Below are 56130 nucleotides of genomic sequence, written 5' to 3' on the forward strand. Positions count from 1 at the left end.
CCCTCCTGCACGGAGTCCAGATGCGCGCCCACCACCACGGTGTGCTCGGCACTGCCCCCGGTGTCGGCCAGGATGTTGAAGGACTCCACCGTCTTGCCGCGCCGGCCGTCCTCCTTGAACGTAAAGCTTTGCCGCACCGGCGCATACCCGGCCGCGCGCAGCTGCTCCTCGACGTAGCGGGCCGATTCCTCATACCCCGGGGTGCCCGAGGCCCGGTTCCCGCCGTTGGCATCGGCCACCCGCTGCAGCGCCTGCAGGTGCCCCACCATGTCCCGGGACTTGAACGCCGCCAGCACCGCACGCGCATCCACCGTACTGGCCGGCGCCAGCCGCGACGCGGAACATCCCGAAAGCACGAAGCTGATTGCCACCAGGACGGCCGCGGCCGCCGCGCGCCCCCACTCGTACCTCCGCGTACCCGTCACGCTAAGAACATACTTGCTCAGTCGCCGAGGAGGAAGGGTACCGCTAGTGCGAGCCGGCCCCGAGCGGTGCGGCGGCGGCCACTGCCGCCGGGTCGGAGAAGGCCAGGCGGGGCACCATCACCAGCGCGCCGGCCGCGGCAAGCCCGGTGACCCCGCAGATGGTCCATACCGTGAGGTAGCCGGCGAGCGGTGCCGCGGTCTGACCGGCCTCCCCCGCGCCGGCCCCGGCCTCGGCCAGGACGTGGCTGAGCAGGGCGATGCCGAACACTGCGGACGCGAAGGCCCCGCCGATGGTCTTGGTGGTGTTGGTCAGGCCCGTGGCCATCGCGGTCCGGTTGAGGGGCGCCGCCGCCGCGGCCGCCGAAGGAAGCGCCGCCACGAGGGCCCCAGAGCCGACACCGGCGATCGCCATGTTGACCAGCGCCTGGGTGAGACTGCCATGGAACGGCAGGAACAGCAGGTAGCCCAGGCCCACGAGCGTGGCGGCGCCCACGAGGGTCCAGCGCGGGGTGAGCCGGCGGGTCACGACCGGATACAGCAGGGCGCCCACCAGCAGCGCCAGCACATAGACGCCGATGATGATGGAGACTTGCCCGGCGCGCAGCCCGAGACCGTAGCCGTGAAGCGCGGGGTCGGTCCGGGCGAAGGTGGACAGCGGGGCCTGCGCGCCCAGGACCGAGACGCCAAAGAGCCCTGCGGTCAGCTGGACGGGCCACATGGACTTGCCCCGCAGCATCCGGATGTCCACGAGTGGATCGGCCTCGCGCAGCTCGTACCGCGCGAACGGAATGAACACCAGAATTCCGGCTCCCACCAGCGCCCACGGCCACCACGCGCCGGCTCCATTGAGGCGCATGAAAGTCAGTCCCGACGTGATGAGCAGCAGTCCGACGGCGAGGAGCGTGAAGCCGCGGGTGTCCACGCGTCCGCCGCTGCGCTCAAGCGACTCCGGCACGCCAAACCGGACGGCGAACCAGCATGCGGACACGGCCACCGCAGGGACCAGGAGCACCAGCTGCAGCTGGCCCGCGAACACTTCCACGAGCGCCCCGGCGGCGAGCGCCCCGGCGATGACACCGGCCTCCAGCGCCCCGACGAGGACGCCGGCTGCGCGCCGGGTGCGGGCGGCGCCGTCGGGCAGCTGATGGACGCGGCTGAAGATCAGGGCAATTTCCAGGGGCAGCCAGACCACGTAGAAACCCTGGAACGACCACGCGGCCAGGAAGGTCCAGAAGTCCGGGGCGAGCGCGACGCCCCAGGAGGCCGCAGCGGTGACCAGCGTGGAAACCAGCAGGATCTTCTTGTGCCCGTACATGTCCCCCAGCTTGGCCAGCACCGGCACAGCGAGGGCGCTGACCATGAGCTGCGCAGCCTCGAACCAGTTGACGTCGGCGTCGTGGATCCCCAGGTGCCGGGCGATATCGGTGAGGATGGGCGTGTAATAGCCCTGCAGGATTCCGCTGGTGAGCTCCACCAGACACAGAAAAGCGACAACACGGCGCATGGCGGCCTTCCGGGAGGGCGGGCACCTCGCGGCCAGCCGGTTGATTGCATCCTAGGCCCGCGCCAGCTCCGGAGGCGGGAACGCGGCCGGCAACACGGCCGGGAAAAGGGGCGGGCAACCCGGCCGGAACGTGCGGGAATATCCGTCCGTGGCAGGCGTTATACCGGTCGATAAATGCAAACGCATGTATATCGGCTATAGTAGAACCAGCTCCCGGATCCACTCCGGCCACGGAAAGGCACACCATGCAGATCGGCGTATTCAGCGTCAGCGACATCACCACCGACCCCACGACGGGGCGCACCCCGACGGAGCACGAGCGGATCAAGGCGTCCGTGGCGATCGCCAAGAAGGTCGAAGAGATCGGCATGGATGTCTATGCCCTCGGCGAGCACCATAACCGGCCGTTCTTCTCCTCCTCCCCCACCACCACGCTGGCGTACATCGCGGCCCAGACCGAGCGCATCATCCTGTCCACGGCCACGACCCTGATCACCACCAACGACCCCGTGAAGATCGCCGAGGACTTCGCGATGCTCCAGCACCTCGCGGACGGACGCGTGGACCTGGTCCTGGGCCGCGGCAACACCGCCCCCGTCTACCCCTGGTTCGGCAAGAACATCCAGGACGGGATCGAACTCGCGATCGAGAACTACTCCCTGCTGCGCCGCCTGTGGGACCAGGACACCGTGAACTGGTCCGGCAAGCACCGCACGCCGCTGCAGAACTTCACCTCCACCCCCCGCCCGCTCGACGGCGTCGCCCCCTTCGTGTGGCACGGCTCGATCCGCACGCCGCAGATCGCCGAAGTGGCGGCGTATTACGGTGACGGCTTCTTCGCCAACAACATCTTCTGGCCCAAGGAGCACTACCAGCAGCTGATCGGCCTCTACCGCGAACGCTACGAGCACTACGGCCACGGCAAGGCGGACCAGGCGATTGTGGGCCTCGGCGGCCAGTTCTTCATGCGGAAGAACTCCCAGGACGCCGTCAAGGAGTTCCGCCCCTACTTCGACAACGCCCCGGTCTACGGCCACGGCCCCTCGCTGGAGGACTTCACGTCCCAGACCCCGCTGACCGTCGGCAGCCCGCAGGAAGTGATCGAAAAGACCCTGACGTTCCGGGAGTACTTCGGCGACTACCAGCGCCAGCTCTTCCTGATCGACCACGCGGGCCTGCCGCTGAAGACCGTCCTGGAACAGCTGGATCTGTTCGGCGAGGAAGTGCTGCCGGTGCTGCGCAAGGAATATGCCGCGCTCAAGCCGGCGCACGTGCCCGAACCGCCGACGCACGCCGGCCGGGTGGCCGCGGCGCTGGCAGCGGGGCCCACCGATGCCGCCGCGGCCGCCGCGTCAGAGACCACCGTCCAGGGGTCATGATGCCCGTCAAGGCCACAGAATCGCCGGTACGCCTGGCCGCGGAAACCTGGGAATCCCTGTTCCGGGCCCAGGTGGCGGTGATGCGCAAACTGCAGGCGGCGCCGGCGTTCAAAGCCCTGGCGCTCAATGAGTACGACGTCCTGTTCACGCTCTCCCGCTGCCCCTCCGGGTGGCTGCGCCTGAACGAGCTCAACGACAACGTGCTGCTGAGCCAGTCCAGCCTGAGCCGGCTGGTGGAGCGGCTCGACAAGCGCGGGCTCGTTGAACGGACACCGGCCCCGGAGGACGGCCGCGGGATCCTCATCCGGCTCACCGATGCCGGACGGGACCTGCAGAAGCAGATCGGCCGGGAACACGTGCGCGACATCGCCGCGCTCGTGGGCCCGGCCCTCTCCGCCGCCGAACAGCAGGAGCTGCTGCGGCTGACCGAGAAGCTCCGCGCCGCGGTCTCCGTACGCTGAAACCGTGCGCTGAAACCGTACGCTGAAACCGTACGCCGGGCGTGCGCCGGCGCGCCGGCCGGCCTAGTGGATGGCGACCAGCTGCGCCGGGTCTTCCTGGGGCAGCTCGTCGACGACGGCGGTGACGCTGAGTTCCTTCAGGGACAGGCTGCCGCCCACGGTGGACAGGAAGGCGGTGTCCGAGGAGTCGCGCCCCGCCGTGATCCGCAGCATGCTCGCCCGCGGCGCCAGCCCCGTGGGGTCGATGACGTGCCAGGCGCCGTTGATGTGCGCCTCGGCCACGGCGTGGAAGTCCATCGGGGTCAGGCCTGGGGCGTAGACGGCGGCCAACCGGGCCGGGACGTTCTTGGATCGCAGCAGGGCAATGGCGAGGTGGGCAAAGTCCCGGCAGACGCCGCGGCGGTGCAGCAGGGTTTCGACCGCGCCGTCGGTCCCCCGCGAGGATCCGCTGACGTAGCGCAGTTCGTTGAAGACCCAGTCGCGGACGGCGCGGAGCAACTCCTCGCCCTGAAGCCCGCCGAATTCGGCATAGGCAGTGGGCAGCAGCCGGTCCGACTCCGCGTAGCGGCTGGGCCGGACATAGCGGATGAGTTCCATGAGCCCGGGCTCCTCGGGCAGCGCGAAGCCGGTGACGGTGGCCGAGTACTCAACCAGCACGTCAGTGGGCTCGGCGAATTCCATGTAGTGGAAGCGCCCGCCGTGGTGGTCCGAGAGTTCAGTCAGCGGCACGTCCCCGCCTCCCGCGGTCACCCTGAGCGATTCTTCGATCGAGTCGTACCCTGCGTTCCGGGCCACGGCCACGGCCAGAGCCACCTTGGTCTCGGCAACGGTCTTGAAGGCCAGGCGGGCGGCTACGGCGCGTTCCATGTATCTCTGTCTCCGGGTGTGGGATGTGAGGTGGGTGCAAGGGAAGTCGCCGTCAACGGCCAGGGGATGTGCGGGCGGGCGGGACTAGTTTTTGATCTTCAGAGACATTAGCATCCGCTGGACGTTCGCGAATTCGGACCCCTCGTTGACATACTTGGCCGCCTGGTCGAGAGTGTCGAACGCCTTGGCGGGGGCAACCTTCTGGTCCGGGGCCAACGCTTTGAGCACCGTCAGGTCCCCGAATGAATAGTCCCCCTTGCCCGCCGGGCCACGGACCACGTTCTGCAACGCGCAACTCTTCCCGCCGTCGCCGCCCACCACATTGGTGATGCCGTAGGAGCCGAAGTACTTATAGCCCTGGATCACCCGGAACACCACGTGCGGGTCAATGGTTCCCCCGCCGCCGGCGTGCGGCAGGTCCACCGGCACGCTGCTGACCACGACGTAGTTGCGTGCTGCCTCGGCCGCGCAGGCCGCGGCAGGCTGCGGTGGCAGGCCTGTCTGCAAGGTGGCCAGGTAGGCGCCGTCGGCGTCCTTGACGGTGATCTTCAGCGCCCCGGGCAGCGCACCGGCGTCGGGAACTACGGACTGGACAATCCAGTCCTGCGGCACCTCAAAACTGACGGTCTTTGCCGGGTCGGTGAAGACCTTCCAGGCCGCCGCGCTCGAGCCCGGAGAGGCGGTAGCGCTGGCCGAGGCGGCGGGACCAGTGGCGGCAGAGGGCACCGCACGCTCACTCGCACTGTCCGCCGCGCTGCTGCCTGCGGTCCAGACCGGCGTCCCCTTGCCGTCGCTGCTGCAGCCCGAAAGGGCTGCCGCCGCGACCGCGAGCGCCGCGCCGGTGCGCAGCGCAGCACTCCGGATTCCTGCGGTGCCTGATCCTGACGAAGGGGCCGTCCCAGTCATGGTGCCAGCGTAGCCGGGGCGCCGCATGACTCAGAGCTCCCGCATCAGTGTTTCGTAGAACCGGACGCCCTGCTCCAGCGTCTCCAGGCCAATCTTTTCGTCAACGGCGTGGATGGAGCCGCGGGCCCGGACGTCCATGAAGAACGGCGCGAAGCGGTACACGGCACCGCAGATCCCGGTGAAACGGCGCGAGTCGGTGCCGCCCATCATGATGTAGGGGGTGATGATCGCCTCGGGGAAGACCTGCCCGATGCAGTCCGCCAGCAGGTCCCACTGGGCCCCCGAGGACGGCGACACCGGGGACGGGCCGTTGCCCTCCACGACGCGCAGTTCGACTTTCGGGTCGCGGATGATTCTCCGCAGCAGTGCCATGGTGCCCTCGACCGTGTCCCCCACCGCCACCCTGATGTTGGCGTTGGCCTTCGCCGTGGCGGCGAGGACATTCGCCCCGGAGCTGCCTTCGAGCGTGGTGATGGCGACGGTTGTTCGGGTCATGGCGTTGGTCTCGCTGCCGAGCCGGCCGAAGAGCCAGGTGATCGGCACCCGGAGCAGTGCCACATTCGCGAACACGGCCCGCAGCGGCGGCGGCATGTGCGGGCCGAAGCGGCGCAGCATCTCGGCGGTCACCTCCGGCAGCGACTGCGGGAACGGGCTGCGCTCGATCCGGGTGATGGCGCGGGCCAGCCGCGCCGTCGCCCCCATCCGCGGCGGCGTGGAGGCGTGTCCGCCCGGGTCCCGGGTCAGCAGCTCCACGTCCAGGATTCCCTTTTCGGCCACGCCGACGACGGCGGCCGGCCGGCTCACCCCCGGGAAGGCGCCGCCCGCGACGGCGCCGCCCTCGTCCAGCACGAGCCAGGGCAGCACACCGCGGCCGGCCAGCAGGTCCGCGGCAGCCGCCGCGCTGTTGCCGGCCGTCTCCTCGTTGTTGCCGAACGAGAAGTAGAGGTCATGTGCGGGCGCATACCCCGCCAGCAGCAGGCGCTCGGCCGCCTCCAGGATGGCCACGAGCTGGCCCTTGTCGTCCAGTGTCCCCCGGCCCCACAGGAAGGTGCCGTCGTTGTGGCCGGAGAACGGCGGGTGTGTCCACTCGCCCGGGTCGTCCGCCGGGACGACGTCGTAGTGCGCCATCAGCACCGACGCCCGGTGCCCGGCCGCCGGGTCCTCCGCCACGGCGCTGCCGGGCCACCGGTACAGGAGGGCGTGGCCGTTGACACGCTCCAGTTCCAAGGCGGCATGGACCGCCGGATACAACCGGGGCAGCGCGGCGATGAAGGACTCGAACTCGGCTGTCTCCACTCCGGCCCCGGCCCGGGAGGTCCTCCCGGCCCGGATGGACACGGTCCGGTACGTCACGAGCTCCGCCAGCGACGCCGCCGCGCGTCCGGCGCCCGGCGCGTGCCCGGGACTGCCCGGTGTGCCGCCGGGGCTCTTGGGGGTAATGCCGGCGGCCGCGTTCTGCAGGGGGTTGCGCATGCGCGAAAGTCTACGGCCGGAGGGTCCGCCGGAACGGGGTATCCGGCGCGCGGGTCGGGCCCCGGATTCCGGGCACAATTTCGGCACCCAAATTTCGGTCCCGGGAAAGCGGATACGCTGGGGGCATGGCCGAACAGCACATTGACGGAACGCACTTTGGGGACCAGGGCGACGTGGCAGGCATGTCGGCCCTCGATATCGCGGACTGGCGGCTGCGGACCTTTGCCCTCTACGCCACGACGCGGAAGATCGCCGCGGACAGCCCGGCCGAGGCGCATTCCTACTGGCGCCAGGAGCGGGACCGCATGTTCGGCACCCACCCGGCCTCCGCGCTGACCGCCGAGGCCAAGGCCGCTTTCGGCGGCCTGAAGACGGCGGACTACGATCCGATCTACCGTTTCCACGTCCCGCTGACCCCCGAGGGCGCCGGGCGGGAGATGAATGTGGAGACCGGGACCGACGGCCTGGTCCGGTTTGTGCGGCTGGGCACCTTCGACCTTCCCGAGATGGGACAGCTCGCGGTCTGGAAGCTCAGGGGCTACGGCGGCGGCATCTTCGTGCCGTTCCGTGACGCCACCGCGGGCCAGCCCGGCGGCAGCTACGGCGCGGGACGCTACCTCCTGGACACCATCAAGGGGGCTTTCCACGGCGTGCGGGGCACCGGGCCCCAGGCCGAATTCATCCTGGACTTCAATTTCGCCTACAACCCCTCGTGCGCCTACAACGAGGCCTGGGCATGTCCATTGGCGGGCCCGGCGAACCGGCTGGCCGTGGACATCCCCGTGGGCGAGCTGTACTGAGCGGATGGAGTCCCAGCTCGAACAGCTTGACCCTGCCCCCGCCGTCGTCCGCGGCCCGAAGACCCGGCGGTACCGCGGAATCCTCCGTTACCCCGTGGTCCGGCAACTCATCCGGTTCACCGGCGTCGGCATTGTCTGCACCCTGACCTCCCTGGCCCTGTACGCCCTGTCCCGGCCCTGGCTCGGTGCCCAGCCGGCCAACGCGGCGGCCCTGATCCTGACATCGTTCATGAATACCGCCCTCAACCGGCGCCTGACGTTCAAGATCACTGAACGCCGCCGGATGAAGCGGGACCACCTCAACGGCCTGATCGTGATCTTCGTCGCGCTGCTGATCACCGGCGGCAGCCTGGCCGTCCTGCACTGGGTCAACCCGGAGGCCACCGTGGCCGAGGAGCTGTGGACCACCACCCTCTCCGGTTTCGCCGCCACCGCCGTCCGGTTCACGATGCTGCGGCACTGGATCTTCCGCCGCGCCCGCCACCGCTGACTTCGCCCGCCCAACGCCCCGCCTGCCCAACTGACTCGCCGGCCCAGCTGACTCGCAGCAGGGGCCGTTCTGGGCGCCCAAAACGGCCCCTGCTGCTAGCTAGTTGGGCCGAGGGTGCGGACGCCGGCGACGGCGGTGCGGACCGCGGCCGCCGCCTCCTGCAACTGCGCTGCCGTCACGGTCGAATCGAAGCTGAACCGTACCGCCGTCTGGGCGATCTCGGGGGCGATGCCCATGGCCAGCAGCACGGGAGAGGGCGCATCCGAGCCCGCCGCGCACGCGGATCCGCTGGAGCACACCACGCCCTGGCGCTCGAGTTCCAGCAGCACGGACTCGCCGCTGGTGCCCGGGAAACAGAACGAGGCCACCGAGGGCAGCCGCTCGGTGGGGTGGCCGGTGAGCTGCGCGCCGGGAACACCGGCCAGCACGGCGTCGATGAACCCGTCGCGGAGGGCAGCCACGCTCCCGGCCGGCTCCCGCGGCAGCGCCAGGGCCGTTGCGAGCGCCACGGCGCCGGCGACGTTTTCGGTGCCCGAGCGGCGGCCCCGTTCCTGCCCGCCGCCGTGGACCAGCGGTTCCATCCGGACCCGGCCGCGCACAAACAGCGCGCCGCTGCCTTTGGGCGCGCCCAGCTTATGGCCGGAAATGCTCAGCGCGTCCACGCCCAGCGCGCCCGTGTCCAGCGGCAGCCAGCCGGCGGCCTGGACGGCATCGGTGTGGAACGGCACCCCGTGGGCGCGGGCCAGCGCCGCGAGCCGGGCGATGGGCTGGACCGTGCCGACCTCGTTGTTGGCGTACATGATGCTCACCAGGGCCGTCCCGGGCTGCAGCACGGCGGCGAGGGCCTCTTCGCTCACCTGCCCGAAGCGGTCCACGGGGATCACATCGACGGCGAAGCCGTGGACCCGCTCGAGGTATCTGGCGGATTCTTCCACCGCGGGATGTTCGACGGCGCTGATCGCCACCCGGTCCAGGCGCGGATCGGCGGCACGCCGGGCCAGGGCGATGCCCTTGACCGCGAGGTTGTCCGCTTCCGTGCCGCCGGAGGTGAAGACGACTTCCCCGGTCCGGCAGCCGAGGGCCTTGGCGGTTGCGGCGCGGGCCCCTGCGAGCGCCGAGGCAGCCGCCTCACCCAGGGAGTGATGGCTTGACGGGTTGCCGAATTCGCCCGTGAGGTACGGCCACATGGCCTCCAGCACCTCGCGGCGGACCGGGGTGGTGGCTGCGGCGTCGAGGAAGATCACGGTGCGCCTCAGCCGGCCGCCGGACCGGCGCCGGACTCAACGGCCGGCGCGACATCCAGCTCAATGTCCAGGCCGAGGTCCAGGGCCGTGACACTGTGCGTCAGGGCGCCGATCGAGATGACGTCCACCCCCGTGGCCGCGATGTCCGCCACGGTAGCAAGGTTGACGTTGCCGCTGGCCTCGACGCGGGCCCGGCCGCCCACCAGCCCCACGCCGGCCGCGAGCTCGGCCAGGGAGAAGTTGTCCAGCATGATGGTGTCCACCCCGGCGGCAAGGACGGGCTCGATCTGCTCCATGGTGTCCACCTCCACCTCGAAGTGGGTTGTGTGGCCCAGCTGGGCCTTGGCGCCGCGCAGCACCGCGGTCAGCTTCGCCGGGTCTCCGCCGGTGAGGACGGCCAGGTGGTTGTCCTTGGCCAGGACGGCGTCGGAGAGGCTGAAGCGGTGGTTGGCGCCGCCGCCGCAGCGCACGGCGTAGCGTTCGAGCACCCGCAGCCCCGGCGTCGTCTTGCGGGTGTCCGTGATCCGGGCCCCGGTGCCGTCCACGAGCGCCACAAACTCGGCGGTTTTGGTGGCGATGGCGCTCATCCGCTGGACGAGGTTCAGTGCGACGCGTTCGGCCAGCAGCACGGCCCTGGCGTTTCCGGTCACGCGGGCCAGGGCGGTTCCGGCGGCGAAGGCCTCGCCGTCGTGGACCAGCAGTTCGACGGCGGCGCCCGGGTCCGTCAGCTGCATCGCCGCGGCGAAGACCTCCCCGCCGCTCAGCACGCCGGGAACGCGGGCATTGAGCACCGCGGTGGCCCGCGCCTGCGCGGGGATGAGCGTCTGGGAGGTGATGTCCCCATAGGGGGCGTCCTCCTGCAGCGCCGCGCGGAGGACGGCCAGGACGGCGGCCTCGGGCAGGCTCCCGGCGAGCGCCGCGGCGCGTGTTGGCAGGGTTTCCGGGGCAGCGGTTGCGTGGGCAGTGGTGGTCACGAGGAAATCCTTTGCATGGAATGGGTGAAGGCTGGGGTGGCGGCGTTGTCTGCCCGGTAGTGGGCGCCGATGGAGTGCGTGCGCTGCCGGGCCGCCGCCACGAGGAGTTCCGCGGCCAGCAGCAGGTTCCGGTCCTCGTGGCCGGCCTGGTCCAGCCCGGCCAGGCCGCGGGCTTCAAGGACGGTTCCCCACTGCGCCAGCTGGGCCGCGGCGGCGTCGAGGTCGGCGCCCGTGCGCGTGACCCCTGCGGCCGCGGTCATGAGCCTGCCCAGGGCTGCCCGGCTGAACGGGACCTCCGCGGCACCGGCGGCGCCGGTCGCCCCCGTGGGAGTCTCAGCCGGCGGGGACGTCACGGGGCTGCCGGGGTGGAAGTCCCCGGTGGCCGGCGCGGGCCAGTCCGTCGCCGGCACGGGTGCGCGCAGGAAGTCCTCGACCGCACGGCGGCCGAATACGAGGCCCTCCAGCAGCGAATTGCTCGCCAGCCGGTTGGCCCCCTGGGCGCCCGTGCGGGCCACCTCGCCGGCGGCATACAGACCGGGTACCGACGTGCGGCCCCGCAGGTCCGTGCACACGCCGCCCATCCAGTAGTGGGCTGCCGGGGACACGGGTACGGTCTCTGCGGTCCAGTCGTAGCCGGCGGCCCGGGTGGCCGCCGTGATGGTCGGGAACCGCCCGGCGAGGAAGCCCGCGCCCCGCTCTGCCTCGAGGCCGCGGGCGTCCAGGTAGACCGGGCTGTCCGGCGCGGCCCCGGTGGCGGCCAGGTGCAGGGCGATGCTGCGGGAGACGACGTCGCGGGGCGCCAGTTCGGCGTCGGGGTGGTAGTCGGGCATGAAGCGGTATCCCGCGGCGTCCAGCAGCACCGCGCCTTCGCCGCGGACCGCTTCGGAGATGAGCAGGGCCGGCGGCCCGCCGGGGACCTCCTCGGCGGCAAGGGTGGTGGGGTGGAACTGGAAGAACTCGAGGTCCCGCACCGCGGCGCCGGCACGCCAGGCCAGGGCCAGGCCGTCGGCGGTGGCGACGGAGGGGTTGCTGGTGCGGGCAAAGAGCCGCCCCGCACCGCCGGTGGTGAGCAGGACGGCGTCGGCAGCCAGCTCCTGGTGCCGCCCGCCGGCCAGGTAGGCCACGCCGGTGACCCGTGCCGGCGTCAGGGGCGCGCTGCCGGGCTGTGACAGGACGTCCGGGCGGACGTCCGGTCCGGTCAGGAGCCCGGTGACGAACGCGCTGGTCTCCACCCGGAGCCGGCCGTGGCCGGCACGATCCAGGACGGCGCGCTCGAGGACGGCGGCGACGAGCCCGCGGGCGATGCAGGCGCCCGTTGCGTCCCCGCCGGCGTGCAGGATGCGCGGCGCCGAATGTGCCGCTTCCAGGCCCAGGGCCGGTCCGCCGTCGGGACCTGCGTCGAACTGCACGCCGTAGCGGCCCAGGCCGGCGATGTCCCGGACAGCCTCGGTGCACAGGACCCGGACTGCCTCGGCATCGTTCAGCCCGGCGCCGGCGGCGAGAGTGTCCGCGATGTGCGCCGCCACGGAGTCCCCGGGGGCGGCATCCTCCGGTGCCAGCACGGCCGAGACGCCGCCCTGGGCGTAGAAGGTGTTGCTCTGCTCCAGCGTCCCCTTGCTCAGCAGGACCACCTCGATGTCACGGCCGCCTTCGGTGGCGGCGTCGGTGGCGAGCAGCGCGGCGTAGAGCCCCGCAATCCCACTGCCGACAATCACGAGCCGCCTGGTCACGGCCGCGCCGCCAGCATGCGTTCCAGGGCTACCTTGGCCGGGGCGGCCACGTCCTCGTCCACCGTGATCCGGTTGAGCACCTCGCCGCGGACGAGCGCTTCCAGGACCCAGGCAAGGTAGCCGGGGTGGATGCGGTACATCGTGGAGCAGGGGCAGATCACCGGGTCCAGGCAGAAGATGGTGTGCTGCGGGTATTCCGCGGCGAGACGGTTCACCATGTTGATCTCGGTGCCGATCGCAAACGTGGTGGGTTCCGTGGCCGCGGCGATGGCCTTCTTGATGAAGTCGGTGGAGCCGGCGGAATCGGCGGCATCGACCACCTCCATGGGGCATTCCGGGTGCACGATCACCTGCACGCCGGGGAACTCGGCGCGGGCCTTTTCGATCTGGCCCACGTTGAAGCGCTTGTGGACCGAGCAGAAGCCGTGCCAGAGGATCACCCGGGAATCGAGCAGGGTGGCCTCGTCGTTGCCGCCGAGGTCCTTGCGCGGGTTCCACATCGGCATCTGCTCCAGCGGCACCCCCATGGCCTTGGCGGTGTTGCGGCCCAGGTGCTGGTCCGGGAAGAACAGCACCCGCTGGCCTCGCTCGAACGCCCATTCCAGCACCGTCGCGGCGTTCGAGGACGTGCAGACGATCCCGCCGTGCTCGCCGCAGAAGCCCTTGAGGGCTGCGGAGGAGTTCATGTAGGTGACCGGGATGACCGGGACCCGGCCCTCGGCGTCAGGCTCGGTGCCGAAGACTTCCTCAAGCTGTTCCCAGCACTCGGTGACCGAGTCGATGTCCGCCATGTCCGCCATGGAGCAGCCCGCTGCGAGGTTGGGCAGGATCACGGCCTGGTCGGGGCGGGACAGGATGTCCGCCGTCTCGGCCATGAAGTGCACGCCGCAGAAGATGATGGCCTCCGCGTCCGGCCGGGTCAGGGCGGCGTTGGCGAGCTGGAAGGAATCGCCCACGAAGTCGGCGTATTCGATCACTTCGTCGCGCTGGTAGAAGTGCCCCAGCACGACGGCGCGGTCCCCCAGTGCCGCTTTGGCGGCGCGGATCCGGGTGTCGAGTTCGGCGTCGGAAGCGAGCTTGTACTCTTCGGGGAGCTGGCCCTGCCGGGGAGTGGAGGCCGGCGCGACGTCGGTGGAGGAGGCACCCGGGCCGTAGGCGGGCACTCCGGCGAGGGCCTCGGCGAGGTCGTAGTCCCAGGGCCCGCGGGCCAGCGCGGGGCTGCAGGTGGAGGCGGCCGCGCCGCGCGCCATGGTGGTGGCCTGCTCGCGCGTGATCAGCTGGATTGCCGTGTTGACGCTGCTCATGGTGTGCTCCTGTTGTCTGGGTCGAGGCCTGGGCGGCCGGTGAAGCGGTAGAGGCGGGGCGGGCGGTGCTTGCCGCCCTGCAGATAGTGATCGGTTTCTTCGATTTCCGGGGTGGCCTTGACCTGCCGGCGGAAGTTGGCGGGATCGAGTTCGCGGTCCAGGACGGCCTCGTAGACCTCCCGGACCTGGGCGAGGGTGAAGTACTCGCCCAGCAGGTGGTAGGCGATGGAGCCGTAGGCCATCTTGTTGCGCAGCCGCCACAGCGCGTAGTCGACGATCGAGTTGTGGTCGAAGGCCAGCTCGCCCAGCCGGTCGGCGCGGAACCAGCGCACGTTCTCCGATTCGTCGGCAAGCGCGGCCTCCGTGGGCTGGACGAGTGCCCAGTACACAATCGAGACGACGCGCTGGGTGGGCGAGCGGTGCAGCCCGCCAAAGGCGTAGAGCTGCTCGAGGTAGTTCGGGGCCAGGCCCGTGGTCTCGCGCAGGTTCCGCGACGCTGCGTCCTGGAGTGATTCGGAGTGTGTCAGCGGGCCGCCCGGCAATGCCCAGAGGCTTTTGAACGGTTCGCGGATCCGGCGCACCAGCGGGATCCACAGCGTGGGCCGTCCGGAGCTCTCGCTGGGGCGCAGCGCAAAGATCACAGTGGAGATGGCCAACGACGGCGGCGCCGTTTGGCGCTCCGAGACGTTGGCTGCTGTGGTGTAAACGGTGATCCACCCGCCCTCTTGGGTCCCGGGCGGGTCCCGTCTTGGACTGCCCGGCTGGATCCGGCCCAACCGCCGGATTAGTTATAGTCAAGTTGACTAGAACTAATGATACGGCCGAGCCGCCCGGTCGCAAAATGTTTCAGGTCACATGCTTCTCACTTGGCGGCGGCCGCGGCTTCCAGCAGCGGCAGGGTGCGGCCCTGGAAGTGGGTATTGAGCACGATCACGGAGGAAGAGCGCAGGACGGACCTGGTCGCGATCATGGCATCTAGGACGCGCTGAAGGTCCGAATTGGAGCGTGCTGCTATCCGGGCCATGAGGTCCGAGCTCCCGGAGACGGTGTGGATCTCAATCAGCTCGGGGATCCGGGCCAGGGCCTCCACGACGGCGTCATGGCCGAGGTCCTGGTTGATCGTGAGGGAACAAAACGCCACCACGGGATAGCCGAAGTGCGCCGGATCGGGCTGCGGCACCCATGAGCCGATCACGCCGGCGTCCTGCATCCGGTCCAGGCGCGACTGCACCGTGGCGCGGGCAACCTTCAGCACCCGGGAGGCCTCCAGCACGGAGGACCTGGGGGAATCGGTGAAAAATCGGACAATCTTTGCATCAAGCGGATCAACGTCCATGGGTTTTTCCTTCCCAAGCAGCCCGGGGCCGGACAAACAGCCGCCGATGCCCTGATTCAGTTAGCAAACTGCCACCATGCTCTCACGGCGGGGGCCGCCCGGCGGCCGGGGGCCGGGCCCAAATCCGGTAAATTCAATAGGTCCCATAAGGACGCAAAGATCCAAACCACACGAAGGTTCGCCATGACAATGAAGTCCACCGCGACGCTACCCACCGCGGTCCCCGCCCCGAGCCTGGGGCACAGCATGAAGCCACGCCAACTGACCATGATGGGACTGGGCAGCGCCATCGGCGCGGGCCTGTTCCTCGGCTCGGGGGCAGGAATCCAGGCGGCGGGACCGGCCGTGCTGATCTCCTACCTTGTCGCCGGAACCCTGATCATCCTGGTGATGTGGGCGCTCGGGGAGATGGCCGCGGCCAACCCCAACAGCGGCGCCTTCTCCGTGTACACGCAAAAGGCCATGGGCAAGACCGCCGGGGCCACCGTCGGCTGGCTCTGGTGGCTGCAGCTCGTGGTGGTCATCGCCGCCGAGGCCCTCGGTGCCGCCGGGCTCCTGTTCACCGTGTGGCCGGTGATCCCGGTCTGGGCACTGTCCCTGATCTTCATGGCCCTGTTCACCGCCATCAACCTGGCGGGCGTGAAGAACTTCGGCGAGTTCGAATTCTGGTTCGCCATCCTCAAGGTCGCCGCCATCGTGATTTTCCTGGCCATCGGCACGGCCCTGCTGCTGGGCCTGCTGCCGGATGTCCCGTCCCCCGGCCTCGGCAACTTCACGTCCGGCTTCGCCCCGGCAGGCCTGGGCGGCATCGCAACCGCGCTCTTCGTCGTGATTTTCGCCTTCGGCGGCACCGAGATTGTCAGCGTGGCCGCGGCCGAGACGGAAAACCCGGAGCGCAGCGTCGCCCAGGCGATCCGCACCGTGGTCTGGCGGATCCTCGTGTTCTACATCTGCTCGGTATTCGTCATCGCGGCCGTCCTGCCCTCAACCTCCGCGGCCCTGAAGTCCCCCTTCGCCGGTGTCCTCGACGTCGCCCGGATCCCCGGCGCCGGTGCGGCGATCACCCTCGTCGCCGTCATCGCGCTGCTGTCCGCCCTTAACGCCAACCTCTACGGCGCGTCCCGCATGGTGTACTCGCTCTCTGAGCGCGGCGAAGCCCCCAAGGTCCTCTCAAAGCTCAACACCGCCCGGGTCCCGGTCGTGGCGGTAAGCGTCTCCGTGGCCTTCGGCTTCCTGGCCGCCGTCCTGGAACTGCTCTTCCCGGACCAGATCCTGCCGGCCCTGTTCCAGCTTGTCGGCTCCACCTGCCTCGTGGTGTGGGGCTCGGCCCTGGTGTCCCAGCTGATCCTGCGCCGCCGGGCAGACCGCGACGGCACTGCGCTGCCGCTGCGGATGAAGGGCTTCCCCGGGCTGACGATCTTCGGGCTCGTGCTCCTGGCGCTGATCTTCGCCGTCGGCTTCAGCAGCCCGGAGAGCAGCAAGCAGCTGGTCAGCACCCTGGTGCTGGTGGCCGGCATCGCCGTGGCGTGCTGGACCGGTGCCCGGATCAGCCGGAACCGCAACGCCGCCGCAAAAGCCGATCAGCCGTCCAGCTAAGTCGCTAGACAAATTGCCAAGCTCACCGGCGCGCGGGGCGGCCAAAGTATGCAGTCTGGGCACCCCCGCCTAGGCTGATTGCCCACCCCGCCGCCGGTGACTAGGGTCACAGGCATGGACACACTTCTCCCCGTGGCTTCCGGCAGCGCTGCCGGGCCGCTCACAGCCGACGAACTCCGCGAGCTCTATTCGCTCATGGTGGCCGTCCGTCACCTCGACACCTCGGCCATCGCCTGGCAGCGGCAGGGCATCATCCCCGGTTACGCCCCCGAACTCGGCCAGGAAGCAGCCCAGGTGGGCAGCGGCTACGCCGTGGACACCACCCGGGACTTCGTCTTCCCCACCTACCGCGAAATGGGCGTCGCCCGGACCATGGGGGTGGACATGGTTGCCTACATGTCCACCCACAAGGCCACGTGGCACGGCGGCCTGTACAACCCGCTGGAATCCCGACTGGCCCCGATCCAGGCGGTCGTCGCCGGGTCCGTCCTGCACGCCGTCGGCTGGGCCCACGGCCAGACGCTGGATGGGAAAGACGGCGTCGCCCTGACCTACTTCGGTGACGGCGCCTCCTCGCAGGGCGATGTGCACGAGGCGATGAACTTTGCCGCCGTGATGAAGGCGCCGGTGGTGTTCTTCGTCCAGAACAACGGCTGGGCCATCTCGGTCCCCACCGAACGGCAGGTGGCCGGCGGCTCCGTCGCGGCCCGCGCCGCGGGTTACGGGATGCCGGCGCTGAAGATCGACGGCGACGACGTCGCCGCGGTCCTGGAGGCGACCCGCCGAGCCTTCGCGCATGCCCGCTCCGGCAACGGCCCGGTGCTCATCGAAGCCATGACCTACCGCCGCGGCCCGCATTCCACGTCCGATGACCCGGGCCGCTACCGCTCCCTCGACGAGGAACGCGACGGCGCCGGCACCGACCCGATCGAGCGGCTCCGGCAGCGGCTGCTGGCCGATGGAATCGCCGACGAGGCGTTCTTCGCCGGGGCGCTGGCCGCGGCCAAGGCCGAAGAGGAGCAGATCCGCACCGGCATCCAGGCCCTGGGCTCCCGGCCCGGAACTGAAATGTTTGACCTGGTCTTCCAGGAAACCACCCCTGCCCTGCAGGCCCAGGCCGCCAACTGGCGCGAGGAGTCCGAACATGTCTAACTCGATTCTCGAAGGCAGAGACGCCGCAGGCGAGAGCACTGCCGACGACACAGTCACCACCCCGGCCGGAAGCGGGCCCGCCACCACGGTGATGTCGATGCAGCAGGCGCTCAACCGCGCCCTCGACGAGGTCCTCGCGGACAACCCCAAAGCAGTGATCTTCGGCGAGGACTGCGGCCGGCTCGGCGGCGTCTTCCGCATCACCGACGGACTCCAGGCCGAGCACGGAGCGCAGCGCGTCTTTGACACCCCGCTGGCGGAATCCGGCATCCTGGGCATGTCCGTGGGCCTGGCGATGGCCGGGTTCCACCCCATTCCCGAGGTCCAGTTCGACGGCTTCGCCTACCCGGCCATCAACCAGATCGTCTGCCAGATCGCCCGGATGAACTACCGCAGCCGGGGCACCCTGCCGATGCCCATCACCCTGCGGGTACCCAGCTTCGGCGGCATCCGCGCCCCCGAACACCACGGCGAAAGCCTGGAGGCGCTCTTCGCCCACGTGCCGGGCCTGAAGGTGGTCTCGCCGTCGAACCCGCATGAGGCCTACCACCTGCTCAAGTACGCCGCCACGCGGCCGGACCCGGTGATCTTCATGGAGCCGAAATCGCGGTACTGGCAGAAGGGTGAGGTCTCCGTACACGACGGTGGCTCCCCCACCGGCGCCAAGGTCATGCGTGAAGGCCGCCACCTCACGCTGGTCGCCTGGGGCGCCATGGTGGCCCGCTGCCTGCAGGTGGCCGAGCTCGCGGCCGAGGACGGGATCGACATCGAGGTCCTGGACCTGCGCTGGCTCAAGCCGATCGACGCGGAGGCCCTCGCCGCCTCCGTGCGCAAGACGCGCCGCGCCGTCGTCGTCCACGAAGCGCCGCTGACCTCCGGCCTCGGCGCCGAGGTGGCGCAGCTGATCACGCAAAGCTGCTTTGACACCCTCAGGGCGCCGGTGGAGCGCGTCACCGGCTTCGACGTCCCGTATCCCTCGGGCGACCTGGAAGATGAATACATCCCGAACATTGACCGGATCCTCTTCGGCATCCAGCGAGTATTGGAGTACAAACGTGGCTGAAATTTCCTTCCCCCTCCCGGATCTCGGCGAGGGCCTGATCGAGGCCACGGTGCTGGAATGGCTGGTTTCCCCGGGCGAGCAGGTGGAGCGCAACCAGCCGCTCGTGGAGGTCGAAACCACCAAGTCGGCCGTTGAATTGCCCAGCCCGCAGGCAGGTAAGGTAGTGCGTATCTACGGCGGGCCCGGCGACAAGATCAATGTCGGCGAGCCCCTGATTGTGTTTGAGGTGCCGGACAACACCGCCGGCATCGTGGGCACGGTCCCGAAGGAAGAGGCACCTAAGCGCCGGGTCCGCCTGAGCGCCGTACTTGATGAGGACTGAGAGCATGAGCGGCAGACACACCGGCGAACAGCATTCGCACACCGTTGAGGGCACCGACCCCCAGCTGTATGTGCAGGTGCACGAGCCCCAGAACGACGCCGGGCTCCGTCCCGTCCTGCTGCTGCACGGCTTCTCCTCCTCCTCCAAACTCAACTGGGAAGACAGCGGCTGGCTCACCGCGCTCCTGGAAGCCGGCCGGCGCGTCATCACCGTGGACCTGCCCGGCCACGGCCGCAGCGGCGCCCCGGAGGACATGGACTCCTACTCCCCCAGCCGGATCCGCGCGGACCTGCTGCAGATTGTGTTCGACGCCGGCGCGCGTCCGCTGCGCGACGGGGACCCGTCCAGCGGGCTCGACGTGATCGGCTATTCGCTGGGGTCCCGGCTCGCCTGGGAATTCGGGGCCACCCAGCACGAGCTGGTGCACCGGCTGGTCCTGGGCGGCCCGAACGTCGCCGACCCCCTGGCGGACTTCGACCTGATCGCCGCGCAGCGGTACCTGGCCGACGGCACGCCGATCGCGGACGAGTCGACTGCCGGGCTGCTGAAAATGGCCATGCTGCTGCCCAGCAACAACATCTTCGCGCTGCTGTCCCTGGTCGAGGCGATCAAGACCGAGCCGTACGACCCCGCCGAAGCCGTCCCCCACATGCCGATGCTCCTCGTGGCGGGGGAAAACGACGACCGGGCCGCCTCCATGCCGGAACTCGCCGCCCTCGGCGCCAAGGCCGGCGGCATGGTCGAACAGCTCGTGCTGCCGGGCCGGAACCACACCAACGCCATCACCAGCCGTGCCTTCAAGCAGGGCGCCATCAGCTTCCTGGGCGTCTAGGCTTTCCTTAAAAGCAACGCGGGGTCACTTACGGCCCGTCCGGGGGCTCCGGATGGGCCGTAAGTGACCCCGCGTTGTTTGTGTGCGGCTAGTGGTGGCTGCTGACGCCGAGCGGGCGGCCCCTCGTTTCCCCGGCCAGCAGGACGCCGACGGCGGAGATGACGCACAGGACCATGATGTAGATGCCGATGGAGCCGGTCCAGTGGGTGCCCTGCAGGAGGACTTCCGCGATGGTGGCCGCGAATGCGCCGCCGAGGATGGCGCCGAACGCGTAGCCGATCGAGATCCCCGAGTAGCGCACGTTCGCCGGGAACATCTCGGCGTACATGGCGGACATGGGGCCGTAGGACAGGCCCAGGCCGATCGTCAGGACGAACAGCGCGACGCCGTAGAGCAGGATGTCCTTGGTGTCGATCAGCGCGAACATCGGGATCATCCAGGCGAAGACGATGCCGTAGCCGATCAGGAAGGTCTTGACGCGGCCGATCTTGTCCGAGAGCCAGCCGCCGACCAGGGTGAAGATCAGCCAGCCGAAGGAGGCCAGCGTGGTGGCGAGCAGGATCTGCGGGGTGGGCATCTTCAGCGTCTTGGTGGCGTAGGAGATGAAGAAGGCTATCAGCAGGTAGCCGGCGGCGTTGTTGCCGATGAAGATCATCGTCGAGTAGAGGACGGCCTTCTTGTGCTTGCGGAGCAGCTCGCCCAGGGGCGCCTTGCTTTCTTCCTTGCGGTCCTGCATCTCCTTGAAGACGGGGCTCTCGGCGACCGCCCGGCGGATCAGGTAGCCGACGATGATCAGCACGATGGAGAGCAGGAACGGCACGCGCCAGCCCCAGGACGCGAAGTCTTCCTTGGACATGGAGGTGTTGAGGAAGTACAGCAGGCCGGTGGCGAGGATCATGCCGACCGGAACGCCGATCTGCGGGTACGCGCCGAAGAGGCCGCGCCTGCTCTTGGGAGCGTGCTCCACGGCCATCAGGGCAGCGCCGCCCCATTCACCGCCGGCGGAGAAGCCCTGGATGACGCGGAGCAGGATCAGCAGGATCGGGGCCCAGACGCCGATCTGCGCGTAGGTGGGCAGCATGCCGATCAGGGCCGTGGCGGCACCCATCATGATCAGGGTGAAGACCAGCATGGCCTTGCGGCCGAGGCGGTCGCCCAGGTGGCCGGCGACGATCGCGCCGAGCGGGCGGAAGAGGAAGCTGATGCCGATGAGGGCGAAGGACAGGATCTGTGCCAGGCCAGGGTTGGAGGCGTTCAGCGGGGCGAGGAACAGCGGCGACAGCAGCGTTGCGGTCAGCTGGGCAAAAATGAAGAAGTCGTACCACTCGATGGTGGTGCCGACCAGTGTCCCGGCGAGGACCTTGCGTTCCTCGTGTTTGCTGCTGGGACCCGCCTCAGAATCTACGGATGAAGTTACGGTCATTGGAACTCCGTTGCTGGGGGCAGAGGTACTGCCCGGGATGGGTGCGAAGTGGATAACTGATGCCTCGTGGATTACTGATCGAACGGTCAGTTAGTATCCTGATACTACTATGAAAGGTGTGATAAGGCACACATATTTCCGGGGACTGTTTCCGCGTGTCACGCGGGTCAGTCGGAGCGGTTGAGCAGCTCTCTGACCCGGGCCCGGACCGGCTCGCGGTCGTAGGTGTTGACCAGGGCGCCGGCCATGCGGACCGGGTCTCCGAAGAAGAAGTACTCGTAGAGCGACTGGCGCCCGGAAAACCCGGAGATCGAGGCGTCGAAGGCCAGCTTGAACAGCCGGACCCGTTCGGGGCCGGTCAAGGTCTTGCCCTGCAGGTACAGCTCGATGTCCTCCCGGGCCTCGCTGTTGACGTCCGCCTCCCCCGGCAGGGCCATGAGGCCCGACGCCGAGAACTTCCGGATGATCTGCGGGAAGCGCTGGGCGATCTTCGGGTACCAGTTGCGGGCAGCGTTCAGGGTGGTCCACTTCGGCAGCATGACGCCGGCGTCGTTGAGCCCTGCGTCGGCCTCGGACGCGCGGACCAGCGCCTTGCCGATTTCGACGTCGATAATCAGTTCGGCGATGTCCTCCTGGATGTGCTGGAATCCGTCGATGCCGATCGATTCGGCCAGCTCCGAGGCCAGGCCCAGGAAGAACTCGCTCTTGGCGACGGTGCGGGTGACCACCTGATGGGTCATGAGCGCGCCCGCGCCGGTCTCGGTGTAGAAGCTGTTGCACAGTTGCGGGTGGCCGAGCATGAAAATGCGCTCGTTGGGCACGAAGACGTGGTCAAAAACCGCGACGGCGTCCATTTCCTCATAGCGGGAGGCCAGCGGCTCGTCGTGGGTGCTCCCGCCGTTGTACAGCGAGGTGCGGCAAAGGTAGCGCAGGCCCGGGGCATCGTTGGGGATGGCGAACGCGTAGGAATAGGGCGCGTCTTCCGGGGTGCCCCGCAGGACCGTGGACGGGAAGACGAGCAGTTCGTCGGCGATCGGGGCGATGGTGGCGAGCATGCGCGCGCCCTGGATGACGATCCCGTCCCCGCGCTCCTCCACGATCCGGGCCGAGAGCTGGCCGCCGAGCTGCTCCGAACCGGAGACCGAGCGGTTGACCTGCGGCGGGATGAGGGTGTGCGTGGCGAGGACGTCGTTTTCCCGGGCCCACTCGTAGTAGTTGCGGATGTTGTCGCCGAACTTCGGGTCCGCCTGCGCGAACCACTTCCCTGCCGTGCCCAGCGCGGTCAGCGCGGAGTTCATGTAGTCCCCGGAGCGGCCAAGGAAGCCGTTGGAGGACTCGGCCCAGGTGGAGATGGCGCGGCGCCGCCGCTGGAGGTCCTCGATGGACCTCGGCACCAGGAAGGAGGCATTGACCCGGTCCCCGGTGCTGGGTGAGGCGTAGGTGAGCGCGTCCTGGTACTGCGGATCATGCTGCATGTCGAAGAGCTTGGCGTAGGAACGGGCCACATTGCGGAAGGCCGGGTGCTCGGCGATCTTTTCGCTGACCACCTCGCCGTCGATCACCACGTGCGGGGTCATGGCGTTGAGTTTGTCCAGGTACTGCCGTCCGGTACGGATACCCATGGTCTTCCTCCAGTCGTCTTTGAGCGCAAATGCCGGCAAGGGATGTGGTGCGGCGCTAGAGCAGATCCTCCATGCCAAGCTGGCTTTCCGGGATGGTGGTAAAAGTGCTGTTGGCGAAGGCCAGGGCATCGCCGCTGCGGTAGTTGAAGTCCACCACCTCGCCGACATACAGGGTGTGGTCTCCGCCGTCGTACGCCGCCCAGGGTTTGCATTCGAAATAGGCGAGGACATTGGACAGCCGCGGCGCGGTCTTCCCTTCCACCCACAGCGGCTCGGGGCCGGGGCGGCCGGCGAAGTGCATGGCCAGGTACCGCTGCTCTGCGCCGAGGATATTCACGGTGAAGGGCCGGCCGGCGAGCTCGTCGTGGGCCCTGGCCGTGCGGGAGATGCTCACCAGCACCAGCGGGGGGTCCATCGAGACCGACGTGAAGGAGTTCACGGTGATGCCGTGGCGCTTCGTGGCACCGTCGAAGGTCACGATCGCGACGCCGGTGGCAAACCTGCCGAGGCTGCCCCGGAAGTGGTTGGCCCGCGGCGCCGACAGGGGGCCCTGGGCACCGCCGGCGTGGCCGCGCGGCGTGGCAATCATCATTGATCCCTTGCGTTCGTTGCGTTTCCCCGGCTGTGGTGTGGGTGTGCTTTGGATCAGCTGTGCTCGATAGTCGAGTTCAGCCAATGTGTTCTATAATCGAACAAACAGTTCCCATATAGAACGCTAGCGGACCGTGAGCCGGAACACAAGGGTTGCCCGGCGGGCCCGGCGTCCAGCACCCCCGCCCCTAGGATGGACCCCATGACCCCGAATGCCGGCACCGCCCAGGCTTCCCCGTCCCAGACGCTCTCCCGCGGCATCAGGGCGCTGGAGATCCTCGCCGAGGCCCAGCAGCCGCTGACCATTGCCGAACTCGCCGATGCCATGGGCGTCCACCGCTCCGTGGCCTACCGGATCCTGCGCACCCTCGAGGACCACTCGCTGCTGGTCCGTGACGACGGCGGCCGCGTCCAGCCCGGCCCGGGCCTCGCGGTCCTGGCCCGCGGGGTCTCCCGGAACCTGCAGTCGGCGGCGCTGCCGGAACTGACCCTGCTGGCCAACACCCTGACCATGAGCGCCTTCGTGGCGGTCTGGGACCGGGAGGAGTGCGTGACGCTGGTGACGGTGGATCCGCGGCACAGCGGCGCCGCGGTGGTGCAGCACCCGGGGTCTCGGCACCCCATCAGCGCAGGGGCGCCGGGCATTGCGATCCAGTCCGCCTTCCCGGAGCAGGACTGGCGGGCCCTGGTCCCGGGCATCCCGTACCGGCCCGAAGCGGCCGAGGCCCGGCGCCGCGGCTTCGCCGCCAGCCATGACGAGGTGATCCCCGGCGTGTCCTCTATTGCGGTGCCGCTGCGCGTGCCGGGCGGCCGGCCGGCCGCCCTCGCCGTCGTCTATATCCGCGCCGCGCAGGATCCGGACGAGGTCGCCGCGGCCCTGACCGAGGCGGCGCGTCGCATCGAGGCGCAGCTGGGCTAAGCGCGTGCGCCGCCGTCGCCCGTTACCTCCGATGCCCTATCAGTAGATGTCCTCCTGGCGCCGCCGTTTTGGGGACCAAGAGTGATAGCGCAACGGCGGGTTAGCGGGGTTAGGCGGCCTGTACCGGCTTCTTCCCGCGTTGCCGCAGTACGACGGCCGCGGCCGTTCCCAGCAGGAACAGCGCCGTGGCGGCGCACACCGGGACCAGGAACGCCGTCGAATACCCGAAGTTCTGCGCCAGCTGTCCGGCGACGGACGATCCGAGTGCGTGTCCAGCGATAATGCCGCTGGCAAGGGCCGTCATGACCGTGCCGAGCTTGCCGGCGGGGGCGACTAGTCCTCCGACAGCGAAGACCGTCACCATGAGCGGCCCCACCGGCAGGCCCAGAACCAGCAGCACAAGGACCATGGGCAACGCCGTGGAGGGCAGCAGCAGCAGTGACGCGAAGCCGGCCATGAGGGCCGCGCACGCGATCCAGCGGGCGTTGAGGGTAAACCGCCGGGGCCAGTAGGCAACCGAGAGAGCGGCCGCTGCGGAGCTCAGGCCCATGACGGCGTACAACAACCCCATGAGTTCGGAGGTGGCGAAGCTGGCCGAGAAGGAACTCAGGGACGCCTGGGTGGAGCCAAAGAATGTGCCCATGCAGGCCATCGCCAGCACGGGGAGGGCAACGGCGGCGAAGGTCCGGACGCGTTGCGCGACCGGCATGGAGGCGCGGCGCTGCGTCTCGAGCTCCGACGCCGCCGACGTGCGCGCCGGAGTCCGGACCACCGCATGGTGGGTGGGGTGCACGGCGAAGGCCGGAACCAGGGTGATGGTCAGGGCAGCGGCGAGAGCCAGCGGAAGCCAGGGCGCGATGAGGCTGGCAAGGATTCCCACGAGCGCCGGCCCGAGGACGAAGGTCAACTCGTCGGCAGTGCTTTCGTAGGAGAGGGCCGTGTCCAGATCCGTGGCGTCGGTTTTGGTCCCGCCCCGGGACGTCAGTGCCATCCAGCGGACCCGGGCCAGGGAGCCGACCTGCGGGCAGCTGACTCCGGCCACGAACGCAATCACAAGGGCAGGAACGATGGTTCCGGGAGCTGATCCGCTGGGGATCAGGTAGGCCGCGATGATCAGGGCGACGACGGCCACAGCGTTGAGGATTGCGGTAAACAGCAACACGGGTCGCTGGCCCAGCCGATCCGCACTTGCGCCCAGGACGGGAGCGCCCAGCGCCGAGCCGATGCCGACGGCGCCGGCCACTGCCCCTCCGACCGCGTAAGAGCCGGTGACGGCAGTGGCTAAAGTCAGGGCGCCGACGGTGAGCATGGCCAGCGGCAGGCGGGCGAAGAGCCCCAGGGGGATGAAGCTGCGGCCGGCGAGCATCGGCAGCCGCGCGAAGCGGCCGCCCTTAGCGGGCGCCGGGGTAGGCAGGGCGTCGGTCGAAAGTGGGGCGGCCGGCAGAGCAGCGGGCGGCAGGGCGTCGGTCGAAAGGGCGGCGGCCGGCAGAGAGTCGGTCGAAAGTGGGGCGTCAAGAGTAGACGCCAAAGAAGACGGTGAAGGGTTCATGGTTTCCGGGTTCGCTCAAATAGTGCGCATCGTCCCTCCTCCCGATGCGCGCGACCCGGTAACAGATCAATGATACCTGATCCCGGAACGGCCGCCCCGGGGACGAGGCCCCGGGGCGGGGCCCGGAGCTGGCCCCGGAACGGGCTCAGGCCCGGGCCCCCGGATGGGCTCAGACCCGGGTGTCGTCGCTGATGTGCAGGGTGGAGCCGCTGCGGCCCTTGACCACCTGGAGCTGGGTGCCGATGCGCTGCTTCATTTCGGCGACATGGCTCACGAGCCCCACAACCCGGCCGCCGTCGCGGAGGCCTTCGAGGGCGTCCATGACTTGTTCCAGCGCCTGTTCGTCGAGGCTGCCGAAGCCCTCGTCCACGAAGAGGGTCTCGATGTCCACGCCGCCGGACTCGTGCTGCACGACGTCCGCCAGTCCAAGGGCCAGCGCCAGTGAGGCCATGAAGGACTCGCCACCGGAGAGGGTGGCGGTGTCCCGGCGCTGGCCGGTCCACTCGTCCACGACTTCCAGGCCAAGGCCGGACTTCGCGCCGCGTGCTGCCTTGGCGTCGGTGTGCTGCAGCGTGTAGCGGCCATCGCTCATGCCGATCAGGCGTTCGGAGGCAGCGACGGCCACCTGCTCGAGCCGGGCGGCGAGGACGTAGCTGTTCAGGCTCATGCGGTAGGTGTTGTCTCCGCCGCCCTTGGCCGCGTCGGCGACGGCGGTGAGCATCGCGGCCCGGTCCCGCGGTTCCCTTCCGGCGGCGGCGAGGTCTGCGTAGTTTGCGGCGATGCGCCCGAGGGTCCGGAGCGAGTTTTCCGCCAGCCCGGCCGCAAGCACGGCTTCCCGGGCTTTGCGTTCAGCCGCCGCCGACCCGGTCCTGAGCTCGTCGAGGGCGGCATCGCTGACGATGTCCCCGGCGGCCCGCTCGGCTGCTGCCAGCGCCAGGTCCTCGCCGGCGAACAGTTCCTGGATCCTGGCGGCTTCATCCTGTCCGGCCCGGATGGCCGTTTCGAGACTTGTTGCCGCCGGCGTTGGCAGCAGTGCTTCCCGCGCCGCGGTCTCGGTGCTGAAACCGGCCCCGGGGAGGGCCTCTTCAAGGTGCCGGCGTGCCTCAGCGGTGCGGGCGGCGGCCTGTTCGTGGGCCGACTGTGCGGCGTCGGCGTGCTCCAGGACCGCTGTGGTTGCTGTCAGGGCGGCGATCCGCTGTTCGAGGCTCGCGTGGCCGGCGCGCAGCTGGTCCAGGGTTTGCTCGAGGGCCTGTGCCTGCTCGTCGATTTCGGCGATCGTCGATTGCGTCTGTGCGATGCCGGAGGCGGCGTCGGCCTGCGCCCGCTCGGCGTCGGCGATCGCCGCTTCGAGTTCTGCCATCCGGGTCCGGCTGGCAGCAAGGTCCGTGGCAGCGCGGACGGCGTCATCAGCCCGTTCCCCGGCCAAGGCTGCCTCCTCACGGGCTTCCCCGGCAGGTGTGTTGCCGCCCTGGGCGGCCAGGACGGCGACGTTCTGTTGGGCTTCGGCGAGCTCGCGCCCAAAGGCAGCGACGGCTTCTTCAGCCGTGTCGCTGGCCAGTTGCGCGGCTTTCTCGGCCTCGGCGACGGCCAGGGCGGAGGCTGCCGCGGGGGCGGGTGCCGGGTGCTCAGGGCTGCCGCAGACCGGACATGGAACTCCGGCCAGGAGCTGGGTGGCGAGCTCGGCGGCGGCGTTCGTGAGCCGTTGCTCGCGGAGGTCCAGCCACTGCTGCCTCCGGTCCTGGTGCGCGTTGCGGGCCGCGGCGTGCTGTTCGGCAATTGCCGTGCACTCGGCCTCGGCGGCCAGGAAGCGGCCAACGATGGTCACGAGTTCATCCGCTGCCGTGGCTTCCTTGGTGCGCAACTGGACTTCGGCGGCCAGCTCCTCGAGGGGACGGAGTCCGGCGGACAGGTCCGCCGACTCTGTGCGCAGGATGTCCAGTGCGGCGGCGCCGGCCAGCCGTCCGGATTCCAGCTCCTGCAACTGCAGGCGCAGCCGGCTGCCGCGGTCAGTGAGCCCGAGGAACCGGGCTTCGTCGGGCAGGCGTTCGGTGAGCACGGCATGCAGGGACCGCAGCCGGGCGAGGGTGCTGCGGACGGCCGCGCTGTCCAACTGGACGGCTTTGCCCGCCCGGACGGCGTCGTCGGCAGCGGCGTCGTCGCCAGCGCCGTCGTCGTCGCCTCGGGCGCCGGCGGCGAGGAAGTCCTGCCCGGCGAGCTCCGGGTCTGTGGCGGCCGCGGACCGCAGCTGCCGCGCGGCCTCCAGCAGGGCCGTTCCTGCCAGGTCCTCGGCTGCCGCGGCGCTTTCGACTGCCTGCAACTGGCCGCCGAGCATCTCGGCCTGGCGGTGCAGTCCCAGTGTGACGGCTTTGCCCGCCAGGACGGGGGCGGCGGCGTCGGCTTCAATCCGCCGCTGTTCCGCGGCGGCAAGTTTGGCGTGGCGGTTCGCCCGCGCGTTCGCCGCCTCCAGCAGGGACGCATGATCGGCGGCCTGCTTCTCGGCTGCCGCGGCGTCGCTGCGGCGGACCTCCGCTGCGGTTGTTGCGGCGTTGTCGAGCCAGGCCAACAGGGCATCCGGCTCGTCCAGGCCGGGGGCGCCGTCGGGGTCGAGTTCGAGCGTCGCGGTTTCGGACTCCGCCCGAGCCAGCAGCAGGTCCAGCTTCGCGTTGAGGTTGGCGACTTCGGCCTTGGCAGTCTGCGCCCGCCGGGACAGTTCCTGTTCCACGGCTTCAAAGCGCTGGGTGCCGAAAAGGCTCTGCAGCAACTCCAGACGGTCGGACGCCTTGGAGCGCAGGAACGCCGCGAAATCCCCCTGCGGCAACATGACCACGCGCGTGAACTGGTCCCGGTTCATGCCCAGGACGTCGGCGATCTCCGCTCCGGCCTCATCATTACGGCCGGATTTCTCCACCCACGCGCCGTCGATACGTTCGCGCAGCAGCGTGTTGGCCTGCTGGACCGTGAAGCCGTTCCTGCCCCGGGCACTGGGCTTATCCCACGCGGGCGAGCGGGAGACTTCGAAGTGCCGGCCCTTGGCCGAGAATTCGCAGGTGACGCGCGGCTCGGCGGCGGCCTCTGCGTGATCGCTGCGCAGCCGCTTGCCGTCCTGCCGGACCCCGGGAACCGATCCGTAGAGGGCGAAACAGATGGCGTCCAGCACGCTGGTCTTGCCCGCGCCGGTGGCGCCATTCAGCAGGAACAGCCCGTGTGCACTCAGGCGGTCGAAGTCGATCCGCTCCGTGCCGGCAAACGGGCCGAAGGCGGAAATCTCCAGGCGATGGATCCTCACAGGGACACCCCTTCCAGGCGGACGGCGTCGAGCGCCTCGGCGAGAACGGCTGCCTCGGCGTCCGACGCGGGCCGGCCCCGGACGTGCTCGAGGAATCCGCAGCAGACGGAGAGGTCGTCCTCGGCCTCGGCAAGCCGGCTGCTGTAGCTGGCTTTGGGCGCCGCGCCGGGGCCATCGGGATCGAAGCCGAGCACCAGGGTGTCAGGGAACCGTGCCCGCAGGCGGTCCATCGCCTGGGCCGGGCGGGCCTCGTCCGTCAGCGTAATCTGGCAATAGGCGGCCTCGGCCCACGCGAAGTCCTCCGACTCCAGGAGCTCATCCAGCTTCCCGCGGAGCACGGCGAGGGTCCGGGGCGCGTCCCAGAGCACCTCGCGCACGCCGCCGATTCCCTCGGCGTCGACCTCCACGAGCCAGCTGCCCTTCCGGTGCTTCGCTTCCGAGAAGGAGTACGCCAGCGGCGAACCGGAGTAGCGCACCGCCGGGGAGAGCTCCTGCCGGCCGTGCAGGTGGCCCAGTGCCGTGTAGCCAAAGCCGTCGAAGAGATCCAGCGGGACTGCGCCGACGCCGCCGATACTCAGATCCCGTTCGCTGTCGGAGCTGATGCCGCCGCTGGCGAAGGTGTGCGCCAGGACCACCGAATGAACGGTCCGGGTCTGGCTCCGGTGCCGCACGTCGGCACGGATCCGTTCGGTGGCGGCGCGGGTGACCTCGAAGTGGCTCGCGGTCTCGACGCCCAGCTGCTCGGCGACCAGCCGGGGCTCCAGCCACGGGATCCCATAAATGGCGAGCACCGGCGCTGCCTCGTTCCCGGCATCGCCCCCGAGCGGAAAGAGCACGGGAACGTCCAGTTCGTTCAGCCGTGTGCGCAAATGCACTCCCCCGCGCTCAAGCAGCCGCGAGGCAAACCCCAGCCTGATGGCGGAGTCGTGGTTGCCGCTGGTCAGCACAACTTCGGCGCCGGCCCCGGTGAGGCGCACCAGGGCGTCATCCAGCAGGCCAACGACGTCGACGCCCGGCAGAGCGCGGTCATAGACGTCCCCGGCGATGAGGACGACGTCGACGCTCTCTTCCCGGACAAAGGCCACGAGCTGGTCGATGAAGGCGCGCTGGGCATCCAGCATGCCGACGCCGTGGAAGGACCGGCCCAAGTGCCAGTCGGAGGTGTGCAATAACCGCATATTCCTACGGTATCGGCTGCCACCGACACTCTTGCGCCACCACCCCGGAGGTGTGACGGAGGTTAAAAGTAGTCAGCGGGGGCTACTTCCCACCCTTGCGGTCGAAGAAGCTGCGGGCCTCGTCGTTGCCGGCGGGCGCGGCCGGAGCAGCAGCGGTGGTGGCGGTGACGTCGGCCAGCTCAACGTCATCGAAGCCGGCGCCATCCACATCGGCGTCCGTGAGCGTTCCGTCGGTCGGGGCAGTGACCGCACCAGTGCCCTGGTCAGTGGTCCGGTCAGTGGTCCGGGCCGCCTGGACGCTGGCCTGGACGAAGCCGCGGAAAACCAGCCCGGCGATGGCCGCACCGACCACCGGTGCCACCCAGAACAGCCACAGCTGCCCGAGCGCATCCGGGCCGCTGAAGATGGCCGACGCCGTTGCCCGGGCCGGGTTGAACGGCACATTGCCAAGGGCCTGACCCAACTGCAGGAGCATCGCCGTCGCCAGGCCGACCGCGAAGGGCGCCGCCGCCCTGGCCGGATTCCTGTGGGCTGTGGTGGCAAGGAAGATGGCCACGAGCAGGGCCGTGCCGAGGACCTCCACGAGCAGGACGCCGGCCATGGGCACCTGGATGATCGAGTGCTCACCGAATCCGGCGGCCACCGTGGCGAACGCGGCCTGGGAGTCGTCGATGGTCGGCACGGTGCGCAGGACGCCGAACAGGGCGACGGCCCCGAGCAGGGCGCCCACAAGCTGCGCGCCGATGTAGGCTGCGGCGTCGGCAAGCCGGATCCGGCCGGCGATGGCGTTGCCGACGGTGACGGCGGGGTTAAAGTGGCCGCCGGAGACGTAGCCAACGGCCAGCATCGCCGCCGTCAGGGCCAGGCCGGCAGCCAGGGCGGCGGGCAGCGGGCTTGACTGCGGGATGGTGAAGAGCGGCACACCCAGGCCTGCAACCACGACGATCAGGGTCCCCAGAGCCTCGGCGGACAGCCGGGCCACGAGCCCGGGCCGGGGCGTGACATCGCTGGCGGCCGGCGGCTGGACGCCAACGGTCTCGGGGGCTGGCACAAGCAGGGTCATGGTCAGGATTCCTTTGCTGGCGGCGCGCCCAGGGGCTGCAGTTGCGGCGTCGCAGGACCGCCGCCGGTTCGTGGTCCGGGTGCGGCCTCGGCCGCCTGGAGATTGGGTCCGCCAGCAGTCTGTCAGCGCAATCTGGATGTTGGCTGGATTCCGGCTGGGTGCCCGTTCCGGCCCCCCGGTTCAGTGCCCCGGTTCAGTGCCCCAGTTCAGTGCCCGGTTCAGTGCCCAGCTCAGTGTTCCAGCTCAGCGCCCCAGGGCGAGCGCGGCCACGGCGCTGGCGGCCAGGACCACGACGGCGGCGGCGGCCCAGCGCAGCAGCGGCGCCGGCGGCGCAGCGTTGGACCGCCGGAGCTCCCGCCCGCGGACCAGCACGCACACACCCAGGACCAGCGTCGCGGCCATGGCGGCCATGGCACAGAGGCCTAGGAAATCGATAGGACCCGCAGCCCCGCCCCGGGACCCTGCGAGCGCCCAGCTGCGCCAGACCAACAGGTCCGCCACGATCAGGGCCAGCAGTGTCCGGCGCCAGGCCAGGGACGTCCGCTCGGGCTGCAGCCCGGGGTCCCGGGCTGCATCTGGTCTCACCGCGCCACCAGGATGAGGACCGCGAACACCAGTGCCGCAGCCGCGACGCCGATGGTCATCACCAGCATCACGCCGGAGAACGGCAGCTCCCTGTTGTTCCGCATGGCGGCCTCCATGAGCCCCCACCGGTGGTAGGCCAGGGCGGCCAGGCCCGCGCCCAGGAACGCGAGGATGACGCACAACACGATCCGCACGGGGCCGGGCGCGATCTCCGGGGCCAGCTGATCGATCGCAAGGGCTCCGGCTATGAGGGCCAGTGACGTGCGGATCCACGCCAGGAACGTCCGCTCGTTGGCCAGGGAGAACCTGTAGTCGGGGGTGGTCCCGGTCTTCCGCCACGCTGGTTCGCGCATTCGTTTCCTCCGCTGCCGGGCGATGCGGCGCCGGCGGTTGCCTCGTCTGACCGCTGGACGGGTCCTACCAGCACCCTACCGGCCTTCCGCATCCGCCGCCCGCCCAGCCTCAAGTCGCCGGCGCTAAGTCCCCCTGGGGCGGCGGCATTGCGGAGTGCGGTGCAGCGCCGGGTAAATTTGAGGGCATGAGCACCGAGCCCGGGACCAGCCCCGCCCCCGCCCCAACACCCGGCCAGCCGCACTCCCCTGCGCACGGCTCGCGCATCCACGGCTGCCTGCTGGGCGGCGCGCTCGGCGATTCGCTGGGCTACGCCGTCGAGTTCGACAGCATTTCCGCGATCCGCGCCCGATTCGGCCCTGCGGGCCTGCAGGATTTTTCCGCGCTCGACGCCGGCAGCCCATTTTCGGACGACACGCAAATGACGCTGTACACCGCCGACGGCCTCCTCGAGGCGCTGGAATGGGCCAACGACGGCGTGGCGGCGGACATCAACGCATGCCTGTGGCTCGCGTACCTGCGCTGGCTGGGAACCCAGGGCGTCGCCGTGCCGGCGTCGGCCCCGTTCCAGCCGCCACGCTGGATCGATGCCCAGGATGTCCTGAAGAGCCGGCGCTCACCCGGCAACGCGTGCCTGAGCGGGCTTGCCACGGGCGAGATGGGCACCGTGAAGCGGCCGGTCAATCCGGATTCGAAGGGCTGCGGCACCGTGATGAGGTCCGCGCCCTTCGGCCTGATCCCCCACCTCGAAGCGGAAACGGTCTATAAGCTCAGCGCCGATGCCGCGTCCCTGACCCACGGGCACCCCGCGGCACGGCAGAGCGCCGGAGTTTTCAGCCTGCTCATCCACGCCCTGTCCTCCGGCCACGGGCTGCGCGAGGCGGCGGAGGCGGCCCTCGGGCAGCTGCTCGGCGGCGTCCTGCGCAAGGGCGAAAATCCGGATCCTGATGTGGTGGCGCGGCTGGAAGCGGCCCTGCGGTTGGCCGGAGACGCGCCCGGCGGCGGAGACGTGCTCAGCCCCGAGGACCTGGTGGGCGAACTCGGCGAGGGGTGGGTGGCCGAGGAAGCCCTAGCCGTCGCCCTCTACGCCGTGCTGGCAACCGCCCCGGGAACCGGGGCATGGACGGCGGACGCCGTCCCTGCCGGGGCCGACCCCGCCCAGGCCCATTTCCGTGCCGCAATCGCGGTGGCGGTGAACCACAGCGGGGACAGCGATTCGACGGCGTCGATCGCCGGGAACATCCTGGGCGCGTTCTACGGCGAGCGGTGCCTGCCGGCGGACTGGCTGGCGGCGCTTCAGGCGCCGGAGGTCATCCGGGGCATGGCCTCGAAGCTGGCCACTGTCACCGGCGCATAGCTTCGGCGGGCAACAGTCAGCAGGGCTCCTGTGTGCCAGGCGCCGGTCCTTCGGCGTTCGCGGACCGCAGCCGGCGGCGCTCGGGAGCCGCGGTCCCGGCTTGACCCCGGCTTGGCCGCGGGACATGCCCCGTTCCACCCCGCTGCGAAGGACATGTCCATCCCCGGCCGCGGCATCGTCAGGACATGCCCAGTCGTGGCCCAGTGCCATGAACATGTCCATCGGCCATTGCCGCGTAACGAGGACATGCCCGGTCGCCCTCGCTGCAAAGGGGACATGTCCATCCCCGGCTACTGCATCCTCAGGACATGCCCCTCCCCTAACGCGGGGACTGGACATATTGCCACTATGTCCACCCGTCAGAGCCTCCCAAGGACATGTCCGTCCCGCCCTGCAGCGAACCCCAGGGCATGCGCGGTCTTCCTCGCTGCGAAGGGGACATGTCCATCCCCGGCTGCGGCATCCTCAGGACATGTCCGTCACCGGCGCACAGCTTCGGCGGAACCCAGGCGCTCCGAACCCAGGCGCTCCGGACCCCACACGCTCCCCGGATCCTAAGCTCGCCGGATCCTAGGCGCCGCGGAGCGAGATGTTGTTGCAGGCTTCGCAGACGTCGGCGGGGATGAGCCCGCGGCGCTGCAGCAAGCCGAAGATGGTGCAGCCGAGGCAGAACCCGGCGAACGCTTCAAGGGACGCGGCGGCTATCAGCACGGCGAGCAGCACCCACGCCGCGGGAGCGAGGCCGGCAGCCAGCAGCACCGCAGCCGCCGTCGACATAGCGGCGCCGATGCCTTGGGCGAACCGCTTGGGCGGACCGGGAACGAGGCGGGTCCGCCCGAGACGGGGCGTCAGGACCTTGACCGATAGCTGGGCCAGGGGCGAGATCCGGGGGCCAAACAGCACGCGCAGCCAGAACCCGGCCGCGATGAGGGCGAGCCCCCAGCCGAAACCGGTCAGCAGGGTCACGGCGGACAGCGCCACCACCAGGGCCGCGGTGGTGCGGGCGGCGTACTCGTTCACCGGGTTCGGAAACGCGAACACCCGCCGCCAGTCGATGCCGCGCGTCGACGGCGCTGAGTCCGACGGCGTTAACGCAGCCGGCGATGACGCAGCCGGCGCTATGGAGGCCTGTGCATCCGTGGGCTTGCTCATCCGCCAAGGCTATGGGCGGGCGCGGCGTGGGGGGAATGATTGTTGCGCCGTGTGACTGCCGCTTCAGGCAGGCCCAGGTCAGGCAGCACCAGGGTCAGGCAGGACCAGGGTCAGGCAGGTGCGGCGGCAAGGTGTCCGCCGACCATCTGCAGGAATTCGCCCTCGGACAGGACCTCGATGCGTTGCCCGCGTTCGTGCAGTTCCAGGACGCGGCGCGCCTTGCCGGTCAGCCGGCCGGAGCGCAGGTCCGCGGCCACAAACCCGTCGCCCACCACCAGGACCGTGGTACGGGCCGTGACCCGGCTTTCAGGCCTGGCGCCAAGCTCTGCGGAGCGGGCCTTGGCTTCGGGGCGGGGAATTGCCAGTTCGCCGGTGAACACGACGGTCTGGCCGAACAGCGGGTGGTCGGGGCTGGCGGCGGCGTTGGGGGCCGGGTTGGGGCCTTCCTCCGGCCACCCGGCCACGAACCGACGGCCCGGGGGCGAGCCGGCGGTTCCCCCCGCGAGCGCCTCCATCGCGGCCAGGGTGGCCTTGGACAGCGGGTCGCGCCGGGGGTCGAACGCCGGCTGGTGCGACACGGCCAGGCCGAGGGACAGGTAGAGCTCCGCGATGCTTGCTGCCCCGTTGCGGGCGGCGATGTCGATCAGGATGCCGGCACAGGCGCGGGCGTCCTCCGCGGCATCGTGGTGGTTGAGCAGCGGGACGCCGGCCTCCTCGGCGGCGTAGGGCAGCGAATTGGACACCAGGGAGTAGCAGCGCCGGGACAACATCACCGTGCAGACGTAGTCGTAGGCGGGTCCGGACAGCCCGGACACCTCCAGGCCGGAGCGGATCACGCCCAGATCGAACGCTGCATTGTGCGCCGCCAGCACGTCGCCGCCGATGAACGCGCCGATCTCCGGGAACAGCTCCCCGAACCGGGGCAGTCCCGCCACCTGGTCCGGCCTGATGCCGTGGATCCGCACGTTGTGGTGGTCGAAGGTGTCATGGTTTTCCGGCGGCCGCATGAGCCAGGAGGCTTCCTCGACGACGACGCCGCCCCGGACCTTGCTCAGGCCGACAGCGCACGGCGAACCGCGAAAGCCGTTCGCAGTCTCAAAGTCGATCGCCGTAAAGTCCAAAGCCACGGCCCAACTTTACCGTCCGCGGGCGGCACCCCCGCACCGGACCGGCCCGCCGGGGCCGGCCGGCGGCCGTCAAGTACCCTTAACGGGTGAACGTACTAGCAATGAGCGACCTCGCCGTGTCCGCCCTTGGCGGCGCCGGCCCCGTCCAGCCGCAGATGGCCTCCTTCCTGCCCGACTGGCTCAACCCGCAGGTTTTCCTGGCGAATCCCGCGTTCGCGCCGTGGGTGGTCCTGCTGATCTGCGGCATCATCTTTGCCGAGACCGGGCTGCTGATCGGCTTCTTCCTGCCCGGCGACTCCATGCTGTTCACGGCCGGTCTGCTCGTGGCCACCGGCACCATCCAGGTCAACATTTGGGTCCTGACCGCGCTCATCATCGTCGCCGCGATCATCGGCAACCAGGTGGGCTACCTGATCGGGTCCAAGGCCGGACCTGCCCTGTTCAACAAGCCCGATTCCAAGCTGTTCAAGCGTGAGAACGTGGAAAGCGCGCATGCATTCTTCGAAAAGCACGGCGGCAAGGCCCTGATCCTGGCCCGGTTCGTTCCGATTATCCGCACCTTCGTCCCGGTAATCGTGGGCGTCGCGCAGATGAGCAAGCGGAAGTTCTTCACCTACAACGTCATCGGCGCGGTGCTGTGGGGCGGCGGCGTCACGCTCCTCGGCTACCTGCTCGGGGACAAGGTCCCGTGGGTCAAGGACAACCTGGACATCATCTTCATCGCCATCGTGCTGGTCTCCGTGATCCCGATCGGCATCGAGGTGGTCCGCGGCATGATCGCCAAGCGCCAGGCTGAGAAGTACGGCACCGGCGTCGTGGACGAATTTATCGAGGAGCACGAGCCGGAAGAAGAGCGCCGGACCCCGTAGCGCAGGCCCGCAGTAGACGCAGCAGTTAACTAAGGAAGGCGCCCCACCGTGTGGGGCGCCTTCCTTCGTCCTGCCCGGCCTGGCCGGTGTGTCCGCCCGGCCGGCGTGGGCCGGCTACTTCGCGGCCAGGGCCTCGACGATGGCCGGCAGGAGCGCCCGGAACGCATGGCCCCGGTGGCTGATGGCGTTCTTTTCCTCGGAGCTGAGCTCAGCGCAGCTGCGGTCCAGTCCGCTCGGCTGCAGGACGGGGTCATAGCCAAAGCCGCCCTCCCCGCGCGGCTCCCGCAGGAGTGTCCCCTCCAGCTGCCCGTATTCCACGACCTCCCGGCCGCCGTCGGGCGAGGACCCGGGCACTGCCAGCGCCGCGGCGCAGACGAATGCGGCCCCGCGGTACTCCTCCGGCACGTCGGCCAGCTGGGCGAGCAGCAGCTGCAGGTTCGCGGCGTCGTCGCCGTGCCGGCCGGACCAGCGCGCCGAGAAAATCCCGGGCGCGCCACCGAGGACGTCCACGGCAAGTCCGGAGTCGTCGGCGATCGCCACAAGGCCCGTGGCCTGTGCCACCGCCCGGGCCTTGAGCAGCGAATTTTCGGCGAAGGTCACGCCGGTCTCGGCGACGTCGGGGGCGCCGACGGCGCCGGCATCCACCACCTGCGTGTCGACGTCGAGCCCGGGAACCTGGCCGCGCAGCAGCTCACGGAGTTCCCGGAGCTTGCCTTGGTTGTGCGTGGCGAGGACGAGCCGCGGGCCCGGGCTGTCGGCTTCCCGCTGGCCTGCGAGGGGCGCCTCCGTCACGGGGCCTCCGCCAGGGTGTCGCGCTGGATCGCGGCGAGCTGCTCCGTGCCCAGCAGCGCCAGGTCCAGCAGCTTGTTCAGCTCGTCGCGGTCAAAGGGTGCGCCCTCGGCGGTGCCCTGGACTTCCACGAACTTGCCGGAGCCGGTCACCACGACGTTCATGTCGGTCTCGGCGCGCACGTCTTCGACGTAGGGCAGGTCGAGCATCGGGACGCCGTCGATGATGCCGACGGACACCGCGGCGATCGTATCGACCAGGGGCTGGGCGTTGCGGGCGATCATCTTCTTCTCGCGGGCGAACCGGATGGCGTCGGCCAGTGCCACGTAGGCGCCGGTGATCGCCGCGGTGCGCGTGCCGCCGTCGGCCTGCAGGACATCGCAGTCCAGCACGATCGTGATCTCGCCGAGGGCCTTGGTGTCGATGATGGAGCGCAGCGAGCGGCCGATCAGCCGGGAGATCTCGTGGGTGCGGCCGCCGATTTTGCCCTTGACCGACTCGCGGTCGGACCGGGTGTTCGTGGCCCGGGGCAGCATGGCGTACTCGGCCGTGACCCAGCCGCGGCCCTCGCCCTTGAGCCAGCGCGGCACGCCTTCGGTCAGGGAGGCCGTGCACAGGACCCGGGTGTTGCCGAACTCGATCAGGGCCGACCCCTCGGCCTGCTTGGACCAGCCGCGCGTGATGCTGATCGGGCGCAGCTGGTCGGGGGTACGGCCGTCGGCGCGGATGACGGGGACACTGGGAGCTTGGGAAGTCATGCCTTTAGCTTATCGACTCACCCGGTCCCGCCCGGGCAGTTCAGCTAGACGGTGTAGTGCACACCCGCTACGGCGACGGCCACGTCCTTGCCGAAGATCTCCTTGGCCTCGGCCATGACGGTGGTCGGCGACGTCCAGACCGGAATGTGCGTCAGCAGCAGCCGGCGCGCGCCGGCGGCGACGGCGGCCTCCCCCGCCCGTTTGCCCGTCAGGTGCACGTCCTTGATCGCGTCGTCGCGGCCTTCCTCGAACGCCGCCTCGCACAGGAAGAGGTCGGCGTCCCGCGCGGCGTCCTCCAGGCCCGCGCAGGAGTCCGTGTCCCCGGAGTAGCTCAGGATGCGGGTCACGGGCGTGCCGTCCTTCGCAGGCTCGGTGACCTCCACGCGGAGGGCGTAGGCCTCCTCGACGGGATGGTTCACCGCGTAGGGCGTCACCGTGAACGGGCCGACGCTGACCGGCTTGCGCTCGGACCAGTTGCCGAAGTCGAATTCCTCGTGCATGCCCGGGTCCAGGTCCAGCCCGTAGGCCGTGGCCATCCGGTCGGCCGTCGCGGCGGGCCCCCACACCGGAATCCTGCCCCGCCCCCAGCCGCCCGGCTTCCAGCGCACGGCAACATGGAGCCCGCACAGGTCCATGCAGTGGTCCGGGTGCAGGTGGGTGAGGAAGATCGCGTCTATGTCCTCCAGGTCCGTGTAGCGCTGGATGGCGCCGAGCGCCCCGCTGCCGAGGTCCAGGACGATCTTCCAGTTCCGCTCGCCGTCGTTGGCGGTCAGCAGATAGCACGACGCCGGCGAGCCCGGCCCCGGGAAGGAGCCGGTACAGCCCACGATGGTCAGCTTCACAGCAGTGGTCCCCCGCCCGCGGATCCGCCCACGAAGTTCGAGGTCCGCGGCCGGCCCGCGCCGGCCCGGGCGGCGGCGATCATCTCCGGGGTGATCCGGGCGAGGCTGCCGGTGGGGTACTGTGCCGCGACGTGGTCCACGTGGCGGACGCTGAGGACCTCGGGGCCCAGGAAGCGCCGGGCGAGGTGCTCAAACTGGGCGGCGTCGCCGGTGGCGATGAAATTGTGCTCCGGCGCCGCGGCGTCCGTGCGCTCCAGGCCCCGGGAGGCCAAGGCACGGTAGACGTCCTTGGCCGTCTCCTCGGCGCTGGAAACCAGCGTGACGTCCTCGCCCATGACGAAGGAGATCACGCCGGTGAGCAGCGGGTAGTGGGTGCAGCCGAGCACCACGGTGTCCACCCCGGCGGCAATGAGCGGTGCCAGGTAGTCCCGCGCGACGGCGAGCAGTTCCGGTCCGGTGGTGATCCCGGCCTCCACGTACGGTACGAACGCGGGGCAGGCGACGGACGTGATCTCCAGGTCCGGGGCCGCGGCGAAGGTGTCATCGTAGGCGCGCGAGCCCACCGTGGCCGAGGTCCCGATCACGCCCACCCGGCCCGTCCGGGTTGCCGCGACGGCACGCCGCACGGCCGGCTGGATCACCTCGATCACGGGGATCCCGTACCGGGCTGTGTACCGTTCGCGGGCATCGCGCAACACGGCGGCGGACGCGGAGTTGCAGGCAATGGTCAGCAGCTTCACGCCGGAATCCACGAGCTCGTCCATGACGCCGAGGGCGTTGGCCCGGACTTCGGCGATGGGAAGGGGCCCGTAGGGGCCGTGCGCAGTGTCACCGACATACAGGATGGATTCGTTGGGCAGCTGGTCGATGATCGACCTGGCCACCGTGAGGCCGCCGACGCCGGAGTCGAAGACGCCGATGGGGCGCGACGCCAGCTCTGCATTTCCGGCGCCGCCCGCTGCGGTCTCCGCCGCAGCTGGCGCTGCCGGATCCGTATTTGATGCTGAAGTCATGATTATTCGAGGATAGGGCTTCACTACACGCGCGGCCATTACATTGTGTCCTGCAACTCGTGTCTGATGGGTCACACTGGTTTCCCGCCGGATGGGCAACGCGTGGAAGAATCCTGCTCATCGGTGGAGCCTGCCGCTGTCCCCGCCCTGTATGCTATGGGCGCCGTCGAGATGGCGGCGGCGACCGTCGTGCCCCCACGATGGAAGAAACAGCGAAAGGACCGCATGTGACATGCGACGGCTGCACGACATCGTCAAAGCTCGACTTCGATTTCAGCATGGCCTTCCAACCGATCTATGACGCCGTTGCTGGTCGCGTATGGGGCTACGAGGCACTGGTCAGAGGCTTGTCGGGCGAGGGGGCCTTTCAGGTCTTGTCCAGAGTCGCACCTGAGCAAAAGTACCGTTTCGACCAGGACTGCCGCGTCAAGGCTATCGAGCTGGCGTCGCGGCTGTTTCCTGCCGATGAGGATTTGGTTCTTTCCATCAACTTCATGCCGAACGCGGTCTACGAACCGGCTGCGTGCCTTCGTGCGACGCTGCTTGCAGCCAAGCGCTGCAGCTTTCCGACGTCATCGATCATGTTCGAGTTCACGGAGAACGAGGAGGTCTCCGACGCCGCCCACCTCACGAACATCATCACCGAATACCGCAAGCATGGTTTCACAACCGCCATCGACGACTTTGGTGCCGGCCATGCAGGGCTGGGTCTCCTGGTCGATTTCCAGCCAGACCTGATCAAGATCGACATGAAGCTCATCCGAGGAATCGACACCAGCCCGGCCCGCCAGGCTGTCGTTGCTGGCATCGTAGGCATCGCCAAGGAGCTCGACATCACGGTGCTGGCAGAGGGCATCGAGACGGAGGCGGAGTTCCGGATTCTGCAGGAAGCCGGCATCCGCTTGTTTCAGGGGTATTGGTTCGCAAAGCCGGCATACGAGGCGCTTCCACAGATACAGTCCGTGCCTGTTTCTGACGCCACCGCCGTCGCTTAGCGGCCCTTCGCATCGAGCAAGTGCACCATGGCCTGGACCAGCGACTCCTGCAGCCACGTGGTGAAGTTGTACACCAGGGCCAGGTAGCTTTCCACGTCCTCGGCCTGGGCCCAGTCCTGCATGAGGTGGACGTTGTCGGCGTCGGCGTCGTCACGGATGTCCAGGCGTTCGGCCAGCACCAGCCGGACATCGTTGAGCGCGGTGGCCCAGTGCCGGGCGTCGTCCGGGGTCAGGACGAGGTTCTCCCGGTCCAGGCTCAGGGCGGCCGCCTTCAGCGCGCCGATCTTGCTTTCGCGCAGCGAGCGCTCGGTGTACCGGCGGAACTCGAGGGAGGCGTCGTCGTCGTTCTTCATCACGTTCGGCAACAGCCGCCGCATGGCGCGGTCCGACGGCTCGCGGGCTTCAGTGTCCAGGCCCACCAGGGCCGCCAGCGGGTCCTCGTTGGCGCGCTGCTCCGGTTCCAGCATGGAGATGACGTCGTCGAAAAGGCTGCGCAGCAGTTCCCGCTCGGCCGGCTCCAGATAGCCTTTGATGCCCTTGAGCCCGTACTTGAATGCCTTAGCCACGTTTTCCCTTGCCTTTGCCGGAACCGCCCGCGTTGCCGCCCGTGGCTTTTTCCACGGTCGCCCAGAGGCCGTAGCCATGCATGGCGACGGCGTGCTGCTCCACCTGTTCCTTGCTGCCGTGCGCCACGATCGAGCGGCCCTTCTTGTGGACCTCCATCATGAGCTTGTTGGCCTTGGCCTCCGAGTAGCCGAAATAGCTGCGGAACACATAGCTCACGTAGCTCATCAGGTTCACGGGATCGTTCCAGATCACGAGGTTCCAGGGGACGTCCGGGGCGGTCAAGACGTCGCCGGACGTCACTGTTCCGGTCTGGGTGCTCTCCCGTGTGTCGGGGCCGAGCGCAACGCTGAGGGTCATCTGTCCATTCTATGGGGATGCACACTAGAGTGAATTTGTGAGTACCTCCGCCGGCTGGGACCGTCCCCGCACGTCCCTGTACACCGACCATTACGAGCTGACCATGCTGCAGGGTGCCCTGCAGTCCGGCGCAGCCCACCGCAAATCGGTCTTCGAGGCCTTCGCGCGGCGGCTCCCGGACGGGCGCCGCTACGGGATCGTGGCGGGCACCGGCCGCCTGCTGGAGGGGATCGCGAACTTCCGCTTCGGCGAGCCGGAACTGGACTTCCTGCGCCGGACCAAAGTGGTCAACGACGAGACGCTGGAGTACCTGGCCGGCTACAGCTTTTCCGGCGACATCTGGGGCTATCCGGAGGGTGAGGCGTACTTCCCGAACTCCCCCGTGCTGATCGTGGAGGCCACCTTCGCCGAGGCCTGCATCCTGGAGACCTACCTGCTCTCAGTGCTCAACCACGACTGCGCCATCGCCTCGGCCGCCTCCCGGATGATCTCCGCGGCCGGAACCCGCCCGTGCATCGAGATGGGATCGCGAAGGACGCACGAGGAATCGGCGGCCGCAGCCGCCCGGGCCGCGGTCATCGCAGGGTTCGACAGCACCTCGAACCTGGAGGCCGGATTGCGCTACGGGCTGAAGACCGTGGGCACGGCCGCCCATTCCTTCACCCTCCTCCATGACACCGAGCGGGAAGCCTTCGAGGCGCAGATTGCCGCCTTTGGGCCGGACACGTCCCTGCTGGTGGACACCTACGACGTCGAAACGGCCGTCCGCACCGCCGTCGACCTCGCCGGCGACAAGCTGGGCGCGGTCCGGCTGGACTCGGGCGACCTCGTGGCCCAGGCCCAGTGGGTGCGTCAGCTGCTTGACGAACTCGGCAACGACCACACCAAGATCGTGGTGACTTCAGACCTCGACGAATTTGCGATCGCGGCCCTGGCCTCCGCGCCGGTGGACTCCTACGGCGTGGGCACCTCGCTCGTGACCGGTTCCGGGGCCCCGACGGCGAGCATGGTCTACAAGCTCGTCAGCCGCACTGACGACGCCGGCGATTTCATCTCCGTCGCCAAGGCCGCCAAGAACAAAGCCAGCAAGGGCGGCCGGAAGTACGCGCTGCGCAAGCTCAACGAGCGCGGGACCGCCACGGCGGAAATCGTCGGCGTCGGCCATCACCCGGAGGACGACGGCAACGACCGTCCGTTGCTGCAGCAGTTCGTTAAGAACGGCGAGCTTCTGCCCGGGTGGACCGGGCCCGAGGGGGTCCAGCGCGCCCGCCGCCGCCACGCGGAGACCATGCGGGAGCTTCCCGCGGTGGTCAACCGGCTCCAGCGCGGCGAGGCGGCCATCCCCACCATCTACGAGGAGGACTGAATGTCCCGCGCCCTGATCATTGTTGACGTCCAGAACGATTTCTGTGAAGGGGGTGCCCTGGCCGTCCCCGGCGGGGCAAGCCTGGCCGGGGAAATCAGCGAGTACGTAGACGCCCACCACGGCCAGTTCGACCACGTCGTGGCCACCCAGGACTGGCACATCGATCCGGGCGCGCACTTCTCGGAGGAACCCGATCTCGTGGACAGCTGGCCGCGGCATTGCGTGGCGGGCACCCGCGGGGCCGAACTGCATCCCGATCTCGATCCCGAACACATCCAGGCGTACTTCCGCAAGGGACAGTTCGCCGCGGCCTACTCCGGCTTCGAAGGGCTCCTGGCCCCCGAGGACGACGTCCCCACCGGTGACCGCCAGCCCGGCGCCATGCCCGTTACCGGCGCCGAAGGCGCCGGCGCCGAAGACGCCGAAGACGCCGTGGGTTCCTTCGCCGGTGATTTCGCAGTCAGCGACGATGCGATCGGACTGGACGACTGGCTGCAGAGCCACGATGTCGAGGACATCGTGGTGGTGGGCATCGCCACGGACTACTGCGTCAAGGCGACCGCCCTGGATGCCGTCCAGGCCGGCTACTCCGTCACGGTGCTGCGCGGATTGACGGTCGGCATTGCCGAAGACCTGGACGACGCCGTGGCCGAGATGGAGCTCGGCGGCGTCGATGTCCTCTGAGCCAGTAGACTCGAAATCCTTGCCCTATCGCCAGTCTTGCCATATTGACAGTCCCGTAGAACCCCGGAGTACACCATGAAGAAGACCCTGACCGTCCTGATTGCCGCTGGAGCGTTGCTCGGCGCGGCCGGCTGCTCGGCAACGCCGCAGCTGACCAACGAGGAAACCTGCGCCCGGGTCAAGACCGTGGTCTCGGCCCAGTCGGCCACCTCGGACAAAGCCGGCATGACCAGGGTCGCCAACCAGCTGCGGCCCATCAAGGCGGCGGCCTCCGAGGACCTGCAGGCTCCGCTGCAGACCATCATCGAATACTTCGACGAGTCGGCCAAGCCCTCCCCGGACACCGCCAAGCTCGAGGACATGAAGGCCGACTACACCGCGGCAGGGCAGACCTACGGCCAGGTCTGCGGCGCCGGCCAGTAGCCGAAGCAAAATTCACAGCAGAGTAAACAGCAGAGGGACCGGTTCACAGTGAACTGGTCCCTCTGTTTGTTGCCCTGCGACAAGTGGCCTTTGCTCATGGACCCCTGCCCATAACCCTGCGCGGGGCTACTTCCGGCCGATGAACCAGTCCTGGAGCTTGCGCAGACGTGTCTGCAGCTGTTCCTCGTTGGCCTGTGCGACGGCCGGGCCGCCGCAGACGGTCCGGAGCTTGGTGTGGATGACGCCGTGCGGGGTCCCGGTGCGGGCCGACCAGGCCGCGACGTTCTTGGCCAGCTCGGTGCGCAGGTCCATGAGCATCCGGTGGTCCGGGACGGCCGGGGCAGCCGCCGCGGCGGCACTGGAGGCATCAGCCTGCGGGGAGCGCCTGTTCTTCCGGTTCAGCTGCTCGTGCTGGCGCTGGCGCAGCAGCGTGCCGACCTGTTCGGCGTCCAGCAGGCCGGGGATGCCGAGGAAGTCGAGCTCGTCCTCCGAGCCCACCTCGCCGCCGGTGCCGAACTCGCCGCCGTCGAAGAGCACCCGGTCGAAGGACGCCTGGGAGTCGAGGGCCTCGAACTTGCCCTTCATCAGGGAGTCGGAGGCCTTCTCCTCGCGGTTCGCCTCGTCCATGAGCGAATCCTCTGGATTGAAGAGGCCGTCGCTGCCTTCCTTCTCCGGGCGGTCCAGCGCGTGGTCGCGCTCGGCCTCCATCGAGTTGGCCAGCGCCATCAGCTGCGGCACCGAGGGCAGGAAGACCGACGCCGTCTCGCCGCGCTTGCGGGCACGCACGAAGCGCCCCACGGCCTGGGCGAAGAACAGCGGAGTGGAGGTCGAGGTGGCGTAGACGCCGACAGACAGCCGGGGAACGTCCACGCCTTCGGAAACCATCCGGACGGCCACCATCCAGCGCTTCTCGCTGGCGGTGAATTCCTCGATCTTGCTGGAGGCCTTCGCGTCGTCGGAGAGGATGACTGTGGGCGATTCGCCGGTGATCTTCTTCAGCTGGCCGGCGTACGCGCGGGCGTCCTCGTGGTCGGTGGCAATGACCAGGCCGCCGGCATCCGGAACGCTGCGCCGGACCTCGCTGAGACGTTTGTCCGCGCCGGCCAGGACCGCGGGGATCCATTCGCCGGCCGGGTTCAGCGCGGTGCGCCAGGCCTGGGAGGTGATGTCCTTCGTGACGGCCGACTCCCCGAGCGAGGCGGCCATCTCGTCCCCCGCGCTCGTGCGCCAGCGCATTTGGCCGGAGTACGCCATGAACATCACCGGGCGGACCACGTGGTCGCGCAGCGCTTTGCCGTAGCCGTAGGTGTAGTCGGCCTTGGAACGCCGGATCCCGTCGCGGTCCTCGGCGTACTCCACGAACGGGATGGGCGAGGTATCCGAACGGAACGGGGTGCCCGTCAGGGAGAGCCGCCGGGCCGCCGGGTCGAACGCCTCACGAAGGCCGTCGCCCCAGGACAGGGCCTCGCCGCCGTGGTGGATTTCATCCAGGATCACCAGCGTGCGGGCGGCTTCGGTCTTGGCCCGGTGCAGCATGGGCTTGCTGGCCACCTGGGCGTAGGTCACGGCGACGCCGATGAACCCGCGGCCATGCTGGCCGTCGGCATTCTTGAAGTTCGGGTCGATCGCGATGCCCACCCGGGCAGCGGCGTCGGCCCACTGGCGCTTCAGGTGGTCGGTGGGCGCCACGATAGTTACGCGGTTGACCACGCCGGACTCGATGAGCATGGACGCCACGCGCAGGGCGAAGGTGGTCTTACCCGCGCCGGGGGTTGCGACCGCAAGGAAATCCTTGGGATGGGTGCTGAAGTAGCTGTCCAGCGCCTCCTGCTGCCAGGCGCGCAACTTGGGGGCGGTGCCCCAGGCGGCCCGCTCGGGATAGGCGGGGGGCAGCGTGGGTCCGCCGAAAAGTGTCTCCGTCATTAAGGCGCCCTCCATCCGCGCATGGCTGCAGCCGACGGAGAAACCCAATTAAGCACAAAAACACCAATCTTTTTCGGATGGACCCGGCGGAACCCCGCACCAGGCGGAACCCGGACAGCACGGACCGGCAATCAGGAAAGCAGAAAATCAGGGGCGCGACGGCGCGCCGCCATGGGGAAACGCCGTCCGTGGACGGCTAACGGAACCTGTTGTTCCGCCTATTGCCCTTACTTGTCGCCGGAGCCCTTGCCGCCGTCGTTTCCGGGGCGCAGGCCCTCGTAGACTTCCTTGCATTCGGGGCAGACGGGGAACTTCTGCGGGTCCCGGCCCGGAGTCCAGACCTTGCCGCAGAGCGCGATCACCGGTTCACCGGTCAGCGCCGATTCCATGATCTTTTCCTTGCGCACGTAGTGCGAGAAGCGTTCCCGGTCACCGGGCTCAACTTCCTGGCGCAGTTCCTCGCGCTCGATCGTGGCCGTTGACGTCCCGGCTCCGGAGAGCTCGCGCATCGGATCGTTTTCGAGAGGATCGGTCATGCTAGTCATGACACCCATCTTAGCCGTAGGAAGGGCGCCGCCGGACCTGCCGGGTGCCGGCGGCGGGGCCTAGAGGCCCTGCCAGGCGGGTTTGTGGTCGTAGCTGTGGCGGTAGTAATCCGCCAGCCGCAGCGACGACGCCGCCGCCTCGTCCAGGAGGATGGTGGCGTGCGGGTGCAGCTGCAGCACGGAGGCCGCACAAATGGCGGCGACGGGGCCTTCCGCGAGGTCCCGGACGGCCTGGGCTTTCTGCGCGCCGGTGGCAATCAGGATCACGTGGCGGGCATCCAGGATGGTGCCCAGGCCTTGGGTCAGGACGTGGTGCGGCACGTCGGCCAGGCTGCCGAAAAACCGTGCGTTGTCCCGGCGTGTCTGCTCGATCAGGGTCTTGATCCGCGTCCGGGACGCCAGCGACGAGCCTGGTTCGTTGAACCCGATGTGGCCGTCCGTTCCGACGCCGAGGAGCTGAAGGTCCACTCCCCCGGCGTCGCGGATGGCGTCTTCATAGGCCCGGCAGGCCGCCGGGATGTCCGGCGCGGCGCCGTCGGGCACGTGGACGTTGTCCGGGCTGATGTTCACCCGGGCGGTGAATTCGCGCGCGATCACCTCGCGGTAGGACTCCGGATGGCCGGCCGGCAGTCCCACGTACTCGTCCAGGGCGAAGGCGCGGACCCGGCTGAAATCCAGGCCGGCCCGCTCGTGCCGGGCCGCCAGTTCGGTGTAGACCGGCAGCGGCGTGGAACCGGTCGCCAGGCCCAGCACGGCGTCGGGCTTGCGGCGGAGAAGGGCCTCCACCGCATCGGCGGCAAGCGACGCGATCTGTTTGCTGCCGGGAAGGATGACAACTTCCATGATCCTGCCTTTGCTGGCCTGTCTGGTGTCCGAGTCTGCGCACTCCCAGCATGCACCCGTCAGCGGTTGACGGCCAGTTGTGCCAGCAGCTCCGGTGCCCGCCGGTCCAGCCAAGCTCCGCCGGTCCGGATGCCGACGGCGAAGAGTGCGAGGCCCAGCACGGGCCCGAGAACCAGAGTAATCCAGCCCGGCACGGGGCTGCCGGTGATGAACTGCGCGGCCACGAGCGCCGCCTCGGGCGCCACGAGGACCATGAGGACGGCCATGCCGCCGAACTGCACGGCGAGGGTCTGGGCCACGTTGCCCGGAGGCTTCTTGAACGGGCTGTCCCCCGGCAGCGGGACGCTCACGGTGTAGCGCGCCGAGATCACCGAGGCCAGGCCCAGGCCGGAGAAGAGGACGCCGAGGGAGAGGCCCAGGACCGCGGGCAGCTTGTCCCAGTCGCCGGTGAAGAAGAACGGACCGACGCTGAAGAGGACCACCACCGGCAGCGCGAAGCTCAGGCACGCCAGCGCCCGGCCGAGCCGGTCGTCGGCGCCGCGCACCCCCGTGGCCACGTGCAGGGCGAAGGCGGTGCTGTCATAGGAGACGTCCGTGGAGATCGACCAGGACAGGAGGAAGGCCGTCAGCGGCCCGACAAACTGGAACGGGCCGTAGAACCCGCTCTGGCTGCCTTGGAAGAGGAACAGCACCGGCAGGAGCGGAACGACCACGAGCGCGCCGGCGTAGCGGGGGTCGCGCAGCCAGTAGTACAGGGATCTCGCGGCGACGGCGGCGGCCGGTGTCGCCGGGAGCAGCCCGAACAGGCCCGTGCCGCCGGTCCGGCGCTTGGACGTCCCGGCGTAGGGCGGGGTCACGAGGGCGCGCTGCAGCAGGAGCTTCCACGCCAGGGCCAGGCCCGCGAGTGTGGCCACGGCGATGAGGAATTTCACGGCCGCGGCCGCGTAGCTGCCGGCAGCGAGCTCGCCGCCGAGGGAGAAGGCCGCCCCGGCCGGCGTCCAGGACAGGGCCCGGGCCAGGCCGGTCAGGAAACCGCCGGAATCGGCGATTCCCCTCGCAATGCCCGCCACGATGGGACCCGTGAGAACGAGCGGGATGAGGAAGGCGACGGCGCTGATGTCCTTGAAGCGCCGGGAGCTTGCCAGTCCGGCCGTGGCCGTGGTCACGACCTTGGAGAGCACGATGCAGCTCAGCACCCCCAGCACAGCACCGGCGAGGGCGCCGGCCGCGGCCGGCAGGCTGCGGGACCAGGTGCCCACCGTGGCGAGTGCAACGAGGGAGGTTGCGAGACCCGGGATGCCGATCAGGCCGCCGAGCGCCAGCCCGGCCAGCAGCTGCGGCATGGGCACGGCGAAGGTGGTGAACCGGGCAGGGTCCAGCGTCATGTCCGCGGCGGAGACCGCGACGGGAATGATGGCCCAGCCCAGCAGTGCCGTGGCGCCGCCGAGGACCACCACGGTCTGGGCGAGTTCAATCTCCACCCCGCGCAGGACGAACAGCCCGGCCACGCAAATACCCACGATTCCCAGGGCATACAGGGCGCCGATCCCGAGCCCCACCAGCTGCCACGGGCTGCGCCGGACGCTGTTGCGCAGCAGGGTCAGCTTGAGCCTCAGAAGGTGCGCAACCATTCGAGTCCCTCCGTGTGGTTCCGGCCGCCCACGAGCTGCACGAAGCGGTCCTCGAGGCTGGCGCCGGCGCGGACTTCCTCCACGGTGCCTGCGGCGAGGACCCGGCCGCCGGCGACGACGGCGACGTGGTCGCACATGCGCTGGACCAGGTCCATGACGTGGCTGGAGACGATGACCGTTCCGCCCGAGGCAACGTAGCGGTCCAGGATGTCGCGGATGTTCGCCGCTGAGATCGGATCCACCGATTCGAACGGCTCGTCCAGGACCAGGAGCCGCGGGGCGTGGATCAGCGCCGAGGCCAGCGCGATTTTCTTGGTCATGCCGGCGGAATAGTCCACCACCAGCGTGCCGGCGTCACTGTCCAGGTCCAGCGCCGCGAGCAGCTCCGCCACCCGGGACGCCACCATCTCCCGGTCCATTCCGCGCAGCAGGCCGGCATAGGTGACCAGCTGCTCGCCGCTGAGACGGTCGAACAGCCGGACGCCGTCGGGCAGGATCCCCATCAGCTTCTTGGCCTCCAGCGGATGCTGCCAGACGTCGACTCCGTGGATCAGCGCGGTGCCGAAGTCGGGGCGCAGCAGGCCGGTCGCCATGGACAAAGTGGTGGTCTTGCCGGCCCCGTTGGGCCCGACCACCCCGTAGAAGGAGCCGGCCGGAACGTCCAGGCTGATGCCGTCGACGGCGATTTTGTCGCCAAAGCGCTTGGCGAGGCCACGCAGGGACAGGGCAGGAACCGGTGGCGAAGACGGGCCGGGCGGGGCTGGCTGTCCCGGCTGGCCAGGGGGTTGGAATGTCATGACGCCAGACTAACCGCCCGGCGGCGCGAAAAGGATCGTCCGCAAGGCGTAGGTTTTCATGCCCGGGAACCGGCCGCTGCTTTTGGAATGAACGCCGGTTCTAGAACGAATGCCGGGGCAGGGCGCGCTCGTACTGCGGCGGCCACGCCAGGTCATGGCCGAGCTCGAACGCGGCCCGCAGCCACCAGTGCGGATCCCGCAGTGCGGCACGGGCGATGAACACGCCGTCGGCCTGGCCGGTGGCCACCGCGTGCTCGGCCTGCCCGGCGGAGGTCAGGAGTCCCACCGTGCCGGTCCTGACCCCGGCTTCGCGCCGGATCCGGGCGGAGAACCCGGTCTGGTAGCCGGGGCCCACGGGAATCTGCTGGTGGGCAACGGCCCCGCCGCTGGAAACGTCCACCAGGTCCACTCCGCGCTCGGCGGCGGCAGCGGCCATCCGGACCGAGGCGTCAGCCTCGATCCCGCCCGGCGCCCAGTCCGAGGCCGAGATCCGCAGCAAAAGGGGCATGGAGTCCGGGATGACCGCGCGGACGGCGTCCACCACAGCAAGCGTCAGCCTGTTCCGGCCCGCCTCGTCGCCGCCCCAGCGGTCCGTGCGGTCGTTGACCAGCGGGCTCTGGAACTGGTGCAGCAGGTAGCCGTGCGCGCCGTGGATTTCGATCGTGTCGAACCCGGTGTCAACGGCCCGCACGGCCGCCGCGGCGAAATCGGCGATCACGCCGTCGATCTGTGCTTCCGTCATGGCCGACGGCGGCGCGTAGCCGTCAAACGCGCCCGTGCCAGGACCGACGGTGTCCCAGCCGCCCTCGGATGCCGGCACGCTGCCCTTCGCGCCGGAGAACGGCCAGTAGGAGGACGCCTTCCGGCCGGCGTGCGCCAGCTGGGTGCCGATCTTGGTCTCCGCGGTGCCGTGGCGGTGCACGAAGACGGTGATGCGTTCCCAGGCCGCGGCCTGGTCGTCGTTGTAGAGGCCGGCGTCGCGGGGGCTGATCCGGCCCGCGGCGTTCACTGAGTTGGCCTCGGTGAGGATCAGGGCCGCTCCCCCGGTGGCAAAGGAGCCCAGGTGCATGAGGTGCCAGTCGGTGGGCACGCCTTCGCCCGTTTCGGGTTCACAGCTGTACTGGCACATCGGGGACACCCAGCCGCGGTGCTGCAGCCGCAGGGACCTCAGATCCAGCGGCGCGAAGAGTGCCGATCCCACTAGAAGAGCACCCGGGCCAGCCCCTGGCGGGCCTTGGCGACGCGCCCGTCACCGGTGCCGACGACGTCGAAGAGTTCCAGCAGCCGGACCCGGGCGGTCTCCCGTTCCGGGCCGAAGTTGCGGCCAATGAACGTCACGATCCGGCCGAGTCCGTCCTCGATGTGGCCGCCGGCGATGTCCAGGTCCGCAACGCCGAGCTGGGCCTCGAGGTTGTCCGGCTCGTCGGCAGCGAGCCGGCGCAGGGCATCCGCCTCGGGCCCGGAGATGGCCTGAAGGCGATCCATCAGTTCCACCTGCGCCAGGCCGGCCTTGGCCTCCGCGTCGGCGGGCATCTCGTTCAGGGCCTGACGGTAGGCGGCGGCCGCGGCCGCGTAGTCGCCGGCCTCGATCGCGTCGAACGCCGCCTGGTGCAGCGGCGGCAACGGCGGTGCCTCCGGTTCCGCACCGCCTGGCCCGCCGGCACCGATCTGTCCGGTCACGCCGTTGGCGGCCGCAACCTTGAGGAGTTCATCGAACAGGCTGCGCACCTGCTGTTCGTCCGCGCCGCCCTGGAAGAGCGGAACGGGCTGGCCCTTGACGACGGCGACGGCGGTCGGCACGGCCTGCACCTGGAACGCCTGGGCAAGTTCCGGGAAGACGTCGATGTCCGCGGCCCCGAGGACCAGCCGGCCGTCGTAGCTCTCTACGATGCCTTCGAGGACGTCCACCAGCTGGCCGGAGCCTGGCGAGTAGGAGGCCCAGAGGGCAATCACCACGGGCACCTGGGCCGAGAGGTCCACGAGCTCCTGGAAGTTGCCCTCGGTCACATCCACGCGCAACGGCCGGCCTGCATGGTCGGCCGGGCGCTCTGCCGGGGCACCGGCGGGGCCGGGGGCTGCAGCGCCGGGTGCGGATGGCGCCGGCCGCTGTTTCAGGGCGGAGAGATCGACGGCGCCGCGCAGGTTCAGCGGGCTGGCGGCTACTGGCGGGACCGGGCGGGAAGCTGGCGTAGTCATAGCTCCACTCTATCCACTACGCCACACGCAGCAACGACCGGGCCGCGATGGCGGCCCGGTCGTCTGCTGTGCTGTGCCCCTGCCGTGATTCTCAGCGGGGGCAGGTTCCTGCGGGGACTACTTGAACTTGGCCCCGACCAGGCCGCGGGTGGCAGCCACGAGCTTCATCGGATCCTTGGAACCGGCCGCCGGAACATAGACAGCCACGGACTCTGCGAAGTCCAGCACCATGCCGGTGCTGGTCTCCTTGCCGCCGGCCAGGGCGGCCGCGTCGTCGCCGATAGTGAGCTTGTCCCCGTCGGCCTTCGGAGTGCCGTCGAACGAGAAGTTCAGCCGGCCCAGGACCAGGGCCCCGCCGTCAGCGGTACGGAACACGACAGTGTTGTCCGCGGCCGCCTTGTGGGTGAAGGCGAAGGTGCCGTTGACGCCTGATTTGACGACGTCGGCCTGGTAGGCGAGTGTGTCCGCGATGTACGGGGAGGACTGGCCTTCGACGAGCTTGTCCTTGAACGTGGAGTCGGCCTTGGTCAGGCGGTCACCGAGCCCGGCGAGGGCTTCGTCGCCGCTGTACGCGAGTCCGGTCTTGTCCGCGGGCGCCAGCGTCTCCGTGCCGGCCCGCCCGATCCCCGGGAAGGTGGCACCCGGCTGCAGCGGGGTGCTGCTGACCAGCTTGTAGTTCTCCCGCGGGGAGGCCTGGGTGAGGGTCAGCAGCTGCGGGACGACGTTGCCCTCGCCCTGCGTGACGGCCATGACCGAGCGCGGCCAGCTGCGCTTGTTGGTGACCACCGTGGTCAGCAGCTTGGTGGAGCGGACAGGCATCCGTGCCTCGTAGGAGCCGACCTGCGAGCGGATCTTGTAGTTCTGTGTGCGCACCTGGAGTTCGGACTTGGCCACCCGGGGCGCCAGCTTTGCGGCGTCCTTGGCAGCGTCTCCGGCATCGACGGCACCGGCAACCTGTTCCAGGACGCGGCGGAACTGCGCGTCCAGCAGCACCGGGGCATCGCCGGTCTGGCCCTCAGCGGAACTGCCCGGCGTCGCGCCGTCGGCGGCCGGGGCGCTGGAGGCCGGGGCACTGGGCGACGGCGTCTGGCTGGCCTGGGCGGCCACAGACGTTCCGGCGACGGCAGCCGCGGTCAGCACGGCGACCACGATGCCGGAACGGCGAGCGGTGCCGGCACCCTTCTTCTGACCGGCCGCTGCTTTCTCCGGCGCGGTTTTCTCCGGCGTGGCTTTCTCCGGAACTGCCTTCTCGGGGGTGGCCGGCTGCGGTGCAGTCTCGGGGGCTGCGGTCTCCTGGGTGCCTGCTGCCGGGCCCTGATCCCCGCGGCGTGCCGCGGCCTTGGCCTGCGCGCGGCGGGCGAACGTGCTGCCGCCGCCGCCGTTGCCTGACCGGTTGCCTGACTTCGGCTTGAGGACCAGCAGCGCCCCGCCGGCGATGATCAGCAGGCCGCCGAGCACCATGAGCGGAATGGCCCAGGGCGTGGAGGTGTCGTTCGGGAAAGTCATCGTGATGGAGCTCGGGGCGGGCTTGGTGCCGTCCGCCGCGAGGAGGAGGGACCAGTCGCCGTCGGCCGGCGCGTTCCACGAGTAGTCCATCTCGCCGGTGGCGTTCTCGGTGGTGACCCAAAGATCCGATCCGGCGGGCGACGGCGCGGTAGCTTCGCCGTCGGTATGCGTCAGCTGCAGCGCCTTGCCGTCCTCCGAGACGCCGTCGACGGTGTTGTGGGCCGTCTTACCCACCCAGGCGTCGACGTCGTCCGGCCGTCCCGCGGCCAGCAGGAAGGCCCCTTCACCCTTGACCTGGATCTTCACGGTCCCGGGGTGCAGAGTCCTCAGCTTCTCCTCGAAGACGGTCAGCGGCGCGGCCGTGCCGGCCGGAGCGGTGGCCGTAATCGTCTCCGGGGGAGCCCAAAACGTCTTCTGGCCGATCCCGGCCAGGAGTGTCAGGAGGCCGAGCAGCACCAGGGCGACTGCAGTCTTGAAACGCAAAATACTACCTATCATCAGCGGACAGTTAGCTTCAATAGTAACCATTTTGTTACCCGCGAGTCAGATCGGGGACCCGGGCGGCCCCCGTAAGCGGTGCCGGCGGGGGCGTCCCGCCCTTGAGCTGACAAGCCTGCTGATAGTGTTTGCGGTGATCATCACACCAGTGCCGCCTGTGTGGCGCCGCAAGGAATTAAGGGCATTCAACGCAGTGACTGAACATACGGATTCGTCCTCCGCCGGACCAATAGAAGCGCAGGAGTCCGGCAGCCAGGAACCCGGCCCCGAGCAGCCCGCTTCCAGTCCCCGGCCCACAACCTCCCGCCCCCGGATTGCCGCGGCAAATGTCCTGCTGTCCGCGGCCCGGCGCCTGCGCCAGCCCCTGCCGGGAGCCCAGCCGAGAATCCGCTTCGAGATGCCCCCGGAGCATGAGGCTGTTGCCGGGGCCGGGGACGAGGAGACGTCCGCGGCCGATGCCCGCTTCGGCAGTCCCGGTCCACGCATGTCGGCCCAGCACCCCCTGTACATGGGCTTCATGGGCACGGTCGGAGTCGGCTTCGCCCTCCTGGTCTACTGGATCGGTTCGAACACGACGCAGCTGCTCTTGTGGATCGTCACGGCGCTCTTCATCACCCTCGGCCTGGACCCGGTGGTGCGCTGGCTCGAACACCGGAATGTCCCCCGCGCCGCCGGCATCCTCCTGTCCGTGTCCACCCTGGCCGTGGGAGTCGCCGCTTTTTTTGCCACCCTGATCCCCACGATCGTGCAGCAGGTGACGCAGATCGTGCAGCAGGCGCCCAAGTGGGTCCAGGACTTCATCGACTCGGAATTCTTCCGGAGCGTTGACAGCCAGTTCGGCATCCGGGACCGCATCAGCCAGGAGCTGGAGAAGTTCGTCAACAACCCGGACGCCATGGGCGGCATCTTCGGCGGCGTGGTGGGCTTCGGCTCCACCGTGGCAAACGGGCTGTTCGGCGCGCTGATCGTGCTGGTCCTGAGCCTGTACTTCCTCGGCGCCCTGCCTGCGATGAAAAAATGGGGCTACCGGCTCGCGCCGCGGTCGCGGCGGGCCCGGGTAGAAGCCCTGTCCGAGGAAATCACCGGTTCGGTGGGCAACTACGTAATCGGCCAGGCCGCGGTGGCAGTGCTGAACGCGACCTTCGCCTTCATCGTGATGTCGATTATCGGGGTTCCGTTCGCCACGCTGCTGGCATTCGTGGTGGCCTTGCTGGCGTTCATCCCGCTGGTGGGCGGCATGATTGCCGGGTTCCTGGTGACGCTCGTGGCACTGACCGCCGGCTGGCAGACGGCGCTTGTCTTCGCCATTTGCTATTTCGCCTACCTCCAGTTCGAGGCGTACTTCATCTCGCCGCGGATCATGCAGAAGGCCGTGGCGGTGCCGGGCGCCGTCGCCGTCATCTCCGTGATCGCCGGCGGCAGCCTGCTGGGCGTCCTGGGAGCCCTGATCGCCATTCCCACGGCGGC

General features: G+C 69.4%; 52 protein-coding genes and 1 pseudogene (1 of these 53 only partly in view). 17 read left to right on the top strand and 36 right to left on the bottom strand.

What is annotated here, in order from left to right:
- Positions 1 to 425, bottom strand: a pseudogene (locus tag C560_RS22495) (hypothetical protein); the annotation flags it as partial.
- A gap of 43 nt (positions 426 to 468) precedes the next feature.
- The gene (locus C560_RS0120180; RefSeq protein ID WP_331280271.1) at positions 469 to 1899 is read right to left on the bottom strand and encodes an MFS transporter; all 1431 of its coding nucleotides are present in this window, start codon (positions 1897 to 1899) and stop codon (positions 469 to 471) included.
- A gap of 275 nt (positions 1900 to 2174) precedes the next feature.
- Between C560_RS0120180 and C560_RS0120185 the strand changes: the two genes are divergently transcribed.
- Both C560_RS0120185 and C560_RS0120190 read left to right on the top strand, forming a co-directional pair.
- Positions 2175 to 3308 (top strand): LLM class flavin-dependent oxidoreductase, encoded by a 1134-nt coding sequence (locus C560_RS0120185; protein WP_026539575.1) that lies wholly within the window; start codon positions 2175 to 2177, stop codon positions 3306 to 3308.
- Positions 3308 to 3769: a MarR family winged helix-turn-helix transcriptional regulator gene (locus C560_RS0120190; RefSeq protein WP_026539576.1), complete on the top strand. Its 462-nt coding sequence runs from the start codon at positions 3308 to 3310 to the stop codon at positions 3767 to 3769. The genes C560_RS0120185 and C560_RS0120190 overlap by 1 nt, the downstream gene beginning before the upstream one ends.
- 63 nt (positions 3770 to 3832) lie before the next feature.
- Here the strand turns inward: C560_RS0120190 and C560_RS0120195 are convergent, their stop codons facing one another.
- The 3 genes from C560_RS0120195 to C560_RS0120205 all read right to left on the bottom strand — a co-directional run bounded on the left by C560_RS0120195 (position 3833) and on the right by C560_RS0120205 (position 7015).
- The gene (locus C560_RS0120195) at positions 3833 to 4636 is read right to left on the bottom strand and encodes a transglutaminase-like domain-containing protein (RefSeq protein ID WP_018775766.1); all 804 of its coding nucleotides are present in this window, start codon (positions 4634 to 4636) and stop codon (positions 3833 to 3835) included.
- A gap of 84 nt (positions 4637 to 4720) precedes the next feature.
- Positions 4721 to 5542: a hypothetical protein gene (locus tag C560_RS0120200; protein ID WP_231494409.1), complete on the bottom strand. Its 822-nt coding sequence runs from the start codon at positions 5540 to 5542 to the stop codon at positions 4721 to 4723.
- Between the two features lie 30 nt (positions 5543 to 5572).
- Entirely contained in the window at positions 5573 to 7015 is a 1443-nt protein-coding gene (locus C560_RS0120205; protein WP_026539578.1) for a M20/M25/M40 family metallo-hydrolase, read from the bottom strand.
- Between the two features lie 125 nt (positions 7016 to 7140).
- On the opposite strand from C560_RS0120205, the gene C560_RS0120210 reads away from it, so the two are divergent.
- Together C560_RS0120210 and C560_RS0120215 are read left to right on the top strand one after the other, a co-directional pair.
- A complete protein-coding gene (locus C560_RS0120210) occupies positions 7141 to 7815 on the top strand; it encodes a DUF1684 domain-containing protein (RefSeq protein WP_026539579.1) in 675 nt (224 codons plus the stop codon).
- A gap of 4 nt (positions 7816 to 7819) precedes the next feature.
- A complete protein-coding gene (locus C560_RS0120215; RefSeq protein ID WP_026539580.1) occupies positions 7820 to 8305 on the top strand; it encodes a GtrA family protein in 486 nt (161 codons plus the stop codon).
- A 95-nt stretch (positions 8306 to 8400) separates the two neighbouring features.
- Here C560_RS0120215 and C560_RS0120220 read toward each other — a convergent pair whose 3' ends face one another.
- From C560_RS0120220 to C560_RS0120245, 6 genes are all read right to left on the bottom strand, one after another.
- On the bottom strand, positions 8401 to 9549 hold the full coding sequence (locus tag C560_RS0120220) for a cysteine desulfurase family protein (RefSeq protein ID WP_026539581.1): 1149 nt from the start codon (positions 9547 to 9549) through the stop codon (positions 8401 to 8403).
- A gap of 8 nt (positions 9550 to 9557) precedes the next feature.
- The gene (nadC, locus tag C560_RS0120225; RefSeq protein WP_051533303.1) at positions 9558 to 10484 is read right to left on the bottom strand and encodes a carboxylating nicotinate-nucleotide diphosphorylase; all 927 of its coding nucleotides are present in this window, start codon (positions 10482 to 10484) and stop codon (positions 9558 to 9560) included.
- 35 nt (positions 10485 to 10519) lie between these two features.
- Positions 10520 to 12253 (bottom strand): L-aspartate oxidase, encoded by a 1734-nt coding sequence (locus tag C560_RS0120230; RefSeq protein WP_026539583.1) that lies wholly within the window; start codon positions 12251 to 12253, stop codon positions 10520 to 10522.
- Positions 12250 to 13557, bottom strand: a complete 1308-nt coding sequence (nadA, locus tag C560_RS0120235) for a quinolinate synthase NadA (protein ID WP_026539584.1) — start codon at positions 13555 to 13557, stop codon at positions 12250 to 12252. Before nadA ends, C560_RS0120230 begins: the two co-directional genes overlap by 4 nt.
- Entirely contained in the window at positions 13554 to 14270 is a 717-nt protein-coding gene (locus C560_RS0120240; RefSeq protein ID WP_026539585.1) for an NUDIX hydrolase, read from the bottom strand. Before C560_RS0120240 ends, nadA begins: the two co-directional genes overlap by 4 nt.
- A 149-nt stretch (positions 14271 to 14419) precedes the next feature.
- On the bottom strand, positions 14420 to 14893 hold the full coding sequence (locus C560_RS0120245) for an Lrp/AsnC family transcriptional regulator (RefSeq protein WP_018775756.1): 474 nt from the start codon (positions 14891 to 14893) through the stop codon (positions 14420 to 14422).
- A 183-nt stretch (positions 14894 to 15076) separates the two neighbouring features.
- On the opposite strand from C560_RS0120245, the gene C560_RS0120250 reads away from it, so the two are divergent.
- From C560_RS0120250 to C560_RS0120270, 5 genes are all read left to right on the top strand, one after another.
- A complete protein-coding gene (locus tag C560_RS0120250) occupies positions 15077 to 16489 on the top strand; it encodes an amino acid permease (protein ID WP_026539586.1) in 1413 nt (470 codons plus the stop codon).
- 114 nt (positions 16490 to 16603) lie between these two features.
- Complete coding sequence (locus tag C560_RS0120255; protein ID WP_051533300.1) at positions 16604 to 17641, top strand: thiamine pyrophosphate-dependent enzyme; 1038 nt, start codon at positions 16604 to 16606, stop codon at positions 17639 to 17641.
- A complete protein-coding gene (locus tag C560_RS0120260; protein ID WP_026539588.1) occupies positions 17634 to 18704 on the top strand; it encodes an alpha-ketoacid dehydrogenase subunit beta in 1071 nt (356 codons plus the stop codon). The genes C560_RS0120255 and C560_RS0120260 overlap by 8 nt, the downstream gene beginning before the upstream one ends.
- Entirely contained in the window at positions 18697 to 19026 is a 330-nt protein-coding gene (locus tag C560_RS0120265; RefSeq protein WP_018775751.1) for a biotin/lipoyl-containing protein, read from the top strand. The genes C560_RS0120260 and C560_RS0120265 overlap by 8 nt, the downstream gene beginning before the upstream one ends.
- Positions 19027 to 19030: 4 nt before the next feature.
- Positions 19031 to 19858 (top strand): alpha/beta fold hydrolase, encoded by an 828-nt coding sequence (locus C560_RS0120270; protein ID WP_018775750.1) that lies wholly within the window; start codon positions 19031 to 19033, stop codon positions 19856 to 19858.
- Between the two features lie 88 nt (positions 19859 to 19946).
- Here C560_RS0120270 and C560_RS0120275 read toward each other — a convergent pair whose 3' ends face one another.
- From C560_RS0120275 to C560_RS0120285, 3 genes are all read right to left on the bottom strand, one after another.
- Complete coding sequence (locus C560_RS0120275; RefSeq protein ID WP_026539589.1) at positions 19947 to 21281, bottom strand: MFS transporter; 1335 nt, start codon at positions 21279 to 21281, stop codon at positions 19947 to 19949.
- A gap of 167 nt (positions 21282 to 21448) precedes the next feature.
- Positions 21449 to 22903 (bottom strand): 4-hydroxyphenylacetate 3-monooxygenase, oxygenase component, encoded by a 1455-nt coding sequence (hpaB, locus tag C560_RS0120280; protein WP_026539590.1) that lies wholly within the window; start codon positions 22901 to 22903, stop codon positions 21449 to 21451.
- A gap of 55 nt (positions 22904 to 22958) precedes the next feature.
- The gene (locus tag C560_RS0120285) at positions 22959 to 23495 is read right to left on the bottom strand and encodes a flavin reductase family protein (RefSeq protein WP_155855844.1); all 537 of its coding nucleotides are present in this window, start codon (positions 23493 to 23495) and stop codon (positions 22959 to 22961) included.
- A 201-nt stretch (positions 23496 to 23696) separates the two neighbouring features.
- Here C560_RS0120285 and C560_RS0120290 point away from each other — a divergent pair, with 201 nt between their 5' ends.
- A complete protein-coding gene (locus C560_RS0120290; protein ID WP_018775746.1) occupies positions 23697 to 24413 on the top strand; it encodes an IclR family transcriptional regulator in 717 nt (238 codons plus the stop codon).
- Positions 24414 to 24522: 109 nt separating this feature from the next.
- Here C560_RS0120290 and C560_RS0120295 read toward each other — a convergent pair whose 3' ends face one another.
- From C560_RS0120295 to C560_RS0120320, 6 genes are all read right to left on the bottom strand, one after another.
- Positions 24523 to 25941: an MFS transporter gene (locus C560_RS0120295; RefSeq protein WP_026539592.1), complete on the bottom strand. Its 1419-nt coding sequence runs from the start codon at positions 25939 to 25941 to the stop codon at positions 24523 to 24525.
- Between the two features lie 190 nt (positions 25942 to 26131).
- A complete protein-coding gene (locus C560_RS0120300) occupies positions 26132 to 29248 on the bottom strand; it encodes an AAA family ATPase (protein WP_026539593.1) in 3117 nt (1038 codons plus the stop codon).
- Complete coding sequence (locus C560_RS0120305) at positions 29245 to 30426, bottom strand: exonuclease SbcCD subunit D (RefSeq protein ID WP_026539594.1); 1182 nt, start codon at positions 30424 to 30426, stop codon at positions 29245 to 29247. The genes C560_RS0120300 and C560_RS0120305 overlap by 4 nt, the downstream gene beginning before the upstream one ends.
- A gap of 82 nt (positions 30427 to 30508) precedes the next feature.
- Positions 30509 to 31489, bottom strand: a complete 981-nt coding sequence (locus C560_RS0120310) for an MIP/aquaporin family protein (protein ID WP_026539595.1) — start codon at positions 31487 to 31489, stop codon at positions 30509 to 30511.
- A gap of 243 nt (positions 31490 to 31732) precedes the next feature.
- Positions 31733 to 32074 (bottom strand): DUF202 domain-containing protein, encoded by a 342-nt coding sequence (locus C560_RS0120315; protein WP_026539596.1) that lies wholly within the window; start codon positions 32072 to 32074, stop codon positions 31733 to 31735.
- Positions 32071 to 32427: a YidH family protein gene (locus tag C560_RS0120320; RefSeq protein ID WP_051533301.1), complete on the bottom strand. Its 357-nt coding sequence runs from the start codon at positions 32425 to 32427 to the stop codon at positions 32071 to 32073. The genes C560_RS0120315 and C560_RS0120320 overlap by 4 nt, the downstream gene beginning before the upstream one ends.
- Positions 32428 to 32612: 185 nt before the next feature.
- Here C560_RS0120320 and C560_RS0120325 point away from each other — a divergent pair, with 185 nt between their 5' ends.
- The gene (locus C560_RS0120325; RefSeq protein ID WP_026539598.1) at positions 32613 to 33782 is read left to right on the top strand and encodes an ADP-ribosylglycohydrolase family protein; all 1170 of its coding nucleotides are present in this window, start codon (positions 32613 to 32615) and stop codon (positions 33780 to 33782) included.
- 570 nt (positions 33783 to 34352) lie between these two features.
- Here C560_RS0120325 and C560_RS0120330 read toward each other — a convergent pair.
- Together C560_RS0120330 and C560_RS0120335 are read right to left on the bottom strand one after the other, a co-directional pair.
- Entirely contained in the window at positions 34353 to 34934 is a 582-nt protein-coding gene (locus C560_RS0120330) for a DUF4395 domain-containing protein (protein WP_197026202.1), read from the bottom strand.
- Between the two features lie 110 nt (positions 34935 to 35044).
- Positions 35045 to 36061: an exonuclease domain-containing protein gene (locus tag C560_RS0120335; protein WP_026266822.1), complete on the bottom strand. Its 1017-nt coding sequence runs from the start codon at positions 36059 to 36061 to the stop codon at positions 35045 to 35047.
- 101 nt (positions 36062 to 36162) lie between these two features.
- On the opposite strand from C560_RS0120335, the gene C560_RS0120340 reads away from it, so the two are divergent.
- Positions 36163 to 36930 (top strand): VTT domain-containing protein, encoded by a 768-nt coding sequence (locus tag C560_RS0120340; protein WP_018775736.1) that lies wholly within the window; start codon positions 36163 to 36165, stop codon positions 36928 to 36930.
- 114 nt (positions 36931 to 37044) lie between these two features.
- Here the strand turns inward: C560_RS0120340 and rdgB are convergent, their stop codons facing one another.
- Genes rdgB through murI form a run of 4 tightly spaced genes read right to left on the bottom strand, consistent with a single transcriptional unit; the run spans position 37045 to position 40332 of the window.
- Complete coding sequence (gene rdgB, locus C560_RS0120345) at positions 37045 to 37722, bottom strand: RdgB/HAM1 family non-canonical purine NTP pyrophosphatase (protein WP_026539600.1); 678 nt, start codon at positions 37720 to 37722, stop codon at positions 37045 to 37047.
- Positions 37719 to 38477, bottom strand: coding sequence for a ribonuclease PH (gene rph / locus C560_RS0120350; protein ID WP_026539601.1), 759 nt, complete (start codon positions 38475 to 38477; stop codon positions 37719 to 37721). Before rph ends, rdgB begins: the two co-directional genes overlap by 4 nt.
- A gap of 44 nt (positions 38478 to 38521) precedes the next feature.
- Positions 38522 to 39319 (bottom strand): MBL fold metallo-hydrolase, encoded by a 798-nt coding sequence (locus tag C560_RS0120355; protein ID WP_018775733.1) that lies wholly within the window; start codon positions 39317 to 39319, stop codon positions 38522 to 38524.
- The gene (murI, locus tag C560_RS0120360) at positions 39316 to 40332 is read right to left on the bottom strand and encodes a glutamate racemase (RefSeq protein ID WP_026539602.1); all 1017 of its coding nucleotides are present in this window, start codon (positions 40330 to 40332) and stop codon (positions 39316 to 39318) included. The genes C560_RS0120355 and murI overlap by 4 nt, the downstream gene beginning before the upstream one ends.
- Positions 40333 to 40532: 200 nt before the next feature.
- Between murI and C560_RS22500 the strand changes: the two genes are divergently transcribed.
- The gene (locus C560_RS22500) at positions 40533 to 41327 is read left to right on the top strand and encodes an EAL domain-containing protein (RefSeq protein ID WP_043423522.1); all 795 of its coding nucleotides are present in this window, start codon (positions 40533 to 40535) and stop codon (positions 41325 to 41327) included.
- Here C560_RS22500 and C560_RS0120370 read toward each other — a convergent pair.
- Positions 41324 to 41893 (bottom strand): DUF2017 domain-containing protein, encoded by a 570-nt coding sequence (locus tag C560_RS0120370; RefSeq protein WP_026539603.1) that lies wholly within the window; start codon positions 41891 to 41893, stop codon positions 41324 to 41326. The two genes, C560_RS22500 and C560_RS0120370, sit on opposite strands and share 4 nt — an antisense overlap.
- Positions 41886 to 42251: an ATP-dependent Clp protease adapter ClpS gene (gene clpS / locus C560_RS0120375; protein WP_018775730.1), complete on the bottom strand. Its 366-nt coding sequence runs from the start codon at positions 42249 to 42251 to the stop codon at positions 41886 to 41888. The genes C560_RS0120370 and clpS overlap by 8 nt, the downstream gene beginning before the upstream one ends.
- Positions 42252 to 42288: 37 nt before the next feature.
- Between clpS and C560_RS0120380 the strand changes: the two genes are divergently transcribed.
- From C560_RS0120380 to C560_RS0120390, 3 genes are all read left to right on the top strand, one after another.
- Entirely contained in the window at positions 42289 to 43617 is a 1329-nt protein-coding gene (locus C560_RS0120380; protein ID WP_026539604.1) for a nicotinate phosphoribosyltransferase, read from the top strand.
- Positions 43618 to 44301: an isochorismatase family protein gene (locus C560_RS0120385; RefSeq protein WP_026539605.1), complete on the top strand. Its 684-nt coding sequence runs from the start codon at positions 43618 to 43620 to the stop codon at positions 44299 to 44301. It abuts the gene before it with no gap.
- 75 nt (positions 44302 to 44376) lie between these two features.
- A complete protein-coding gene (locus C560_RS0120390) occupies positions 44377 to 44724 on the top strand; it encodes a hypothetical protein (RefSeq protein ID WP_026539606.1) in 348 nt (115 codons plus the stop codon).
- A 126-nt stretch (positions 44725 to 44850) separates the two neighbouring features.
- Here C560_RS0120390 and C560_RS0120395 read toward each other — a convergent pair whose 3' ends face one another.
- From C560_RS0120395 to C560_RS0120430, 8 genes are all read right to left on the bottom strand, one after another.
- Positions 44851 to 46647 (bottom strand): DEAD/DEAH box helicase, encoded by a 1797-nt coding sequence (locus C560_RS0120395; protein WP_026539607.1) that lies wholly within the window; start codon positions 46645 to 46647, stop codon positions 44851 to 44853.
- Positions 46648 to 46874: 227 nt separating this feature from the next.
- Positions 46875 to 47192, bottom strand: coding sequence for a DUF3039 domain-containing protein (locus C560_RS0120400; RefSeq protein WP_370122952.1), 318 nt, complete (start codon positions 47190 to 47192; stop codon positions 46875 to 46877).
- A 60-nt stretch (positions 47193 to 47252) separates the two neighbouring features.
- Positions 47253 to 48035, bottom strand: a complete 783-nt coding sequence (gene nagB / locus C560_RS0120405) for a glucosamine-6-phosphate deaminase (RefSeq protein ID WP_026539608.1) — start codon at positions 48033 to 48035, stop codon at positions 47253 to 47255.
- A gap of 59 nt (positions 48036 to 48094) precedes the next feature.
- Positions 48095 to 49666 carry a hypothetical protein gene (locus C560_RS0120410; RefSeq protein ID WP_026539609.1) on the bottom strand — a complete coding sequence of 524 codons (1572 nt, stop codon included), beginning with the start codon at positions 49664 to 49666 and terminating at the stop codon, positions 48095 to 48097.
- A complete protein-coding gene (locus C560_RS0120415; RefSeq protein ID WP_026539610.1) occupies positions 49648 to 50463 on the bottom strand; it encodes an ABC transporter ATP-binding protein in 816 nt (271 codons plus the stop codon). Before C560_RS0120415 ends, C560_RS0120410 begins: the two co-directional genes overlap by 19 nt.
- Positions 50464 to 50563: 100 nt before the next feature.
- Positions 50564 to 51664 carry an NADH:flavin oxidoreductase/NADH oxidase gene (locus tag C560_RS0120420; protein ID WP_026539611.1) on the bottom strand — a complete coding sequence of 367 codons (1101 nt, stop codon included), beginning with the start codon at positions 51662 to 51664 and terminating at the stop codon, positions 50564 to 50566.
- Positions 51664 to 52659 carry a tetratricopeptide repeat protein gene (locus C560_RS0120425; protein WP_026539612.1) on the bottom strand — a complete coding sequence of 332 codons (996 nt, stop codon included), beginning with the start codon at positions 52657 to 52659 and terminating at the stop codon, positions 51664 to 51666. The genes C560_RS0120420 and C560_RS0120425 overlap by 1 nt, the downstream gene beginning before the upstream one ends.
- Positions 52660 to 52776: 117 nt before the next feature.
- Positions 52777 to 54663, bottom strand: a complete 1887-nt coding sequence (locus C560_RS0120430) for a hypothetical protein (protein WP_051533302.1) — start codon at positions 54661 to 54663, stop codon at positions 52777 to 52779.
- A 313-nt stretch (positions 54664 to 54976) separates the two neighbouring features.
- Here C560_RS0120430 and C560_RS0120435 point away from each other — a divergent pair, with 313 nt between their 5' ends.
- Positions 54977 to 56130: the 5' portion of an AI-2E family transporter gene (locus tag C560_RS0120435; protein WP_231494410.1), read on the top strand. The gene runs 55 nt beyond the window's last position; the window shows 1154 of its 1209 coding nt (coding positions 1-1154); it begins with the start codon at positions 54977 to 54979; its stop codon lies off the right edge, out of view.

Origin of the sequence: Arthrobacter sp. 9MFCol3.1 (assembly GCF_000620385.1) — a bacterium.
Lineage (GTDB): Bacteria > Actinomycetota > Actinomycetes > Actinomycetales > Micrococcaceae > Arthrobacter.

Excerpts from the sequence above, each read along its gene's own strand:
- C560_RS0120185 (WP_026539575.1), top strand. The coding sequence starts at position 2,175 with ATGCAGATCGGCGTATTCAGCGTCAGCGACATCACCACCGACCCCACG.
- C560_RS0120190 (WP_026539576.1), top strand. The coding sequence starts at position 3,308 with ATGCCCGTCAAGGCCACAGAATCGCCGGTACGCCTGGCCGCGGAAACC.
- C560_RS0120195 (WP_018775766.1), bottom strand. The coding sequence starts at position 4,636 with ATGGAACGCGCCGTAGCCGCCCGCCTGGCCTTCAAGACCGTTGCCGAG.
- C560_RS0120200 (WP_231494409.1), bottom strand. The coding sequence starts at position 5,542 with ATGACTGGGACGGCCCCTTCGTCAGGATCAGGCACCGCAGGAATCCGG.
- C560_RS0120205 (WP_026539578.1), bottom strand. The coding sequence starts at position 7,015 with ATGCGCAACCCCCTGCAGAACGCGGCCGCCGGCATTACCCCCAAGAGC.
- C560_RS0120210 (WP_026539579.1), top strand. The coding sequence starts at position 7,141 with ATGGCCGAACAGCACATTGACGGAACGCACTTTGGGGACCAGGGCGAC.
- C560_RS0120215 (WP_026539580.1), top strand. The coding sequence starts at position 7,820 with ATGGAGTCCCAGCTCGAACAGCTTGACCCTGCCCCCGCCGTCGTCCGC.
- nadA (WP_026539584.1), bottom strand. The coding sequence starts at position 13,557 with ATGAGCAGCGTCAACACGGCAATCCAGCTGATCACGCGCGAGCAGGCC.
- C560_RS0120245 (WP_018775756.1), bottom strand. The coding sequence starts at position 14,893 with ATGGACGTTGATCCGCTTGATGCAAAGATTGTCCGATTTTTCACCGAT.
- C560_RS0120250 (WP_026539586.1), top strand. The coding sequence starts at position 15,077 with ATGACAATGAAGTCCACCGCGACGCTACCCACCGCGGTCCCCGCCCCG.
- C560_RS0120255 (WP_051533300.1), top strand. The coding sequence starts at position 16,604 with ATGGACACACTTCTCCCCGTGGCTTCCGGCAGCGCTGCCGGGCCGCTC.
- C560_RS0120260 (WP_026539588.1), top strand. The coding sequence starts at position 17,634 with ATGTCTAACTCGATTCTCGAAGGCAGAGACGCCGCAGGCGAGAGCACT.
- C560_RS0120270 (WP_018775750.1), top strand. The coding sequence starts at position 19,031 with ATGAGCGGCAGACACACCGGCGAACAGCATTCGCACACCGTTGAGGGC.
- C560_RS0120275 (WP_026539589.1), bottom strand. The coding sequence starts at position 21,281 with ATGACCGTAACTTCATCCGTAGATTCTGAGGCGGGTCCCAGCAGCAAA.
- hpaB (WP_026539590.1), bottom strand. The coding sequence starts at position 22,903 with ATGGGTATCCGTACCGGACGGCAGTACCTGGACAAACTCAACGCCATG.
- C560_RS0120285 (WP_155855844.1), bottom strand. The coding sequence starts at position 23,495 with ATGATGATTGCCACGCCGCGCGGCCACGCCGGCGGTGCCCAGGGCCCC.
- C560_RS0120290 (WP_018775746.1), top strand. The coding sequence starts at position 23,697 with ATGACCCCGAATGCCGGCACCGCCCAGGCTTCCCCGTCCCAGACGCTC.
- C560_RS0120305 (WP_026539594.1), bottom strand. The coding sequence starts at position 30,426 with ATGCGGTTATTGCACACCTCCGACTGGCACTTGGGCCGGTCCTTCCAC.
- C560_RS0120310 (WP_026539595.1), bottom strand. The coding sequence starts at position 31,489 with ATGACCCTGCTTGTGCCAGCCCCCGAGACCGTTGGCGTCCAGCCGCCG.
- C560_RS0120320 (WP_051533301.1), bottom strand. The coding sequence starts at position 32,427 with ATGCGCGAACCAGCGTGGCGGAAGACCGGGACCACCCCCGACTACAGG.
- C560_RS0120325 (WP_026539598.1), top strand. The coding sequence starts at position 32,613 with ATGAGCACCGAGCCCGGGACCAGCCCCGCCCCCGCCCCAACACCCGGC.
- C560_RS0120330 (WP_197026202.1), bottom strand. The coding sequence starts at position 34,934 with ATGAGCAAGCCCACGGATGCACAGGCCTCCATAGCGCCGGCTGCGTCA.
- C560_RS0120340 (WP_018775736.1), top strand. The coding sequence starts at position 36,163 with ATGAGCGACCTCGCCGTGTCCGCCCTTGGCGGCGCCGGCCCCGTCCAG.
- rph (WP_026539601.1), bottom strand. The coding sequence starts at position 38,477 with ATGACTTCCCAAGCTCCCAGTGTCCCCGTCATCCGCGCCGACGGCCGT.
- murI (WP_026539602.1), bottom strand. The coding sequence starts at position 40,332 with ATGACTTCAGCATCAAATACGGATCCGGCAGCGCCAGCTGCGGCGGAG.
- C560_RS22500 (WP_043423522.1), top strand. The coding sequence starts at position 40,533 with ATGGAAGAAACAGCGAAAGGACCGCATGTGACATGCGACGGCTGCACG.
- clpS (WP_018775730.1), bottom strand. The coding sequence starts at position 42,251 with ATGACCCTCAGCGTTGCGCTCGGCCCCGACACACGGGAGAGCACCCAG.
- C560_RS0120385 (WP_026539605.1), top strand. The coding sequence starts at position 43,618 with ATGTCCCGCGCCCTGATCATTGTTGACGTCCAGAACGATTTCTGTGAA.
- C560_RS0120390 (WP_026539606.1), top strand. The coding sequence starts at position 44,377 with ATGAAGAAGACCCTGACCGTCCTGATTGCCGCTGGAGCGTTGCTCGGC.
- C560_RS0120395 (WP_026539607.1), bottom strand. The coding sequence starts at position 46,647 with ATGACGGAGACACTTTTCGGCGGACCCACGCTGCCCCCCGCCTATCCC.
- C560_RS0120400 (WP_370122952.1), bottom strand. The coding sequence starts at position 47,192 with ATGACTAGCATGACCGATCCTCTCGAAAACGATCCGATGCGCGAGCTC.
- nagB (WP_026539608.1), bottom strand. The coding sequence starts at position 48,035 with ATGGAAGTTGTCATCCTTCCCGGCAGCAAACAGATCGCGTCGCTTGCC.
- C560_RS0120410 (WP_026539609.1), bottom strand. The coding sequence starts at position 49,666 with ATGGTTGCGCACCTTCTGAGGCTCAAGCTGACCCTGCTGCGCAACAGC.
- C560_RS0120415 (WP_026539610.1), bottom strand. The coding sequence starts at position 50,463 with ATGACATTCCAACCCCCTGGCCAGCCGGGACAGCCAGCCCCGCCCGGC.
- C560_RS0120425 (WP_026539612.1), bottom strand. The coding sequence starts at position 52,659 with ATGACTACGCCAGCTTCCCGCCCGGTCCCGCCAGTAGCCGCCAGCCCG.
- C560_RS0120430 (WP_051533302.1), bottom strand. The coding sequence starts at position 54,663 with ATGATAGGTAGTATTTTGCGTTTCAAGACTGCAGTCGCCCTGGTGCTG.